Source organism: Kitasatospora albolonga, from assembly GCA_002082585.1.
GTDB classification, from domain to species: Bacteria; Actinomycetota; Actinomycetes; order Streptomycetales; family Streptomycetaceae; genus Streptomyces; species Streptomyces stephensoniae.
On the sequence record CP020563.1, the window covers coordinates 1 to 57,671 of the forward strand.

Annotated in this window: 46 protein-coding genes and 3 pseudogenes (1 of these 49 running past the window's edge); 25 read left to right on the forward strand and 24 right to left on the reverse strand. The window is 72.9% G+C overall.

Annotated elements, in window-relative coordinates; translation table 11 throughout:
• Positions 1-128 precede the first annotated feature (128 nt).
• From B7C62_00005 to B7C62_00030, 6 genes and pseudogenes are all read left to right on the forward strand, one after another.
• Positions 129-6,379 (forward strand): annotated as a pseudogene (locus B7C62_00005) (hypothetical protein).
• Between the two features lie 262 nt (positions 6,380-6,641).
• Positions 6,642-7,559, forward strand: a pseudogene (locus B7C62_00010) (hypothetical protein).
• A gap of 256 nt (positions 7,560-7,815) precedes the next feature.
• Positions 7,816-10,095: a hypothetical protein gene (locus B7C62_00015; protein ARF70809.1), complete on the forward strand. Its 2,280-nt coding sequence runs from the start codon at positions 7,816-7,818 to the stop codon at positions 10,093-10,095.
• Positions 9,996-10,301, forward strand: a pseudogene (locus tag B7C62_00020) (hypothetical protein). The gene B7C62_00015 and the pseudogene B7C62_00020 overlap by 100 nt, the downstream one beginning before the upstream one ends.
• Positions 10,302-10,533: 232 nt before the next feature.
• Positions 10,534-11,079 carry a hypothetical protein gene (locus B7C62_00025; GenBank protein ID ARF76903.1) on the forward strand — a complete coding sequence of 182 codons (546 nt, stop codon included), beginning with the start codon at positions 10,534-10,536 and terminating at the stop codon, positions 11,077-11,079.
• Between the two features lie 951 nt (positions 11,080-12,030).
• The gene (locus B7C62_00030; protein ARF70810.1) at positions 12,031-12,813 is read left to right on the forward strand and encodes a hypothetical protein; all 783 of its coding nucleotides are present in this window, start codon (positions 12,031-12,033) and stop codon (positions 12,811-12,813) included.
• 272 nt (positions 12,814-13,085) lie between these two features.
• On the opposite strand, the gene B7C62_00035 is transcribed toward B7C62_00030, so the two are convergent.
• Positions 13,086-13,409 (reverse strand): hypothetical protein, encoded by a 324-nt coding sequence (locus B7C62_00035; GenBank protein ID ARF70811.1) that lies wholly within the window; start codon positions 13,407-13,409, stop codon positions 13,086-13,088.
• Between B7C62_00035 and B7C62_00040 the strand changes: the two genes are divergently transcribed.
• Entirely contained in the window at positions 13,395-13,823 is a 429-nt protein-coding gene (locus tag B7C62_00040) for a pyridoxamine 5'-phosphate oxidase (GenBank protein ARF70812.1), read from the forward strand. The genes B7C62_00035 and B7C62_00040 overlap by 15 nt on opposite strands.
• A gap of 79 nt (positions 13,824-13,902) precedes the next feature.
• On the opposite strand, the gene B7C62_00045 is transcribed toward B7C62_00040, so the two are convergent.
• Positions 13,903-14,157: a hypothetical protein gene (locus B7C62_00045; GenBank protein ID ARF70813.1), complete on the reverse strand. Its 255-nt coding sequence runs from the start codon at positions 14,155-14,157 to the stop codon at positions 13,903-13,905.
• Positions 14,158-14,491: 334 nt separating this feature from the next.
• Between B7C62_00045 and B7C62_00050 the strand changes: the two genes are divergently transcribed.
• The 3 genes from B7C62_00050 to B7C62_00060 all read left to right on the forward strand — a co-directional run bounded on the left by B7C62_00050 (position 14,492) and on the right by B7C62_00060 (position 18,733).
• Positions 14,492-16,702 carry a helicase gene (locus B7C62_00050; GenBank protein ARF70814.1) on the forward strand — a complete coding sequence of 737 codons (2,211 nt, stop codon included), beginning with the start codon at positions 14,492-14,494 and terminating at the stop codon, positions 16,700-16,702.
• 187 nt (positions 16,703-16,889) lie between these two features.
• A complete protein-coding gene (locus tag B7C62_00055; GenBank protein ARF70815.1) occupies positions 16,890-17,774 on the forward strand; it encodes a sugar isomerase in 885 nt (294 codons plus the stop codon).
• An 89-nt stretch (positions 17,775-17,863) separates the two neighbouring features.
• Complete coding sequence (locus tag B7C62_00060; protein ARF70816.1) at positions 17,864-18,733, forward strand: fructose-bisphosphate aldolase; 870 nt, start codon at positions 17,864-17,866, stop codon at positions 18,731-18,733.
• 21 nt (positions 18,734-18,754) lie between these two features.
• Here B7C62_00060 and B7C62_00065 read toward each other — a convergent pair whose 3' ends face one another.
• From B7C62_00065 to B7C62_00090, 6 genes are all read right to left on the reverse strand, one after another.
• Positions 18,755-19,636 carry a phosphodiesterase gene (locus tag B7C62_00065; protein ID ARF70817.1) on the reverse strand — a complete coding sequence of 294 codons (882 nt, stop codon included), beginning with the start codon at positions 19,634-19,636 and terminating at the stop codon, positions 18,755-18,757.
• Between the two features lie 47 nt (positions 19,637-19,683).
• Positions 19,684-20,670, reverse strand: coding sequence for a hydroxyacid dehydrogenase (locus B7C62_00070; protein ID ARF76904.1), 987 nt, complete (start codon positions 20,668-20,670; stop codon positions 19,684-19,686).
• Positions 20,671-20,714: 44 nt separating this feature from the next.
• The gene (locus B7C62_00075; GenBank protein ARF70818.1) at positions 20,715-21,644 is read right to left on the reverse strand and encodes a sugar ABC transporter permease; all 930 of its coding nucleotides are present in this window, start codon (positions 21,642-21,644) and stop codon (positions 20,715-20,717) included.
• Complete coding sequence (locus B7C62_00080) at positions 21,641-22,489, reverse strand: sugar ABC transporter permease (GenBank protein ARF76905.1); 849 nt, start codon at positions 22,487-22,489, stop codon at positions 21,641-21,643. Before B7C62_00080 ends, B7C62_00075 begins: the two co-directional genes overlap by 4 nt.
• 408 nt (positions 22,490-22,897) lie before the next feature.
• Entirely contained in the window at positions 22,898-24,205 is a 1,308-nt protein-coding gene (locus B7C62_00085) for an ABC transporter substrate-binding protein (protein ARF70819.1), read from the reverse strand.
• A gap of 220 nt (positions 24,206-24,425) precedes the next feature.
• Positions 24,426-25,529 carry a LacI family transcriptional regulator gene (locus B7C62_00090; GenBank protein ARF70820.1) on the reverse strand — a complete coding sequence of 368 codons (1,104 nt, stop codon included), beginning with the start codon at positions 25,527-25,529 and terminating at the stop codon, positions 24,426-24,428.
• 359 nt (positions 25,530-25,888) lie between these two features.
• Here B7C62_00090 and B7C62_00095 point away from each other — a divergent pair, with 359 nt between their 5' ends.
• Positions 25,889-28,306, forward strand: a complete 2,418-nt coding sequence (locus B7C62_00095; GenBank protein ARF70821.1) for a lyase — start codon at positions 25,889-25,891, stop codon at positions 28,304-28,306.
• 183 nt (positions 28,307-28,489) lie between these two features.
• Positions 28,490-29,245: an ABC transporter substrate-binding protein gene (locus B7C62_00100; GenBank protein ID ARF70822.1), complete on the forward strand. Its 756-nt coding sequence runs from the start codon at positions 28,490-28,492 to the stop codon at positions 29,243-29,245.
• Positions 29,246-29,599: 354 nt separating this feature from the next.
• Here the strand turns inward: B7C62_00100 and B7C62_00105 are convergent, their stop codons facing one another.
• The 4 genes from B7C62_00105 to B7C62_00120 form a co-directional block, all read right to left on the reverse strand.
• Positions 29,600-30,607: a hypothetical protein gene (locus tag B7C62_00105; protein ID ARF70823.1), complete on the reverse strand. Its 1,008-nt coding sequence runs from the start codon at positions 30,605-30,607 to the stop codon at positions 29,600-29,602.
• Positions 30,607-30,912, reverse strand: a complete 306-nt coding sequence (locus tag B7C62_00110; protein ID ARF70824.1) for a hypothetical protein — start codon at positions 30,910-30,912, stop codon at positions 30,607-30,609. Before B7C62_00110 ends, B7C62_00105 begins: the two co-directional genes overlap by 1 nt.
• Entirely contained in the window at positions 30,896-31,585 is a 690-nt protein-coding gene (locus B7C62_00115; protein ID ARF70825.1) for a methyltransferase, read from the reverse strand. Before B7C62_00115 ends, B7C62_00110 begins: the two co-directional genes overlap by 17 nt.
• Before the next feature lie 192 nt (positions 31,586-31,777).
• The gene (locus B7C62_00120) at positions 31,778-31,957 is read right to left on the reverse strand and encodes a hypothetical protein (protein ID ARF70826.1); all 180 of its coding nucleotides are present in this window, start codon (positions 31,955-31,957) and stop codon (positions 31,778-31,780) included.
• 305 nt (positions 31,958-32,262) lie between these two features.
• Here B7C62_00120 and B7C62_00125 point away from each other — a divergent pair, with 305 nt between their 5' ends.
• The 4 genes from B7C62_00125 to B7C62_00140 are packed head-to-tail and all read left to right on the forward strand — an operon-like array spanning position 32,263 to position 37,127.
• A complete protein-coding gene (locus tag B7C62_00125; protein ID ARF70827.1) occupies positions 32,263-33,570 on the forward strand; it encodes a geranylgeranyl pyrophosphate synthase in 1,308 nt (435 codons plus the stop codon).
• Positions 33,567-35,093, forward strand: a complete 1,527-nt coding sequence (locus B7C62_00130; GenBank protein ARF70828.1) for a phytoene dehydrogenase — start codon at positions 33,567-33,569, stop codon at positions 35,091-35,093. The genes B7C62_00125 and B7C62_00130 overlap by 4 nt, the downstream gene beginning before the upstream one ends.
• A complete protein-coding gene (locus tag B7C62_00135) occupies positions 35,080-36,108 on the forward strand; it encodes a phytoene synthase (protein ARF70829.1) in 1,029 nt (342 codons plus the stop codon). The genes B7C62_00130 and B7C62_00135 overlap by 14 nt, the downstream gene beginning before the upstream one ends.
• Complete coding sequence (locus B7C62_00140) at positions 36,105-37,127, forward strand: 2Fe-2S ferredoxin (protein ARF70830.1); 1,023 nt, start codon at positions 36,105-36,107, stop codon at positions 37,125-37,127. The genes B7C62_00135 and B7C62_00140 overlap by 4 nt, the downstream gene beginning before the upstream one ends.
• A 103-nt stretch (positions 37,128-37,230) precedes the next feature.
• Here the strand turns inward: B7C62_00140 and B7C62_00145 are convergent, their stop codons facing one another.
• From B7C62_00145 to B7C62_00160, 4 genes are all read right to left on the reverse strand, one after another.
• On the reverse strand, positions 37,231-38,787 hold the full coding sequence (locus B7C62_00145) for an isorenieratene synthase (protein ARF70831.1): 1,557 nt from the start codon (positions 38,785-38,787) through the stop codon (positions 37,231-37,233).
• Complete coding sequence (locus B7C62_00150) at positions 38,787-39,503, reverse strand: ubiquinone biosynthesis methyltransferase UbiE (protein ARF70832.1); 717 nt, start codon at positions 39,501-39,503, stop codon at positions 38,787-38,789. Before B7C62_00150 ends, B7C62_00145 begins: the two co-directional genes overlap by 1 nt.
• Complete coding sequence (locus B7C62_00155; protein ID ARF70833.1) at positions 39,500-40,783, reverse strand: lycopene cyclase; 1,284 nt, start codon at positions 40,781-40,783, stop codon at positions 39,500-39,502. Before B7C62_00155 ends, B7C62_00150 begins: the two co-directional genes overlap by 4 nt.
• Before the next feature lie 198 nt (positions 40,784-40,981).
• Complete coding sequence (locus B7C62_00160; protein ID ARF76906.1) at positions 40,982-41,416, reverse strand: hypothetical protein; 435 nt, start codon at positions 41,414-41,416, stop codon at positions 40,982-40,984.
• Positions 41,417-41,624: 208 nt separating this feature from the next.
• Here B7C62_00160 and B7C62_00165 point away from each other — a divergent pair, with 208 nt between their 5' ends.
• Together B7C62_00165 and B7C62_00170 are read left to right on the forward strand one after the other, a co-directional pair.
• On the forward strand, positions 41,625-42,113 hold the full coding sequence (locus tag B7C62_00165; protein ARF70834.1) for a DNA-binding protein: 489 nt from the start codon (positions 41,625-41,627) through the stop codon (positions 42,111-42,113).
• Complete coding sequence (locus tag B7C62_00170; GenBank protein ID ARF70835.1) at positions 42,106-42,471, forward strand: alpha/beta hydrolase; 366 nt, start codon at positions 42,106-42,108, stop codon at positions 42,469-42,471. Before B7C62_00165 ends, B7C62_00170 begins: the two co-directional genes overlap by 8 nt.
• Positions 42,472-42,561: 90 nt before the next feature.
• Here B7C62_00170 and B7C62_00175 read toward each other — a convergent pair whose 3' ends face one another.
• From B7C62_00175 to B7C62_00190, 4 genes are all read right to left on the reverse strand, one after another.
• On the reverse strand, positions 42,562-43,356 hold the full coding sequence (locus B7C62_00175; GenBank protein ARF70836.1) for an ABC transporter permease: 795 nt from the start codon (positions 43,354-43,356) through the stop codon (positions 42,562-42,564).
• A complete protein-coding gene (locus B7C62_00180) occupies positions 43,353-44,336 on the reverse strand; it encodes an ABC transporter (GenBank protein ARF70837.1) in 984 nt (327 codons plus the stop codon). The genes B7C62_00175 and B7C62_00180 overlap by 4 nt, the downstream gene beginning before the upstream one ends.
• A 129-nt stretch (positions 44,337-44,465) precedes the next feature.
• Positions 44,466-45,308, reverse strand: a complete 843-nt coding sequence (locus tag B7C62_00185; protein ARF70838.1) for a hypothetical protein — start codon at positions 45,306-45,308, stop codon at positions 44,466-44,468.
• Between the two features lie 88 nt (positions 45,309-45,396).
• Positions 45,397-45,909 carry a hypothetical protein gene (locus tag B7C62_00190; GenBank protein ID ARF70839.1) on the reverse strand — a complete coding sequence of 171 codons (513 nt, stop codon included), beginning with the start codon at positions 45,907-45,909 and terminating at the stop codon, positions 45,397-45,399.
• A gap of 313 nt (positions 45,910-46,222) precedes the next feature.
• Here B7C62_00190 and B7C62_00195 point away from each other — a divergent pair, with 313 nt between their 5' ends.
• From B7C62_00195 to B7C62_00210, 4 genes are all read left to right on the forward strand, one after another.
• Positions 46,223-46,738, forward strand: a complete 516-nt coding sequence (locus B7C62_00195) for a DoxX family protein (GenBank protein ARF70840.1) — start codon at positions 46,223-46,225, stop codon at positions 46,736-46,738.
• A gap of 94 nt (positions 46,739-46,832) precedes the next feature.
• Entirely contained in the window at positions 46,833-47,414 is a 582-nt protein-coding gene (locus B7C62_00200; protein ARF70841.1) for a TetR family transcriptional regulator, read from the forward strand.
• A 113-nt stretch (positions 47,415-47,527) separates the two neighbouring features.
• Positions 47,528-48,712: a lipase gene (locus tag B7C62_00205; GenBank protein ID ARF76907.1), complete on the forward strand. Its 1,185-nt coding sequence runs from the start codon at positions 47,528-47,530 to the stop codon at positions 48,710-48,712.
• A 100-nt stretch (positions 48,713-48,812) separates the two neighbouring features.
• Positions 48,813-49,742 carry an NAD-dependent protein deacetylase 1 gene (locus B7C62_00210; GenBank protein ARF70842.1) on the forward strand — a complete coding sequence of 310 codons (930 nt, stop codon included), beginning with the start codon at positions 48,813-48,815 and terminating at the stop codon, positions 49,740-49,742.
• A gap of 15 nt (positions 49,743-49,757) precedes the next feature.
• On the opposite strand, the gene B7C62_00215 is transcribed toward B7C62_00210, so the two are convergent.
• Positions 49,758-52,250 (reverse strand): hypothetical protein, encoded by a 2,493-nt coding sequence (locus tag B7C62_00215; protein ID ARF70843.1) that lies wholly within the window; start codon positions 52,248-52,250, stop codon positions 49,758-49,760.
• 8 nt (positions 52,251-52,258) lie between these two features.
• Positions 52,259-52,930, reverse strand: a complete 672-nt coding sequence (locus B7C62_00220) for a hypothetical protein (protein ID ARF76908.1) — start codon at positions 52,928-52,930, stop codon at positions 52,259-52,261.
• 396 nt (positions 52,931-53,326) lie between these two features.
• Between B7C62_00220 and B7C62_00225 the strand changes: the two genes are divergently transcribed.
• Together B7C62_00225 and B7C62_00230 are read left to right on the forward strand one after the other, a co-directional pair.
• A complete protein-coding gene (locus B7C62_00225; GenBank protein ID ARF76909.1) occupies positions 53,327-53,962 on the forward strand; it encodes a 2'-5' RNA ligase in 636 nt (211 codons plus the stop codon).
• 274 nt (positions 53,963-54,236) lie between these two features.
• The gene (locus B7C62_00230) at positions 54,237-55,088 is read left to right on the forward strand and encodes a carboxyvinyl-carboxyphosphonate phosphorylmutase (GenBank protein ID ARF70844.1); all 852 of its coding nucleotides are present in this window, start codon (positions 54,237-54,239) and stop codon (positions 55,086-55,088) included.
• 26 nt (positions 55,089-55,114) lie between these two features.
• On the opposite strand, the gene B7C62_00235 is transcribed toward B7C62_00230, so the two are convergent.
• Positions 55,115-55,603 (reverse strand): MarR family transcriptional regulator, encoded by a 489-nt coding sequence (locus B7C62_00235; protein ARF70845.1) that lies wholly within the window; start codon positions 55,601-55,603, stop codon positions 55,115-55,117.
• A 114-nt stretch (positions 55,604-55,717) separates the two neighbouring features.
• On the opposite strand from B7C62_00235, the gene B7C62_00240 reads away from it, so the two are divergent.
• Entirely contained in the window at positions 55,718-56,128 is a 411-nt protein-coding gene (locus B7C62_00240; protein ID ARF70846.1) for an Ohr subfamily peroxiredoxin, read from the forward strand.
• Between the two features lie 28 nt (positions 56,129-56,156).
• Here B7C62_00240 and B7C62_00245 read toward each other — a convergent pair whose 3' ends face one another.
• Positions 56,157-57,671: the 3' portion of an alpha/beta hydrolase gene (locus B7C62_00245; GenBank protein ID ARF70847.1), read on the reverse strand. 51 nt of this gene lie beyond the right edge of the window; 1,515 of the gene's 1,566 nt are visible here — the last part of the coding sequence; its start codon lies off the right edge, out of view; it ends in the stop codon at positions 56,157-56,159.

Here is a 57,671-nt window from a genome sequence, read left to right on the forward strand (position 1 = left end):
GTCTCCTCCCGTCGGCTGAATCCCCCGTGGCCAGGGCCTTTTAGGATCTTTTCCGGGGGCCGGTTCCCTCGGCAGGGAAAATCATTCAGTGCGTGGGGGCGTTCCGCGCGTGTGGAGAACGGACCTACATGCCTGTGAACGACGACATGACGCTGCTGGATGTCCTGCTGGGCGCGGTCCGTGAGGCTCCCGGGCAGGTCGTCGTCCATGTGCGCGGCGACGGCAGCGAACTGACCGTCACTCTGCGCGAACTCCTCGACGACGCGCTGCGCGTGGCCGGCGGCCTCCGTGGGGCCGGGGTCGCGCCGGGGACCTGTGTGCCGCTGCTGGCCGACCGCAGCGAGGACTTCCAGCCGATGTTCTGGGGTGCGCTCGCCGCGGGGCTCGTGCCCGTGCCGCTGGCCCCCGACGCCCGGCGTGTCCTGCCGGTCTGGGAGCACCTGGGGCGGCCGCCGCTCGTCGTGGACGCGGCCTCCTCGCCGGTGGTGGCTGAACTCCCCGGTGGCGTAACTTCTCTGACGGTTGATGTGCTGCGGGAGGGTCCCGTGCTGCGGGAGCCCGTCCGGGCCGGGGCGGACCAGGTCGCGTTCGTGCAGTTCTCCTCCGGGAGCACCGGTGCGCCCAAGGGGGTGGAGGTCACCCATCGTGCGGTGCTCGCCAACCTGGAGCAGATACGGGGCGCCTCGGCCCTGGGCCCGGACGACGTCGTGGTCAGCTGGATGCCGTACTTCCACGACATGGGACTCATCGGTACCCACCTCGCCCCCCTGGCCGCCCGGGCCAAGCAGATCAAGATCGGGCCGCTGGCCTTCGCGAAACGGCCCCAGGTGTGGTTCGAGGCCGCCGCCCGGCACCGGGGCACCGTGCTCTCCGCCGCCAACTTCGCCCTGGCCCTGGCCGTACGGCGGGTCCCCGACGAAACCCTCGCGCGGCTGGACCTCTCCGCCGTGCGGCTGATGCTCGTGGGCGCCGAGCCCATCGCTCCTGCGGTATGGCGGGACTTCGCCCGCAAGACGCGCCCGGCCAGGCTCGCCGCCTCGGCCGCCCAGCCGGTCTACGGGCTGGCCGAAGCCACCCTCGCCGTGACCTTCCCGCCCCCCGGAGAAACCGCCCGGCCCCTCGCCCTGGACCGCGCCTCACTCAGCCGGGGAGCAGCGGTCGACGCCGTAACAGGCTGCGGGAGCGAAGGGGTTGTCGAGCTGATGGACGTCGGGCCGCCCGTGGCGGGCTGCGCCGTACGGATCACCGACGAGGAGGGGAGGGACCTCGGTGAACGAAGAGTCGGGCACATCATGGTCAGCGGGCCCCAGCTCGCCCGTGGCTACCACGGCCTCCCCCACGTGAGTGCCGGCGTGTTCGCCGACGGGTGGCTGCGGACCGGCGACCTCGGGTTCCTGCGCAACGGACGGCTGTGCGTCACCGGGCGGCACAAGGACGTCCTGTTCCTCAACGGGCGCACCTTCCACGCCCCGGACATGGAAGCGGTCGCCGCGGCCACCCCCGGGCTGCCTCCGGGCGCCCCTGCGGTGATCGGCTCGACCGACCCCGTGACCGGTGCGGAACGCGTCGTGGTGTTCGTCCCCTGGGCCCGCCCCCCTCAGGAGGCCCAGGAGGTGCTCGACCAGGTCGCCTCCCGGGTACGCGAAGCTCTCCTCCACGACGATGTACGGGTGCTGGCCCTGCCCCCGGCCGCGTTCCCCCGTACCACGAGCGGGAAGCTCCAGCGGCAGCGTCTGCGGGAGCGGTTCGAGGCCGGGGAGCAGGAAGAGCTGAGGGGCGGGGAGAAGCCGGGCGGCCGGGAAGGGCCGGGGAGCGGGGAGAAGCCGAGGGGCGGAGAGAAGTCGGAGGGTGGAGAGGAACCGGGGGGCCGGGAAGCGCCCGGGGGCGGAGCGGAGCCGGAAGGCCGGGAAGCGCCGGGCGGCCGGGAGAAGCCGGAAGGCGGGGAACCGGCCGGGGCTGGGGGTGTGGGCGGGCGGTCCGGGCGCGTCGGCGCTCCCCGTACGCGGTCGGAGACCGAACAGGCCGTACGGGAGGTGTGGGCGCGTGTGCTGGGTCTTCCCGCGCCGTCCATCGGGCGCGACCAGCCGTTCGGGAGCCTCGGCGGGACGTCTCTGCGGGCCATGGAGGTTCTCGCCGGGCTGGAGGACGCCTTCGGTGTGACTCTGCCTCCGGCGGTGATCCGCGACCACGGGACCGTCGCCGCGCTCGCCGGTCATCTTCTGACCGCTGTCCCGGATCGTTCGCCGTCCGCCCTGGACGCCCCGGAGAGCGAGCGGCGGGCGAGCCGGAACAGCGGTCAGGGCAACCCCGTCGCAGCTGTCATCTCGATGGCGTGCCGGTTCCCCGGCGCCGATACCCCCGAGGCGTTCTGGGACCTGCTCAGCAGCGGACACGACGCCGTCACCCCCGTACCGGAAGAGCGGTGGAACGAGCAGGGGGCGGCGGAGGGGAAGCGCTGGGCGGGCCTGCTCGACGGGGTGGACCGGTTCGATGCCGAATACTTCGGCATCGGCGAGGAGGAGGCCCGCGCGCTGGACCCGCAGGCGCGGCTCTTCCTGGAACTCGCGCACGAGGCCCTGGAGCGGGCCGGATACGCCGGGCCCCGACGGCGCGGGCGCAGGATCGGTGTCTTCGCCGCCGTCGGGGACAGCGGCTACCGGAGCGTCCTGGACCGCGCCCGCGCCGAGGGGGTTCCTGTGCACGGTGCTCTCACCGGGAACCTGCCCAGCCTCATCGCCGCCCGGGTCTCCCAGAGCCTCGACCTCGACGGGCCGGCCCTCGCCGTGGACACCGCCTGCTCGTCGGGGCTGGTGGCCCTGCACCTGGCACGGCGCAGCCTCCTGGACGGCGAGTGCGACCTCGCCGTCGTCGGCGGTGTCAACCTCCACCTCACCTCCACCGGCCACCGGCTGCTGGAGGAGGCGCAGGCTCTCTCCCCCACCGGCCGCAGCCGCGCCTTCAGCGCCCGTGCCGACGGTTTCGTACCCGGCGAGGGCGGCGCCGCCCTCGTCCTGACCCGGCTGGACACCGCCCGCACCACCGGCGACCCGGTACTCGCGGTGGTCCGGGGCACGGCCGTCAACAACGACGGCCGGTCGATGAGCCTCATGGCACCCAACCCGCTGCGGCAGCGCGAGGTCATCACCCGGGCGTACGAGGAAGCCGGTACCGACCCCGCCGCGGTCTCCTACGTGGAGGCCCACGGCACGGGTACGGCCGTGGGTGACCCGATCGAGCTGCGGTCGCTCGCCCACGCCTTTCCCGTACGGGCTGATGGCGAGCCCCGGCTGCTCGGTTCGGTGAAGACGAACATCGGCCATCTCCTCAACGCGGCCGCCCTGCCCTCCCTGGTGAAGGTCGTCCTCGCCCTGGGCCACCGCAGGCTCCCCGCATCGCTCCACCACGCACCGCCCGCGCCGGGGCTCGCACCCGCCGGGTTCTCCGTGGTGACCGAGGCCCGGGAGTGGACCGGTGCCGGGCCGCTCGTGGCGGGCGTCAACGCCTTCGGGTTCGGCGGCACCAACGCACACGCCGTCCTCGAACAGGCCCGCCCCCCGCCCCCGCACCCCGTCCGCCGGCCACGGCACCGGGCCCCATCTGCTGACCCTGTCGGCCCGCAGCGCCGCCGGACTCCGGGAGGCGGCAGCACAGCTGGCCGCCCGCCTGGACGAGCACCCGGAGCTCGACGAAGGGGACGTCTGCCTGAGCGCGAGCACATCCCGCGACGAGGGCCCCCACCGCCTCGCCGTCGTCGCGGACGGTGATCTGCGGGACCGGCTCGGCATGCCTGCCGCACGCATCGAGGGCCTTGCCCCCAACCGGGCACGCCTGGTCTTCCTGTTTCCCGGGCAGGGCGCCCGGTCCCGGGCCGGGACCGGGCCCTGTACCGTACGGCGCCGGTGTTCCGCGACACCCTGGACGAGGCGTCCGCGCTTGCCGGGCCGTGAACGGGCGGCCCCTTGTGGACTGGGCCCTGGACCCCGGGACGGACCCCGCCGGCCGGACCATGACGGAGGTGGCGCAGCCTCTGCTCGTCGCTTCCGGGGTCGCCCTCGCCCGGCAGCTGCGGACTGGGGCGTGGAGCCCGACGCCGTCGCCGGGCACAGCGTCGGGGAGATCACCGCCGCCTGTACCGCCGGGATACTGACCCTGAAGGACGCCGTACGGTTCGCGGCCGAACGCGGCCGCCTGATGGGACGCTCACCGGGCCCGGCGCCATGCTCGCCGTCCGCGCCGCAGAGAAGCCCGCCGCCGACGCGGTCGCCGACACGGTGGCCGGGGCCGGCGGTGACCTCACCGTGGCCGCGTACAACGGCCCCGGGCTCCAGGTCCTCTCCGGCACCGTCCCCGCCGTCGAACGCGCCGCCCGCGACCTCAGCGCCCGGGTGTCCCCGTACGCCGCCTGCACGTCTCGCGCGCCTTCCACTCACCGCTCATGCAGCCGGTCGCCGGCCGGCTCGCCGACGCCGCCCGCGCACTCACCCTCCACCCCCGGCCATCGCGCTGATGAGCACCGTCACCGCACAGTGGCAGCCCGTCCTCAGCCCCGAGTACCTGCGCGGCCACGCCCTGCGGCCCGTGCTGTTCGGGGCCGCCGTGGAGCGCATGGCCGGGGAGGGATTCGACACGTTCGTGGAGATCGGGCACGGGCGACCCTGTCGGGCGCGGCCCACGCGGCAGCAGCGGCTGCGACCGCGGATACGGATGCGACGGCTTCGGCTGCGGATGCGGCTTCGGCGGCTTCGACTGCGGCTGCGGCTGCGGCTTCGACTGCTGCTGGGCTGGGGTACGGCGTGCGGGAGGCCCGGACGCCAGTGGCGGCGGGAACACCGGAACCGAAGGCAGCCCCAGCGGCGGCGGCAGTGGTCCGTGCGGGCGGGTAATGGTGATACCCGCCCTGCCGGGAGACTCCGGCGACCGGCCGCTGCGGCACGACGGGCGCGGCGCGCTCCTGGAGACCGCCGGGCGGCTGTGGGCGCGCGGTGTACCGCTGGACCGCACCTCGCTCGACACCGGCCACCAGCGGGTTCCGGTGCCTCCCTACCCCTTCCAGCGGCGGCGGTACTGGGCCGCCGACCCGCCGGTGAACCCGCTGCTCCACCAGGTGCTGTGGGAGGACGCCCCCCTGCCCGAAACCCTGCCGGACGCGGCGCTTTCCGTGCTGCTGACCGGGTCTGACGCCCCGTCGGCCGACCGGCTCGCCGGGAGCTCTCCGCCGCGGGCCTGCGCCTGCACGCCCCGGGCGACGGGCCGCCGGACGCCGTGGTCCTGGTGGCCGGCCCGCGCCCGCCCAGGACGACGCCGACACGCTCGGGGCGGCGCAGAATGCCGCACTGGCCGCCTTCGACGAGGCTCTCGCCCTGCTCGATGCGACCCAGGCCGGCCGGCTGGTCGTGCTCACGGAAGACGTCCACACCACGGGCGCCGCCCCCGAACGGCCGCGGCCGGCCCACGCCATGCTGAACGGGCTGCTGCTGGCCCTGCCTCAGGAGACCCCGGGCTGCTCGGCCACCGCCCTCGACCTCTGCTCACTGGACACCCCCGCCCAGCGGCTCGACGCCGTACTCGCCGAACTCCGGGCACACACCGCCCCCGGGCAGGCCACCACCGTCGCCCGGCGTGCGGGCCGCAGACTCGTCCGTGGCACCGTCCCCCTGGCACCGGGCACCGCGGCACCGCCCCCGCTGCCGCCCGACGGGACCTTCCTCATCACCGGAGGCGGCGGCGGAATCGGCGGCGCGCTCGCCCGGGACCTGGCCGCACGCGGCCGCCCCACCCTCGTACTCGCCGGGCGCTCACCCGGCCCCCCGCCGGACTCCTCGAGGAACTCCGCACGCTCGGCGCAACCGCCCACTACCACACGGCCGACATCACCTCCGAGCAGGACACCGACACACTCCTCTCCCAGCTGCCGCGCCTGGACGCCCTGTTCCACGCGGCCGGAGTGGTACGCCCCGGCACCCTGCGCAACCGGAACACGGACGAGACCGCCCAGGCCCTGGCCGCCAAGACCCGGGGCACCGTGCTGCTCTCCCTCGGGCTGCGACGGCACGGCCTCCACCCCGCGGTCTGCGTGGCGTTCTCCTCGGTCTGCGCCCTGCTCCCCGGCCTGGCGGGCGCCCTGGGCGACTACGCCGGAGCCAACGCCTTCCTCGACGCGTTCGCCGCGTCGCAGCGGCGGGCGGGCAGGCCGTGGCAGTCCGTGAACCTCGCCGCGATCGCCGGGACGGGCATGGCCACCGGTCTCGGCACACGGACGGCGCCGGGCCCCGCCCCCGTACAACGGGCCGGAAGCCTGCCGGTCGCCACCGCACCCGCCCTGGCGGCACTCCGTACGGCCTGCGGGCCGATACCGCACAGGTACTGCTCGCCGATCTGACACCCCCGGCCCCCCACCCGCCCTCACCCCCGCACACGCCCTCACCCCCGCACACGCCGTCTGCCCCGCACAGGCCGTCGTCCTTGAACGAGCCGTCGTCCGCGCCGTTGAGCAGCCCGGCGCCCGCCACGGAGCGGATACCCGGCAGCGGCACCCGTACGGAAACGGGTACCGGCACCGCCGCCCTGCTGCGCCGGCTCCTGGCCGGTGCGCTGCGGCTGCCGCCCGCCCAGATCCCCGACGACGAGCCGTTCCTCACCCTGGACTCGACTCACTCGCCGCCGTCGACCTCGTACGGCAGCTCGAACGCGAACTGGGCACCGCGCTGCCCGCCACACTCTTCTTCGAGTACCGGACCGTCCGCGAACTCGCCGCACACCTCGACACCCCCACCGACCCCCCACCAACACCCCCGGTGCCCCCAGTAGCCCTGGCGGCCCCCTCCCCCGTCGCGGACGGCGTACCGTTCCCGCTCACCCCCGTCCAACTGGCCCTCCACACCAGCAGCCGGCTCCACCCCGGCCTCCCGGCCCACGGCTACGTCCGCCAGACCGTCCAGGGCCCCCTGGACACCGGACTCCTCGAACACGCACTCACCGCGCTCGCCGACCGGCACACCATGCTCCGCCTCCGCATCCACAACAGCAGCAACGACAACAGCACAGCAGGCCCTCAGCAGCACATCGCACCGCCCACAGCACTGTCCGCCTGGTACGAGGCACGGGAGTGCCACGGCCGGATCGAGGACCTCGAAACCGCCCTGCGCAACCGGCCCTTCGACCTGGCCGCCGAACCCCCCGTACGCGCACTCCTCGCCCGGGAAAGCCCGGACCTGGCCCATCTCGTGCTGGTGATCCACCACGCCGCCGGGGACGGCTACAGCCTCAACGTCCTCGCCCAGGAGCTCTGGGCCCTCTACACCGCTCTCACCCACGGGCAGCCCCTCCAAAAGGAAGAGGGCGGGGGCAAAAAGGAGGGAGGGGGCGCGCCGCCACTGCCCGCCCTCGCCGCCGACTTCGCCCGGTACGCGGCCGCGGCCGCCCAGGAGCGCTCCTCCACGACGGGCTCCACCGCCCTCGCCGCCGACCTGCGGTACTGGTCACACCGGCTGACCGGCCGGACGGAACACTGCAACTGCCCTACGACAGCGACCCCGCCACCCTCCCCGCGGCTCCCCTGACCGCCCACCAGAGCGCCCTCACCCCGGCACTCACCACCCTGCTGGAAGAACGCGCCGCCGCCCACGGAGTCAGCCTGTTCCACCTCCTGCTCGCCACCCAGATACGCTGCCTGGCCCGCTGGAGCGGACAGCGCGGGATCACCGTCAACGTCGCCCGCGCCCGGCGCGAGGGACGGCTACCGGGCCTGGACCGGCTCGTCGGGCCACTGGCCGACACCCTCCCCCTCCTCTGCGAGACCGACCCGGACGAACCGGTATGGGCCCTGGCCGAACGGGTCGGGCGGATCTGGCTGGAGAACGAGCAGCACGCAACACCCACCAGCCTCGACCTGGCCCGGCTGCTGCCCCCGGGCCGACCGGGCACAGGGCTGCGGACAGCGAGCCCGGCCGGTTTCAGCTTCGCCCGCTTCCCCGCCACCCTCGACGAACACTGCCCGGTGACCGTACGGCCGACCGCAGCCGGAACCGGAACCCCCACAACCCGCCTCAGCCTGCTGTGCTGGCAGGACGGCACAACCCTGCGCCTCTCCTGGAACTACCCCGCCCGCCTCTTCGACCCGGCAACAGTGGCCCGCCTGGACCGCGACTTCCACAACGAACTGAGCACCCTCACCCCAGGAACCACCCCTGCCCCTGCCCAGGGAACCACCATCGTGGAACGGCTCCTCGCCCGGTTCCGTGCCACCCCGACGCGGTCGCCGTCGACACCGGCACCAGCACCAGCACGGGGACGGGGACGGGGACGGGCATCGGACAGGCACCGGCACGGGAACGGGAACCGGAACGGGAACCGGAACGGGAACCGAAACGGAACCGGAACGGGAACCGGAACGGGAACCGAAACGGGAACCGGAACGGGAACCGGAACGGGAACCGGAACGGGAACCGGAACGGGAACCGGAACGGGAACCGGAACGGGGACAGGCACTTTGACGTACGGGGAACTCGACCGCGCCTCCCGCACACTGGCGGCCCGGCTCCTGGCCACCGGCGTCACCCCGGGAAGCCTCGTCGGACTCCTCACCGAACCCGGCCCCGACACCGTCGTCTCGGTCGTCGCCGTCCTGCGCACAGGCGCGGCTGGGTACCGCTCGACCCCAGCCACCCGCCCGCACGCCTCACCGACCAGCTCACCCGCTCAGGCACCCGCACCGTCCTCTGCCACGCGGCCACCCGGGCGACGGGCGAAACCCTCGGCGACATCACCCTGATCTCCGCCGACACACCCGAGCCCGCCCCGCAGCAGACGGACGGCCCCGAAAAAGCCACCGCCCCGGACCGCCCCGCCGACCCGGACTCACTCGCCTACGTCATCTTCACCTCCGGGTCCACCGGCCGCCCCAAAGCCGTCCCGATCACCTACCGCTCGATGGAGAACTACCTCAACTGGGCCATCAGCACCTTCGGTTACAACGAGCACGACCGCCTCGCCCAGACCGCATCCCTCTGCTTCGACGCCTCCGTACGCCAGCTCCTCGCCCCCTGCTCACCGGCGCGACCGTGGTCACCGTGGACCGGGACCTCCTGCGCGACCCGAACTCCTCCTGACACACGTCGAACGCACCCGGATCACCGTGTGGAGCTCCGTACCCACCCTCTGGGAACAGCTCCTCACCGCCTCCGAGGAACGGGTCCGCTCCGGCGCACCCCGCCCGACCTGTCGGCGCTGAGATGGCTCCACGTCGGCGGCGAGACCCTCTCACCCGCCCACGTACGCCGCTGGTTCGACCTCTTCGGCAGCAGCCAGCACATCGCCAACCTCTACGGCCCCACCGAAGCGACCATCAACACGACCTGCCACATCATCCGCACCCGCCCCGGCGACCACGTACGGCACCTGCCCATCGGCCGCCCCGTCTCCGGTACGGAGGTCGAGGTCGTCGGCCCCGACGGGGAGACCCGGCGGCCCGGCGAACCCGGCGAGCTCCTCATCACCGGGACCGGGCTGACCCCCGGCTACCTCGGCGAACCGGCCCTGACCGAAGCCGCGTTCACAACCCGGCGGGGCAAACGCTGGTACCGCAGCGGCGACCGGGTACGGATGTCCGAGGACGGCACCCTGGACTTCCTCGGACGCCTGGACGACCAGGTGAAAGTCCGGGGCAACCGGGTCGAGCCCGGCGAGATCGAAGCGGTGCTCCAGACCCACCCCGACATCACCCAGGCCGTCGTCCTCCTCCACGGCAAACGCCTCACCGCCTTCGTCACCCCCCGGCCCGGAACCCCCGGCCCGGACCCCATGGCACTCCGCCTCCACCTCGCCCAGGCACTGCCGCCGTACATGCTCCCCTCCCGCATCACCACCCTGGACAAAATGCCCCTCACCGCACAGGCAAGATCGACCGCCGCCAACTGCCCTCGCTCCACACGGACACGCCACCGGAAAACAGACACAAACACGAACACGAAACGGCGCACGAAACGGCGCACGAAACGGTGCACGAAGCAGCGCACGAAGCAGCGCAGGAACAGCAGACGGCGGGGAAAGAGGAAGCGGCGGCAAAGCCCGGCAACACCCCCCGCACACCGCCCGTGACACCGACCGAAATCCGGCTGGCCCGCATCTGGTCCGCACTGCTCCAGACCGACGACATATGCCGCGAGGACGACTTCTTCACCCTGGGCGGCGACTCCCTGCTCGTCCTCGAAGTATTCGCCCAACTGGAAAAGCAGCAGGGCGGGGTGCTCCCCCGGCCCACCGTCATCTACCACAACCGCACCCTCACCTCCCTCGCCGCCACCCTGGACACCACCACAGCAGCAGACACCACCACCGCAGGCGCAGGCGCAGCGCAGCCCCGGTACGGAAAACAGACAGAGAGCCCCCGGCACAGAAACCCGGCACGACCCCGGCAGCAACGGACGACCAAGCCCGGACCAGGGCGGGGCCGGGCCGGGGCGGGCCCACGCCCTTCCCGCTCACACCCACCCAGCAGGGCTTCCTGCTGGCCGAGGCCATCGCACCGGGCACAACATCGTCCTGGATCACCCGGCTGCGCCTGCACGGCCCCCTCGACACCACCCGCTTCCAGAGCACCGTCGACACCCTCGTGGCCCGGCACCCCATGCTGCGCACCGTCTTCCCCGCCGGAACACGACCGGCCATCCAGCAGGAACTCCCGCCCTCCCTGCGCCTGCCCGTCGACTTCGAGACCCTCACCGACCCCCACGACGTGGAAACCCGGGTCGCCGCCGAACGCACACGCCGCTTCGAACCCTGGCCTGGCCACTGCTGCGCCTGCGCGTACTCACCCTCACCCCCGACGAACACGTCCTCCTGGTCCACGCCCACCACATCATCGGCGACGGATACAGCGCGGCACTCCTGATCCGCGAACTGACAACCACGTACGACGCCCTGTCCCGGGGCGAGGACCCTGCCCTGCCCCACTGCGCGGCACCTTCCGCGACCACGCCACCCACCTCCCCGCACGAAACGGCTCGGCCACCTCAACAGGCCCCGAAACAGGCACTGTTACAGCGCAGCAGCCGGGCAGCGAGGACCGGTGGACACGGCTGAACGCGCCCTACCACCTGCCCGTACTGGGCAAGGAAGCCAAAAACAGCAGCCGGAAGACAACGGGCCCCCACACCCCCTTCCACACACACGGGTTCACGATCGGCACCGGCCAGGTGACAAAGCTCCGCGACCTCGCCTCCCGCAACAGCACCTCCCTCCACACCCCCGTACTCACCGCGTACTACCGGCACTCGCCACAACGACCGGGCAGAGCGACCTGATACTCGGCCTCGCCGTCAGCGGCCGGAACCCCTCCCTGCCCGACGCACACCGGGTATTCGGCCCCTACGCCACCGCCGTACCCCTGCGCCCGGCCGGCCCGGAGTCCGGGCGGCCCCCACCGCGGGCTTCGAGAACGACCTGCGGCACATCGCCGCCGAGGCCACCGCAGCACAGATCCACGACGGCCCCGTGCCGGCCCTGCCCCACGGACTGCCCCTGACCTCACAGTTCTTCTTCACCTACCTCGACTTCACCGCCCTGGAACCACAGAGCGGACAGACACTGACCATCACCCAGGACAACAGCGACAGCGAGTACACACCGCCTCCGGTCGGCACGGACGTATTCCTGGCCGCCGCCCTGGACTCCGGACGACTGCGGCTCACCTTCCGCGCATCGGCCACAGCACTCACCCCGCAAGACCTCGCCACCCTCGCAGACGCGGTACGCGACGACCTGAACCACGCCGCAGACACACCCCCACCAGCCACACCCACCCAGACCGCCGCACCAGCCCTGAAACAGCCCCCGGCCACCCCCACCCCGACCACCCCCGCCGGACAGGGACCGGCCGGACAAGTCCCCACCGGACAGGTCACGGAACAGCGGAGCACCGGGAACCGGACCGCACCGCGACCAGGACCAGGGCCAAGGCCGAGCCCGAGGCCGGGACCGGGGCAGGGACCGGGGCAGGGGCAGGGGCAGGGCATAGCCCGGCAGGAACAGCCCATGGACGCAGCCCTCATCGGCTACCTGCCCTCCCCCGCCCACCTCGCCCACCTCGCACAGCTCCCCGAAACGGCACTCCCCCGCGAAGAACTGCGGACCCTGCTCTTCCCCGACGGACACCCACGGCTCCTGGAAACCCTCAGCACACCACTGGGGCGTTCCGGCTTCGTATGCATACCGCTCTTCGCCGACGAACTCGCCCCCGGCGAAACCCTCCTACGACACACCGTCCACGGCGTGGACCTCGCCTCGTCCCTCGGCGCCCGGACCGTCTCCCTCGCCGGCATGATCCCCTCACACACCAACTACGGATTCGACGTCCTACGCGCCACCACCACCGCAGCCGTCACCACCGGCCACGCCACAACCGTCGTCTCCGTCGTCAAAACCGTCCACGCCGCACTCGACGCCACCGGACAACAACTCGGCGACCTCACCGTCGCCTTCGTAGGACTCGGCTCAATCGGCTCCTCCTCCCTGGAACTACTGCTCAGCCAGGCCCCCACCCCACCCGCCCGGCTCCTGCTCTGCGACCTGCCCGGCAGCCGGCCACGCCTCAACCAACTCGCCGAACACCTCCGCCAACACGGCCTCGCCAACACCATCGACATACTCGAATCAGACCGGGAACTCCCCGATACCGTCTACAAAGCCCGGCTGATCGTCACAGCAGTCAGCGGCGACGCCACACTCCTCGACATCGACCGCCTCCACCCCGGCACAACCGTCATCGACGACTCCTTCCCCACTGCTTCGACACCACACGCGCCATCACCCGGATGACCCGCACCAAAGACGTCCTCATCGCCGGCGGCGGACTACTGCACATCGGCCCCGTCCAACGCCACCTCGCCCAAGGACTCCCACCCGCCGCCATCACGGGCTACCTCACACAACCCCAACTCCCCAACACCATCGCCTCCTGCAGACTCGAATCACTCCTCCACGCCTCCACAACAGACCTACCACTCGTCCACGGCACCGTCACCACACCCACCGCCCAGACCTACTGGCACACAACCCAAACCACCAAAACACACGCCGCACCACTCCACCTACACACCCACACCATCAACCCCAACACAAACCAACACACAACCCCGGGTGGGCACCAGGGTGCCGTCCACGATGAGCACGATGTCCTTGGCGAACCGCTGGCGGGGCTGGAGAGCGAGCATCGGTCCGAGGCGATCGATGATCCGGCCCACCGCCGACTTCGACACCCCTGACAACAGCACCGTCGTACCGCCGGACGTCCACAGCCCCGCAGACAGGCGACGTACGACGATGTCACCGTCCGGGCAGCCGCCAATCACAAAGTGCGGCAACCTGGGCGCAGGACATCCCGCGATGGAGGAGTATCTGTGGCTCTCACCCACGACGAGCGTGAACAGTTCCTGGCCGAACCCCATGTCGCCGCGCTGGCCGTGGACTCGGCGGAGGAGGGGCGCGCCCCGCTCACCGTGCCGATCTGGTACCAGTACGCGCCCGGAGGCGACCTCTGGATCATGACCGGGCGCGACTCCCGCAAGGGGAGGCTGATCGCCGGAGCGGAGCGGTTCACCCTGATGGTCGACCGTGTCGAACCGACCGTCCGTTACGTGTCCGTGGAGGGCCCTGTCGTCTCGACGCTCCCCGCCACCCGTGAGCAGTTGGTGGAGATCTCGGCCCGCTATCTGCCCGCGGAGAAGGTCGACGCCTATGTCGACTTCGCCTGGAAGGAACACGGCGAGCAGGTGGTCATCCACATGCGGCCCCAGCGCTGGCTGAGTTCGGACCTCGGCGGATTCTGAGCCGTCGGCGGGGCCGGTGAACAGAGAACAGGGCCCGCCCCCTCGGGGGCGGGCCCTGCGCACAGCTGGAGCCGGTGGATCAGTGGCCGTGCAGGTACTCGGCGTAGAGGTAGCCGCGCTCGGCCGCGAAGTCGTGGCGGCTCTCCTCGGCGTAGGTGATCCCGTACGGGCCACCGAGGTTGGTGTACTCGGCGTGGCCGCGGTGGGCTTCGATCGCCTGGTAGCCCGCGCCGGCCTTTCCGGCCTCCCAGCCGCCGTCGGCGACGGCGGGCGTGGCCGCCACGAGACCGGCGGTGGCGGCGGCCGCGAGGGTGATGGCGATACGACGAAGCATGGGTGCTCCTTCTCAGCAACTGCGTAACGGATCGTGCGGAGCCCCAACCGTTACGCACGAGGCGCGCGACGGCAGGGCGGACACGCACATGCCAGAGGCAATACACCTGGACGGGCGCACACCCCGTCCTCCGGCACCGCGCGGTCCCCTTCCCGCACTGTGCGACGCCCCCCTTCCACCCACAGAAAATGCCCGGCACACAATTGTGTGCCGGGCATTTTCTCGCGTATATTGGATTCTTCATGTGCTCATGAAGAAAGGCCCCGCACGGGGGCCTCATAAAAAGAACCATATCCGGCAGGGAGCCGTTTTGTCAAACCGGGAAGCCGTCGAATTGCAGAAAGAGCAGGAATTCGTCGACCGTGTCCACGCGCGGGTCGACGAGCTCCGCGGAGTGGCGGCCCAGGACGTCGAGGAGGCGCTGACGCCGGTCGGGACCGGGTTGCAGGCCCGGCTGGAGCGCGATGTGCTGGTCGCGGAACGCTCGGGGCTGCTCGCCGCGCTGAACGCGGTGCACGGGTCGCTGTGTTTCGGGCGCATCGACCTTTCCGGCGGCGCCGCGCACCATATCGGCCGTATCGGTATCCGCGAGGACGACACCGAGCGCACGCCTCTTCTGATCGACTGGCGTGCGCCGGTCGCCCGGCCCTTCTATCTCGCCACCGGGCATGTGCCGATGGGGCTGCGGCGGCGTCGGCACATCAGCACCGAGGGGCGTACGGTCACCGAGCTGCACGACGAGATCCTGGATCTGGGGGACGAGGACCGGACCGGTTTCGAGGACCCGAACGGGGACGCCGTCCTGCTGGCCGCGCTGAACTCGGCCCGCACCGGCCGGATGGGCGACATCGTGCGGACCATCCAGGCGGAGCAGGACCGCATCATCCGCGCCCCGCACCGCGGGGTCCTCGTCGTCGAGGGCGGGCCCGGCACGGGAAAGACGGCGGTCGCGCTGCACCGGGCCGCCTTTCTGCTGTACGAGCACCGCGAGGTGCTGGCCAAGCGCGCGGTGCTGATCGTGGGGCCCAACCCGGCCTTTCTCCGCTACATCGCGGAGGTGCTGCCCGCGCTCGGGGAGACCGGGGTCCTGCTCGCCACCCAGGCCGAACTCTTCCCGGGTGTCCACGCCGCCGGCACCGACACACCCCGCGCGGCGGCCGTGAAGGGCGGGGCGCACATGGCGGATGCGCTCGCCCTCGCCGTCCGCGATCGGCAGCAACTGCCGGAGCCCGGGGCCCCGTTGGTCATCCCGCACGACGACGGGGAGCTGGTCGTCGACTGGGAGATCGCCTACGAGGCCCGGCAGGCGGCCCGGGACACCCTGCTGCCGCACAACCTCGCCCGCCCGCACTTCGCGTTCCGGATCATCGACGCGCTGACCGCGCAGCTCACCGAGCGCATCGGCGCCGACCCGTACGGCGGGCCCAACTTCCTCGGTCCGGACGACATCGCGCAGCTCGGCAAGGCCGTCGCGATGAGCGGGGAGGTGCACGAGGCCATCGAGTCGCTGTGGCCCGTGCTCACCCCGCAGGAGTTCCTCGCCGGGTATTTGGCCGAGCCCGTGTACGTACCGGAGGCGGACGCGGACGCGCTGCGGCGGGCGCCCGGTGACGGGGCGTGGACCCCGGCCGACGTACCGCTGCTCGACGAGGCGGCCGAGCTGCTCGGGGTCGACGACAGTGCCGAGCGGGTCGCGGCGGAGGCCGAGCGCCAGGAGCGGATCGCCTACGCGCAGGGGCTGTTGGAGCTGTCGCGGGGTTCGGAGACGTACGAGTTCGAGGACGAGGAGTCGGAGGTGCTCGCCGCCCACGACATCATCGACGCCGAGCGCATGGCGGAGCGGCACGAGGAGATCGACCACCGCAGCGCCGCCGAGCGGGCCGCCGCCGACCGGACCTGGGCGTTCGGCCACATCATCGTGGACGAGGCGCAGGAGCTGTCGCCCATGGCGTGGCGGCTGCTGATGCGCCGGTCGCCGACCCGTTCGCTGACCCTGGTCGGCGATCCGGCCCAGACGTCCGAGGAGGCGGGTGTGGGTTCGTGGGAGAAGATCCTCCAGCCGTACGTCGGTGACCGCTTCGAGCATGTGACGCTCGGGGTCAACTACCGTACGCCCGCCGAGATCATGGAGCTGGCCGCCCGTGTCGTACGGGAGCGGAACCCCTCGTTCGTGGCGCCCGGTTCGGTGCGGTCCACCGGTGAGGAACCGTGGACGCGGGACGCCGGTGGGGATCTGGCGGGCGCGGTGGCGGAGGCCGTCGCGGAGCTGACCCCGCGGGAGGGGCGGCTCGCGGTGATCGCGCCGCGTGAGCTGCACGAGGAGGTCGCCGGGGCGCTGGAGGGGGTGGTGGCGGGGGCCGAGCCCGATCTCACCCGGTCGGTGGTGCTGCTCGATCCGCGGCAGGCCAAGGGGCTGGAGTTCGACCATGTGCTGGTCGTGGAGCCCGGCCGGTACGGGACGAGCGATCTGTACGTGGCGCTGACCCGGGCCACGCAGCGGCTGGGGATCGTCCACCGGGAGGGGCTGCCCCCGGCGCTGCGCTGAACCGGCCGTCTCTCCCCCTTCCGCCACGCCCCCCGGTCCGTCCGGGGGCGTTCGCCGTTCTGCGTCCCGGCGCCGAGTGCGTCTGCGTCCCGGCACGGAGTGCGCATGGCCTCGTGCTTGATAATGCTCGAAACTCGCGCCTAATATGCAGCTTCGAGCATCGCGCGCGTGGGATGGGGAGATTCGGATGACGCATGTGGCACGGGAGCTGGCCAGCCAGCCCGACTGCTGGCAGCGGGCGGCGGACCTGGCGGCCGGGGCGGCGGGGCAGCTTCCGGCGGCCGGGGAGCGCATCGCCGTCGTCGGCTGCGGCACCTCGTACTTCATGGCCCAGGCGTACGCCGCCCTCCGCGAGGGCAGCGGTCAGGGCGAGACCGACGCCTTCGCCGCGTCGGAGTTCCCCGTCGGCCGCCGCTACGACCGGATCGTGGCGCTGAGCCGCTCCGGCACCACGACCGAGGTGCTCGAACTGCTCACGCGGGCCCGGGGCACCACACGGCGGACCGTGGTCATCGGGGACCCCGACACCCCCATGGCGGCGCTGGCCGACGACGCGGTGGTCCTCGGCTTCGCCGATGAGAAGTCCGTCGTGCAGACCCGGTTCGCGACCTCGGCCCTGACCCTGCTCCGCTCCCACCTGGGCCTGCACACCGACGCGGTCGTGGAGGACGCGCAGGTCGCACTCGCCGAGCCGCTCCCGGCCGGGCTGGTGGAGTGCGGCCAGTTCACCTTCCTCGGGCGGGGCTGGAGCGTGGGGCTGGCCAACGAGGCGGCGCTGAAGATGCGGGAGGCGGCGCTCGCCTGGAGCGAGGCGTATCCGGCGATGGAGTACCGGCACGGCCCGATCAGCATCTCCACCCACTCCACCGCCACCTGGATGCTCGGTGACGCCCCCTCCGGCCTCTCCGACGAGGTCCACGCGACCGGGGCCCGCTGGGTGGCTGGCGGCCTCGACCCGCTGGCGGAGCTGGTCCGGGTGCAGCGGCTGGCCCTGGCCATCGCGGGCGCGCGCGGCCTCGACCCGGACCGGCCGCGCCATCTGACGCGCTCGGTCATCCTCGGCACTCCCTGACGCATCATCAGGGACTGCCTGCTGAAAGGCCCTTGACCACCGCCCGACGGCATACCTCCCGTCCGGCGGCCTCTCACCCCGGAGTTGCCATGCCCATCGCCGCCACCGGCGAGCTGATCGCCGAAGCCGCAGCCCGGCGCGGTGCGGTCGCCGCGTTCAACGTCATCACCCTGGAACACGCGGAAGCGATCGTCGAGGGAGCGGAGGCGGCACGGGCGCCGGTGATCCTCCAGATCAGCGAGAACGCGGTCAAGTACCACGGCGGTCGGCTGCGGCCCCTGGCCCGGGCCGCCCGGGAGACGGCCCGGGCCGCCGCCGTCCCCGTCGGCCTCCACCTCGACCACGTCCACTCCCCCGAGCTGCTGCACCAGGCGGCGGAGTGCGGGTTCGGCTCGGCGATGTTCGACGCCGCCCGGCTGCCGTACGCCGAGAACCTGGTAGCCACCCGCGCCGCCGTCGTATGGGCGCACGGGAACGGGCTCTGGCTGGAGGCCGAGCTCGGTCAGGTGGGCGGCAAGAACGGGGAGGCCCCGCTGGACGCCCATGCGCCCGGGGCCCGTACGGACCCGGAGGAGGCGCTCGCCTTCGTCGCCGCCACCGGGGTGGACGCGCTGGCCGTGGCGGTGGGCACCTCGCACGCCATGACCTCGCGGGACGCCCGGATCGACCACGGGCTGCTGGCCCGGCTCCGTACGGCCGTGCCGGTGCCGCTGGTGCTGCACGGTTCGTCCGGCGCGTCCGACGAGGAGCTGGCACGGGCCGTGGCCGGGGGGATCACCAAGGTCAACATCGGCACCGCGCTGAACATCGCGATGACCGGTGCGATACGGGAGCGCCTCGCGCAGGACGAGCGGGGTGTCGATCCCCGCGCGTATCTCGCCCAGGGCCGGGAGGCGATGGCCCGGACGGTGAGCCGGCTGATGGCGGTCCTGTCCGGGCCCTCCGCGAAAGCGGCGTAAGGCATAAGAAAGGCACCGCGCCTACACGTGCCGCACCGTACTCAGGGCCGCCCGCGGCCGCGTCTGTACGGCGGTGCCGTCGAGGGTCCAGTGGGAGTCGGGGGTCCGGTCGAGCGCGGCGTACACCTGGGCGGCGACGTCCTCGTGGCGCACCGGGCGTACGGGGCGGGCGCCCGGTGTGATGTCCGGGCCCGAACAGGCCAGCCACGCCGTGCGTTCGGCCTCGCTCGCCCCGCCGTGGCCGCCCTCGTCCCGGTGCCCGTGGTCGGTGACGACGAGGACGGTCCAGAGCTCCCCGTCGTACGCCGGGCGGGCGCGCAGGGCAGCCAGGAGACGGCCGAGGCGGCGGTCGGCCGTAGCGATGGCCTGCTCGTACGCGGTGCCGCAGCCGAGGTGGTGGGCGGTCTCGTCGGGGGCGCCGAGGTAGACGAAGGAGGCTTCGGGGTCCTCGCCGGTCAGTACGGCGACGGCGTCGCGCACGGTCGCCTCGTCCGCGTCCTCCCACGCCTGCGGGGTGTCGGCGGCCGGGGCGTGGTGGGTGAGGCGGGTGGGGCGGCGGAACATCGGACCGCCGTCGGCCACGGTGACCAGGGGTTCCCAGGCCGCCGCGACATAGGTGCGGCGGCCGTCCTGGCGGGCCAGGCGGGTGGTGAAGTCCGGGAAGACGCCGAGGCGGTGGCCGCTGAAGTCGTTGGACCACACGGCGTGTTTGGTGACGCGTACGCCGGTGGCGATCGTGGCCCAGCACGGGCCGGACATGGTGGGGGTGGTCTCGTCGATCGTGACGGGGGCCAGGAATCCGGCGTCGGCGACCGTGTCGAGGTGCGGGGTGGGGACACGGCCGAGCGTGTCGAGGCGTACGCCGTCGATGCCGACGACGAGCACACGGCGGGCACGGGACATGGCGGGCCTTCCGGGGAGCTGTGCGGAGGTACGGATACGGGTACGGGTCACGCCTGCTGGTGGAGGGTACGGGGGTCCACCGCGTGGGCGAACGGCAGCCCCTGCGCGTACCGTTCGAGCTCGTCGACCGCCGCGTCGGCCAGGCGGTGGAGCTCGCCGCCCTGGGAGCCGGCGATGTGCGGGGTGAGCAGGACGTTGGGCAGTTCGTACAACGGCGAGTCGGTGGGCAGCACTTCGGGGTCCGTGTGGTCGAGTACGGCGTCGATGCGGCCGGTGACCAGTTCCTTGACCAGTGCGTCGGTCTCGACCAGTGAGCCGCGTGCCGTGTTGATGAGCGTCGCGCCGTCCCGCATGAGGGCGAGCCGCCCGGCGTCGAACAGGTGGCGGGTCTGCGGGAGTTCGGGGGCGTGGATCGTGACGACGTCGCTCTGCCGGGCGAGGGTGTCCAGGTCGGTGCGCTCGGCGCCGAGGGCCTGTGCGCTCTCCTCGTCCAGGTACGGGTCGTGCACCAGGAGGCGCAGGTCGAAGGGGCGCAGCAGCTCCGCGACCCTGCGGCCGATGCGGGAGGCACCCACGATCCCCACCGTGCGGCGGTAGTTGCCGATGGCCGGGAAGGCGGTGAGCAGGTTGACCCGGCTGCGGGACTCCCGGTAGAGGCGGGCGCTCTCCAGGACGTTCTTGTTGGCGAAGAGGATCGCCGCGACCGTGTACTCCGCGACCGGGAGGGCGTTGGCGGTGGCGGCCGTGGAGACGGTGATGCCCCGGTCCCAGACGTCCTGGGTGATGTGGTGCTTCACGGAGCCCGCCGCGTGCACGACGGTCCGCAGGCGGGGCATGGCCTCCAGGGCGCAGGCGTCCAGGGGCGGGCAGCCCCAGCCGGTAAAGAGGGCCTCGGCCTCGCTCAGTGCGGCGCGCTGGGCCGGGTCGTCGGCGCCGAAGTCGGTGACGAGCAGGGCGGGTTGCACCTCCGCGACCCGGGCGAGGCGGTCCAGGGCCGCCGGGCGGAGGATCGCGTCGCGGGTCTCCCCGCTCATCGCCAGGACGGTACGGGGGCGACGGGACGCGTGGGCGGGGCGGTTCACTTGACGGCTCCTGCGGTGAGGCCCGAGCGCCAGAAGCGCTGGAGGCAGAGGAAGGCGACGATCAGCGGGACGACGGCGACCAGCGAGCCGATGATGACCAGGGGGTACAGCTCGGGCTGCTGGTAGACGTTCTGGTTCCACATGAACAGGCCGAGGTTGACGGGGTAGAGGCGCTCGTCGTTGAGCATCATCAACGCACCGTAGAAGTTGTTCCAGTTGGCGGTGAACGAGAACAGGAAGATGGTCACGAAGCCGGGTGCGAGCATCGGCAGGGCGACCTTGGTGAAGGTCTGGAGCTCCCCAGCCCCGTCGACCCGGGCGGCTTCCAGGACCTCGCCCGGCACGTACCCCTCGGAGAAGACCCGGGCCAGATAGACGCCGAACGGGTTGACGAGGCTGGGGATCAGGACGGCCCAGTAGGTGTCGACGAGGCCGAGCCGTGAGGCCATCAGGTACAGCGGCAGCTGGACGACGGTGGAGGGGATGAGGACGCCGACGAGGACGACGCCGAACAGCTTCTCCTTGCCCCGGAAGGCGTACTTGTCGAAGGCGTAGCCGCAGGCGACGGAGACCAGGGTGGAGAGGACGGCCGCGACGAGCGTGTAGAGGAGGCTGTTGAGCAGCCAGCGGCCGTACAGCCCGTCGTTGTACGCGAAGAGGGCGTCGAGGTTGGACAGGAGGTGGAAGTCGCCGAGGCTGAAGGGGTTGGTCGCGAAGAGGTCGCGGTAGTTCTTGGTGGCGGCGATGAGCAGCCAGGTCAGCGGCATGAGGGTGTAGACGGCGACGACGGCGAGTACGCCGTTGACCATGACCCGTGAGGTGAGGCCCCGGGTGCGCCGGGCGGGCGGGGGCGAGGGGCGGCGTCCGGTGCCGGGGCGTGGCGTGGGGGCCGGTGGTGCGTCGGGGGTGGCTGTCTGGGTGCTCATGATGCCTTCCACCGGTTGCCGAGCTTGGTGACGACGAAGGACAGCAGGCCGGCGACGAGGGCGAGCAGCAGGGAGCTCGCGGCGGCCAGGCCGTAGTCGTGGCCCTTGAAGGCCGCGGTGTAGATGAACATGGTCGGCGACCAGTCCTCGCCCATGGTGTTGGCGCGGAGCTGGACGAGTTTGGGGGCGTCGAAGAGCTGGATGGCGCCGACGCAGGTGAAGAGGAGGGTGAGGACGACCGTGGGCCGGATCATGGGGACCTTGATCTGGAACGCGGTGCGCAGGGCGCCGGAGCCGTCGACGGTCGCGGCCTCCAGGACCTCGCGCGGGACCGCCTGGAGCCCCGCGTAGAAGATGATCATGTTGTAGCCGGTCCACTGCCAGGCGGAGATGTTGACGACGGAGTAGATCGCCTCGTCCTGGCCGAAGAAGTTCCAGTTCGCGCCGAGTGTGTCGAGCACTTCGGTGATCGGGCTGAGCCCCGGGGTGTAGAGGTAGAGCCAGATGAGCGAGGCGATCAGCCCCGGCACCGCGTGCGGCAGGAAGTAGGCGATCTGGAAGAAGCGGCGGGCCCGGGCCATGGTCGAGTCGACGAGCAGGGCGAGGATGAGCGCGCCGCCGACCATGGCGGGGATGTAGAGCACGCAGTAGAGGGCGATGTTTCCGAACGAGCGGAGGAACGCCTCGTCGCCGAGGGCTTCGGCGAAGTTGCCGAACCCGGCGAAGACCCGCTCGGTGCCGCCGAATCCGAGGCCGGAAGACTCCTCGCGGAAGAGGCTCATCCAGGCCGCGTAGAGCATCGGCAGGACGGTGACGGCGGTGAAGAGGGCGAAGAACGGCACCATGAACAGGGCCACGGCCCGGCGCTGTCCGCGCCGGGCGCCCGGGCCCCCGGGGGTGCGGGGGCCTTCCGCTCCGGCGGGGCCGTCGGCCGGGGGTGGAGGGGTCTTGGCCGGCCGGGTGAGGGGGGCTGCCACCTGGTGCTCCTTCGGCAGGTTGGACGGGAGGGGAGAGGCGGGCGCCCGGGGTGGGGCGGTGAGGGGGCGGGCGGTGAGGGGGCGGGCGTCTGCGGGCCCCTGTCGCGCGCCCGCCGCCGGGTGAGTGCCGGGCAGGCGCACGGACGGATGCCGGGTGCCGGGCGGGTAGGCGCAGGACGGATGCCAGGCGGCGGGCGGGTAGGCGCCGGGCAGGCGAGCGCCGTACGGGCGCCGGGTCTTGGGCGCCGGGCGGGCGTCCGGCAGGCGGGCGCCGGGCTACTGGGCGAGCTTCAGGCCGCGGTCGGTTACCGCCTTCTCGCCCCTCGCCTGTCCGGCGCTCAGCATCTTGGTGTGGTCTCCCCCGGCCGCCATCTGCGCCGAGGTGACCTGCTGCTGGACCGGGCCCCAGGTCCAGCCGGGCACGATGGTGGCGGCGGCCTCGCCTGCGAGCTGGTAGACGTCCTGGCCGCCGAAGTAGGAGCCGTCGAACTCCTTGGCCGCGGCGGAGCGCATGCCCTCGTTGGCGGGCAGGGCGCTGCTGGGGGTCTTGAGGGAGCTGAGGCGGGCGGTCATGGCCTCGGGGTCGGTGGTGACCCACTTGATGAACCGGGCCGCCGCTTCGGTGTGCTTGCTGCCCTTGGGGACGATGTAGGAGGTGCCGCCGTACATGCCGGTGCTCGGTGTGCCGTCCCAGGTGGGTAGCGGGGCTATGCCCCACTTGCCCTTGCTGTCGGGGTAGCTGACGGGGAAGTTCCCCGCGCTCCAGGCGGCGCCGATGATGGTGGCGACCTTGCCGGTGGCGCGTTCCTTGGTCTCGCCCTCGCCCCAGAGCGGGGTCTCGGAGGCGAGGCCGTCCTTGAGGAGGCCGTCCCAGTAGGCGGCGACCTTCCGGGAGTCGGGGTCGTCGATGTTCACCTTCCAGGCGTCGCCCTCGGTGCCGTACCACTGGGCGCCGGCCTGCCAGGCGAGGCCGGACAGGAGGGCGGGGTCGCCGCCGCCGAAGTTGGTGATGGTGAGGTCCGGGTCGCCCTGCTGGATCTTCTCGGCGGCCTTGCGGTACTCGGCCCAGGTGGTGGGCACCTCGACGCCGTACTTCTTGAAGAGGTCCTTGCGGTAGTAGAGCTGGATGGGGGTCACGTCGAAGGGGACCGCCCAGGTGGAGCCGCCGAGGTTGACGAGGGACTGCACCGCCTCGGGGAACTCCTTCTTCACCAGGTCGCCGGAGCTCGCGGTGAGGTTCTCGAGGTTGCCCTCGCTGGCGTACTCGGGGAGGGCGGAGTAGTCCATGGTGGCGATGTCGGGGGCGTTGCCGCCCTTGACCGCGTTCGAGAGCTTGGTGACGCCCTCGGGGCCCGCCGGGACGAGCGAGAACTTCACCTTGATGCCGGACTGCGTCTCGTTGAACGCCTCGGCCGTCTCCTTGGCGCCCGCGGTGGCCGACCAGAACGTGAGCGTGACGGGCTTGCCGTCGCCGGGGCCCGACGCGTCCGGGCCCGAGCCGCCGCCGCAGGCGGTGGCGAGCAGGGCCAGTGAGGCGGCGGACGCGGCGAGGGCGAGGCGGGTGGTGCGGTTCGTACAGGGCATGGCCGGCTCCTACGGGACCTCGGGCTGCGGGAGATGAGGCGAACGGCACACATCATTTTGCGCAGAACCGATCACCGTCAAGAGCAAATGACCAATTCAATCGAATCGATCATCGCGCGATGGCCGGGAGGGCCGGGGTCTCGGTGCGTCGGAGCGCGCGAAAACCCTTGTCCGCAGGGCCTGTTGGCCTTGAAGCAGCGTCCCCGAGGGGCGCATCGCGTCAGGGGCGGGCAGCGGCGGCTCCGCATGAGACCCTCACCCTCAGCGTGGGCAGGATGTCGAGGTGGCGGCGGGCGGCGGACCCCTCGCCGGGCGCGCCCAGCCGGGAGAGCAGGAGCTTCGCCGCCGCCGCGCCGACCGCGTGCTTGTCCGGTGCCACGGCGGTGAGCGGCAGATCGGCCAGGCCCGCCACCTCGTCGTCGTACGCGATCACCGCGAGGTCCTCCGGCACCCGGACGCCCCGGGCCTGGAGGCGCGGGATGAGCACGATGGCGTCCGCGTCGCTGTGCACGATCGCGGCGGTGACGTCGCCGCTCGCCACGCCCTCGCACAGGTACTCCAGCGTCCGCTCGAAACGGTCGGTCTCGGAGCGCGACGGGGCGTCCTGAAGGGGCGACGGGGCGACGGGGCTCAGCCCCAGGGCCTCGACGGCCGCCGTGTAACCGGCCCTGAGCCGGGGGGCGGTGGGGCTCTCCTGGACGGCGAGGGCGATGGACCGGTGGCCGAGCCCGGCGAGGTGCGCCACCGCCTCGGCGGCCCCGTGCGCATGGTCGGAGCGGACCCGGTCCAGGCCCGCCACCGGGTGGCCGAGGGGGCCCCAGCGCTCCACCAGGACGACCGGGGTCTCCTGTTCGGCCACCCACAGCCCCTCCCCCGGCTCCGGCCGGCCGCGCTCCCAGCTCGGCGTCAGGAGAAGGCCGTCGGCGCCGGTGGAGAGCAGGCGGCGGGCCTGGGCGGCGTCCTCGTCGGGGAGGTAGTGGGAGAGCCCGATGGTCAGCCGGGCACCGGCGGCCTCCACCGTCTCCCGGGCGCCGCGCACGACGTCCGCGTAGTAGTACTCGGTGGTCGGGACGACCATGCCCACCACCAGGCCCTCGGCGGAGGGCGCGGCGGGGGCGGGGGCGGGGCCGGGCGAACCGGAGGGCCAGACCACGGCCCCGTGCATCCGCTGCACCAGCCCCTGGGCGGCGAGCGCCTCGACGTCCCGGCGCAGGGTGACCGCGGACATGCCGAGCTCCTCGGCGAGTTCGGCGACGCGGAGGCTGCCCCGTTCGCGGACGAGCTGGAGCACCCGCTCGTGGCGCTGGTCGACGTGGAGTCGCATGGTTCCCCCTGGTCTCGGAGACGGCTGTGGCCGTGGGGCCGGAGGCGGGGACAGGGGCCCGTGACACCTCCGTACGGCACCCCTCAACCATATCGATCACATCCGCTCGAAACGATCCCACCGGCGGTTCTGCCTGCGCGGCGAAGGTACGGGCCGGGTCGGCCGGGTTGGCGCCTACACCCCCACTGAAGCGATCAACACGATCAATTCGGCCAAAGTTATTGAGCGGATTACCGGACGGCTGTTAGAAAGTGCCTGCCCGCTCAGAACAGTCGGTCCAGGGATCTGGTCAGCGCCCGGCGCATCACCCCCGGCGCACCGGTTCCGCCGGAAACGAGACACCCGACCCGGAGCTCCCCATGACATCTGCCTGGTCCCGCCGTACGTTCCTCGCCACCTCCGCCGTGCTGACCGCCGCCGCGGGCGGCAGCGCGCTCGTCCTGGCCGCACCCCGCGCCGCCGGGGCCGCCGCCTCCGCTGATCCGTACGCCGCGCTGCGCACCACCTGGAGCGCCCTGATCCTCGGGGAAGGGTTCAGTCCGACCGCCGAACCCTTCAAGGGGCGGCTGGCCGCGCTGGGTACCCAGGCCCGGGGATGGCGGGACACCATGGCCCCGGCGGACGGGTCGCTGTGGCCGGACGCCGTGTACAAGGACCCCGACCCGGACACCGACCCCGAGTCGTACGGTTTCTCCGCGAGGATGGCCGAGAGCTTCATCCGCCTCAACACGATGGCGCAGGCTTACCGGCAGCAGGGCACCGGACTGACGGGCGACTCCGTGCTGCGCACCGCGATCGTCACCGGCCTCGAACACCTCAACTCCCAGGTCTACAAGGCCGGTCAGGCGCGGTACGGGAACTGGTACAGCTGGCAGATCGGCGCACCCCAGGCCCTGCTGGACGTCTGCGTGCTGATGTACGACGCCCTCACCCCGGCGCAGCTCGGGCGGTACTGCGCCGCCGTCGACCACTTCGTACCGGACTCCGCCGTGGCCTCGTACACCGGTACGAGCACGGGGGCGAACCGGGTCGACCTGTGCCGGGTGCTCGCCCTGCGCGGGGTCGTCGGCGGTACGGCCGCCAAGATCGCGCTGGCCCGGGACGCCCTCTCCCCCGTCTTCCCGCTGGTCACCAAGGGCGACGGCCTCTACGCCGACGGCTCGTTCATCCAGCACACCACCGTCCCCTACACCGGCAGCTACGGATCGGTGATGCTCGGCGGGCTCGGACTGCTGTTCGCGCTGCTCAAGGGGACGGCGTGGGAGGTGACCGACCCGAAGCGGCAGGTGGTGTTCGACGCGGTGGAGAACGCCTGGGCGCCCTTCCTCTACAACGGGCTCGTGATGGATTCCGTCGCGGGCCGCGCGATCAGCCGGGGCGAGGTCGACGACCACCGGCGCGGCCATCCGATCCTCGCCTCGATCGTGCTGCTCGGGCGGGGCGCGTCGGCCGCCGAGAACGCCCGGTGGCGCTCGCTCGTCAAGGGCTGGGCCCAGCGCGACTACTACAGCCCGCCGCTGGGCAACCCCTCGCTCAGCCTCACCGGCCTGGCCCGCCTCAAGTCCGTCCTGGACGACACCTCGGCCGCCCCGCTCCCCGAGCCGGAGGGCCACCGCCTCTTTCCCGACATGGCGCGCGCCACCCACCGCCGCCCCGGCTGGGCCGCCGCCCTCTCCATGGCCGACAAGCGGATCACGTACTACGAGACCGGCAACGGCGAGAACCTGCGCGGCTGGCACACCGGGTCGGGGATGCTCTACTGGTGGGGCGACACCTTCGCCAACGGCCAGTACAGCGATGCCTTCTGGCCCACCGTCGACCCCTACCGGCTTCCCGGGACCACCGCGTCGCGCAAGGTGCTGGCGAACGGGGCGGGCGGCGACTGGGGCGCGGCGATGCCCGATGTGAACTGGGTGGGCGGGGTCACCGACAAGAAGCGGGCGGCGGTGGGGCAGTACCTGAAGGGGCTGTCCAGCACGCTGCTGGCGAAGAAGTCGTGGTTCTTCCTGGACGACACCGTGGTCTGCCTGGGCGCGGGCATCCGCTGCCAGGACGGTACGGCGGTGGAGACCACGGTGGACAACCGGAACCTGGGCCCGGTCGGCAACGCCCCCTTCACCGTCGACGGCTCGGTGAAACCCGTCACCCGCCCGTGGTCGGCGACCCTGACCGGCGCCTCCTGGGCCCATCTCGGCGGGCACGGCGGTTACGTCTTCCCGGGCGGGGCGACCGTGAGGGCGCTGCGTGAGAACCGGTCCGGGCGGTGGCGCGACATCAACACCGGCGGCTCCACGGAGACGCTGACCCGCGCCTATCTCACGCTCTGGGTCGACCACGGCCAGAACCCGGCGGACGCCTCGTACGCCTATCAGCTGCTGCCCGGCGCCTCCGAGCAGCGGACCTCCGCCCGCGCCGCCGACACCGGCTGGCTGCGGGTGCTCGCCAACACCGATGACCAGCAAGGCGTGTCGGTGCCCTCGCTGGGGCTGACCGCCGTCAACTTCTGGTTCGGCGGGACCGTGGGGCCCCTGGTGGCGGACGCCCCCTGCTCCGTGATGGTCACCGAGCACACCGACGGCACGGCCACCGTCTGCGTCAGCGACCCCATGCGGGCCCGGACGAGCCTGACCGTCACCTGGAACAGGGCCGTCGCCTCCGTCGTCTCGAAGCCGTCGACCGTGACGTCCGCGACCACGGGAGCGTCGCTGCGCCTGGTGTTCGGCGATCTCTCCGGTACGCGCGGGGCGACGCAGACCGTCAGGGTGCGGCTGTCCTGACGGCGGGCGTCCCGGCCGAGGCCCGACCGAGGCCCGGACGCGGCCGGCTCGGCCGCGATCCGGTCACGGGTCACCGGCCCGTCGGAGTGTCGCAGCGGATTCCGTACGTCCATGCCTCACCGGCCCCAGGGGGTGTCCGACGCTCCTGATCATGCCGCGCACCGGGCTCGTAGACTCACGCGCATGACCCGACAGGAGATAGCCCCGGCCCTCGTTCCCGCGTTCGCGCCCCACGGCACGCTGCGCGCCTCCATCAATCTCGGCAATCCGATCCTGGCCGGCCGGGACCCGGCGGGCGGCGAGCCGTTCGGGGTGTCGGTCGACCTCGCCCACGCGTTCGGGCGGCGGCTCGGGGTGCCGGTCGAGCTCGTGGTGTTCGAGAAGGCGGCCGCCGCGGTGGAAGCGGTGCGGGCGGAGAAGGCGGACCTCGGGTTCTTCGCCGTCGACCCGGCGCGGAGCGAGGGGCTGCTGTTCACCGCTCCGTACGTGCTGATCGAGGGCAGCTACCTGGTGCCCGAATCGTCCGCGCTCACCGGGAACGAGGAGGTCGACCGCGAGGGGACCCGTATCTCGGTCGGTTCGGGCAGCGCCTACGACCTGTTCCTGACCCGCGCCATCGAGCACGCCGGGATCGTACGGCTGCGGGGCGCCTCCGCCGCGCTCGCCGCCGTGCGGAGCGGCGAGGTGGAAGTGGCCGCCGGGATCAGGCAGTTGCTGGAGGCCGAGGCCCGGCGCGCGCCCGGGGTACGGATGCTGCCGGGGCGTTTCATGGTGATCCAGCAGGCCATGGGCATCCCGGACGCCCGGGGTACGGCGGCCCAGGAGGTGCTGGCGGCCTTCGTGGAGGAGATGAAGGAGAGCTGCTTCGTCGCCGAGGCGCTGGAACGCCACGGTGTGGAGGGCGCCTTGGTGGCACCGGCCGTGGGGCTTCCCTCCTGACGTTCAGCCGCCCTGTTTCCCCCTCCCGGCCCCCGCCCCTCACCTTCCGTCCTGCCCCTCCAGCTCCTCGCCGAGCAGGCGCCGGGCCTTCTCGCGCAGCCGCTGCCGGTGTTCGGGGTCGGTCGCGCGGTCGGCGGCGCGGCCCAGCTCCTCGGCGCGTTCGCGGGTGCGGCGGGCTCGTTCCAGGGGGGTGTCGGGCAGGTTCATGGGGATGTCCTCCGTCGTGGTTCCTCCGTCGGCAACAGGCGTTGCGTGCGCGACCGGAGCCCCAGCGTCACCGGAGTCCGGCCGGAGCGCATCTCGTGCGGTCACGTACGGTGACTTCCCCGGTGGAGGCCGTCGCCTCGCCGCCGCTCAGTCCAGCGGGCCGCGCAGAGCTGTGGAGTTGCCGCGCCAGGCAGTGAGCAGCCGGGCGGCGAGGCGGTCCTCCAGGAACCCGGTGGCCTCGATGCCGAAGGCGATGTCGGGCTCCAGGTGCGGTTCGTCGGCGAGCAGTCCGCCGATGACGTCACGGCGGACGACCTGTTCGTGCACGGCGTCGGCTTCCACGTGCTCGTCGTAGAACCGCTGGGCGGCCGGTCCCGCGCCGACCCGCTTCAGCGCGGCGGCGAGGCGGCGCGAGCCGGGTGACGAGGTGACCTCGACGGCGGCGAAGTGGCCGACGAGAGCGCCCCTGAGGGAACGGTGCAGCCCGAACAGGGACATCAGGTTGACGGTGGCGAGCGCATCGGCGGGCGCGGCGTCGAGGTAGTGCCCGTACGCCGTCTCCAGGGACAGGTCCGTCATCAGGTCGGCGTACAGGCGGGCGTGGATGTCGGCCTCCCGCCCGGCGCCGAACTCGTCGAACTCGACGGCCACCATCGCGGCCTTGGCACGCCCGTACAGCCGGGGGATCACCCAGGCGTGCGGATCGGCCTCCTTGAGGTGGTAGAGCGAGCGCAGGGCGGCGTACTCGCGCAGCTGCCACAGCTCGCCGTCGTCGTGCAGGAAGTGGCTGACGCCATGGCCGTCGTCGCCGACGGGCTCGACCAGCAGACCGGCCAGGGCGGTGTCCACCACGCCGTCGGTTCGGGCGCCCGCGCGGAGCGCGGCGAGGAAGGGTTCTTCCAGGGCGCGGCGCAGCCCCAGCAGGGCTGGGTTCCACTCGTGCTCCTCGTCCACGCCCGCGAAGCCCTGGTAGTGGAGCTCGTACAGGACGTAGAGGGCGAGCTGGAGGTCGTCGCCGAAGGGGTCCGCGTCACCGACCGCGTGGGCCCGGTGGTCCGGGGCTCCGCGCAGGGCGTCGATGGCCTCGCCGGACAGCGGGCCGCGCGGGGCGGGCAGCGGGGGGCTCCGCCGCCTCGGTTCACGGTGGCCGGGCATCAGGCGGCTCCTCCCTCGCTCCGGTCGGCCTGATCGGTCTCATCGGCCTTGCCGGTCAGGTCGGTCTCGTCCGCCGCGGGGTCCCGTTCCCGCTTCACGCGGCGGCGGTGGCTGGTGTCGCACCACGGGTACGTGCGGGTCCTGCGGCAGGTGCAGATGGCCGCGGTGAACCGGCGCGAGGTGTAGAGGGTGCCGTCGTCACCGACCACCTCGACCGGCCCCGCCACCAGGAGCGGCCCCTCGGCCCCGAGGGTGAGGCGGGTGGGGCGGGTCGCGCGGTCGGGCCGGTCAGGGCTGCTGGGCACGGATGATCACCAGCTTCTCCTCGTCGGTACGGTCGTCCAGGAGGCCCCGGCCGCGCAGCCAGGAGAGCCGGGAGAGCAGGACGGGCCCGAACGGCACGTTCGCCGTGTCGCTCACCTCGGCCCGCAGCCCGCCCCGGGACAGCCGCCGCAGGGTCGCCTCCGTACCGGTGAGGTCGGAGTGGACCATGAGCAGGGCGCCTCCCCTGCGCAGGAGGTACGGGGCCGCGTCGCAGATGCGGTCGACCACCGCCCGCCCGTCGTGGCCCGCGTCCCAGGCCCGGGCGTTCCCGCGCCGGGGTGGCGGGCCCAGCGGCGAGGGGACGTAGGGCGGGTTGCTGAGCACCAGGTCGTACGTCCGTCCCGGTACCGGGTCCGTCAGGTCGCCGCGGTGCACGGTGACCCGCTGCCGGGCGAGGAGCGCGTTCACGCGGGCGGTGAGCACGGCCCGCCGGGCGACGTCGACGGCGGTCACGCGCGCACCCCGGCGGGCGGCGGCCACCGCGAGGAGGCCGCTGCCGGTGCCGAGGTCGATCACGTCGGAGCCGGGGCGGACGGTCTCGCGGGCCAGGGCCCTCAGCAGCAGGTGCGTGTCGTGCTGCGGCGCGTAGACACCGGGCAGGGTGCGGACACCCGGCCCCCGGGGCGTGGTCAGCGTGGGGACGGCGGCGGACATGGGGACCTCCTGCACGCGTCGGACGCGTGAATCGTGGGGCATGCCACCCGTCAAGGCTCCGCTCGTTCCGTCCGGGGCGCCATTTGTGGGTTCACGCGGAGTGACCGCATGCGGCCGGGGCCGTACGTACATCCGCGCCGGATGTACGGATGTACGTACGGCCCCGGCCCGCGGGGGTGCCGGTGACGTACGTCAGCGCCTGCGCGACGCGCCCGTACGCAGTCCGGAACCGATCCCTGCCACATGCAGGGCGAGCAGCGTCAGGCCGATGAGCATGACGTTCGTCGAGGCGAACACATCGTTCGTCGAGATGTCCGCCGCGTTGATCAGGAAGGCGATGAAGAAGAGAACTGCAGCGGCTATACCGAGCATGGGGAGTCTTTCCTTCCTAGGTGTGTGGTGAGAGCCGTGTGCCCATGAATCGCGGAGTTAGACCGCTGGACCGGTCCGTACCTTTCCCCGCCTCCCCGCCTCCCCGCCGCCACCGCTGTCGTAGGCCGAACGGGCGGGGTGACACTCCCCGGGGCGCCTCTCCAGGTGTTTCTGCGCCGGGAGCACGCGGCTGCCGTGATCATCTCGGAGCACCGCTCCCCCTTCTGCCGCCTCGCATCCGAACGGGGTACGAGTCCGGAAGGAGTGACGAACCGTTCGCATCTCCCTGACCGGAAGGACGTGAGATGGGCCGTACCGAGGCCGCGGAGCACTCCTTCGCAGCCTGCCCGCTCCCGGTGGGCCCCGGCCCCTCCGGCACCGGGCCCGGCGCCGGGGCCCGTGCCGTCGACGCGGACGTGGTCGGCGCCGTCCTGCGTACCGCACGGGCGGTCCTGGCGGAGCGGGTCGCCCAGGCGGCGGAGATCGACGCCTCGTTCTCCGGGGATCTGGCGGGGCGGGTCGCCGGTTTCACGCTGGAGGGGGGCAAGCGGATGCGTCCCCGGCTGCTGTGGTGGGGGATGCGGGCCTGCGGTGCGGCGGACTCGGTGTCGACCGCCGCCGCGCTGCGGCTGGGGGTCGCGCTGGAGCTCATCCAGACCTGTGCGCTGATCCACGACGACGTGATGGACCGGTCGCGGCTGCGCCGGGGGCGGCCCGCCGTGCACATCGGGCTCGCCGGGCGGGCGGGCCTGTCGCCGGACTCGGAGCGGGGGGCCGCGTTCGGTACGTCGGCCGCCGTGCTGGCCGGGGATCTCGCGCTGGTCTGGGCCGACGACACCGTGGCGGAGACCGCGCTGCCCGCCGCCGTACGGCGGCGGGTCGGGGCGCTCTGGCGGGCGATGCGGACCGAGATGGTCGCCGGGCAGTATCTGGACCTGCACGGCCAGGCCACCGGGGGCTCGTCGGCGGTGCGGGCGATACGGACCGCCTGCCTCAAGAGCGCCCTGTACTCCGTGGAACGGCCCCTGGCGATCGGGGCGGCCCTGGCCGGTGCCGACGAGCGCACCACGGCCGCGCTGTGCTCGGCCGGGCGGTCCGCGGGCATCGCCTTCCAGCTCCGGGACGATCTGCTGGGGGTCTTCGGCGACCCGGCGCGGACCGGGAAGCCGTCCGGGGACGACATCCGCGAGGGCAAGCCGACCTATCTCCTCGCCGTGGCCCGTACGCGGGCCGAGGCCGCGGGCGACGAAGGGGCGCTGGCCGTCCTCGGCCGTGCCGTCGGGAACCCGGACCTCACGGAGGGTGATCTCGCGGCCGTACGCGGTGTCTTCGAGGCAACCGGGGCACACGCCCATGTGGAACGGGAGGCGGAGCGCCTGCGTGACGACGCCGTACGCCGTCTGGGTGAGGCCGTCGACGTGGAGGCGCACGGCGGGCGGCAGTTGCTCGGACTGCTGCGCACGGTCTCCGGGGACCGGTCCGGCCGTGCCGCCGACGCCGGAACCTCGGACGCCGATACGGGTACGGATACGACGCACGGAACGCGCGGGCACGACAGCCGGACGGCGGATGCCCGGGTACTGACCGCGACCGAAGGAGGAAGCACCAGGTGATCACGGTCAAGGGGCACGTCGACCATGTGGTGGTGGTCGGCGCCGGTCTGGCGGGGCTGGCCGCGACGCTCCACCTCCTCGGCGCGGGCCGCCGGGTCACCGTGGTCGAGCGTGACCCCGGGCCGGGCGGCCGGGCCGGGCTGCTGGAGTCGGGCGGCTTCCGCATCGACACCGGGCCGACCGTGCTGACCATGCCGGACCTGGTGGACGAGGCGTTCGCGGCGGTCGGGGACCGGCTGGCCGACCGGCTGGAGCTGATCCGGCTGGACCCCGCCTACCGGGCCCGGTTCGCGGACGGCTCCCAGCTCGACGTGCACACCGACGGGGCCGCGATGGAGGCGGCGGTCGAGCGGTTCGCGGGGGCCCGGCAGGCGGTCGGCTACCGGCGGCTGCGGCGCTGGCTGGAGCGCCTGTACCGGGTGCAGATGCGCCGTTTCATCGACGCCAACTTCGACTCGCCGCTCCAGCTCGCCCACCCCGACCTCGTCCGGCTCGCCGCCCTCGGCGGTTTCGGCCGGCTCGACGCGCGGATCGGGCGCTTCGTCTCGGACGAGCGGTTGCGCCGGGTCTTCTCCTTCCAGGCGCTGTACGCGGGCGTCCCGCCGGCCCGGGCGCTCGCCGCGTACGCCGTCATCGCCTACATGGACACGATCGCCGGGGTGTACTTCCCCAAGGGCGGAATGCACGCGCTGCCCCGGGCTCTGGCGGACTCGGCGGCCGAGGCGGGCGCCGCCTTCCGCTACGGGCAGAGCGTGACCCGGCTGGAGCGTTCGGGCGACCGGGTCACCGCCGTCGTCACGGACCAGGAGCGCATCCCCTGCGACGCGGTGGTGCTCACCCCCGACCTCCCCGTCGCCTACCGGCTGCTGGGCCGCGGCCCCCACCGGCCGCTCCGCCTCCGCCACTCCCCCTCCGCGGTGATCCTGCACGCGGGCACGGACCGTACGTGGCCGGATCTGGCGCACCACACCATCTCGTTCGGCGCGGCCTGGAAGGGCACCTTCCGTGAACTCACCCGCACCGGGACGCTGATGTCCGACCCGTCCCTCCTCATCACCCGGCCCACCGCGACCGACCCCGCCCTCGCCCCGCCCGGCAAGCACCTCCACTATGTGCTGGCGCCCTGCCCCAACACCGAAGTCGGGCCGGGCGTAAGGGAATGGAGGGAGCTGGGCCCCCGCTACCGGGACGAGCTGCTGGCCGAGCTGGAGCGCCGCGAGATGCCCGGCCTCGGTGCGGCGATCGAGGAAGAAGGGCTGGTCACCCCGGTCGACTGGACCGCCCAGGGGCATGCGGCGGGCACCCCGTTCTCCGTGGCCCACACCTTCCCCCAGACCGGTCCGTTCCGGCCGCGCAACCTGGTGCGGGGCACGGTCAACGCCGTCCTCGCCGGATGCGGCACCACGCCCGGTGTCGGCGTGCCGACCGTCCTGATCTCCGGGAAGCTGGCGGCTCAGCGGATCACCGGCCCCCGCCCCGTTGCCCGACCGTCCGGAGAGGCGCCTTCGTATGACCGTCCGTGAACTCGACGCCGCAGGCATCCACGATCCCGCCCTCCGTGCGGCGTACGCCCGTTGCCGCACGCTCAACGCGCGCCACGGCAAGACGTACTTCCTGGCGACGCGGCTGCTTCCCGTGGACCGGCGCCCGGCCGTCCACGCGCTGTACGGCTTCGCCCGCTGGGCCGACGACATCGTGGACGATCTCGACAGCACGGCCACCGCCGGGGAGCGCGCCCGCGCGCTGCTCGCGCTGGAGGCCCAGCTGGAGGAGGGGCTGCGGCGGGACCGGGCCACCGAGCCGGTGATCCGGGCGCTCTCCGACACCGTACGGCGGTACGGCATCGACCACCGGCACTTCACCGACTTCCTGGCCTCCATGCGGAGCGATCTGACGGTCGGCGGCTATGCCTCGTACGAGGAGCTCGGCCGGTACATGCACGGCTCGGCGGCGGTGATCGGGCTCCAGATGCTGCCGGTGCTCGGGACGGCGGGGCCGCGTGAGGAGGCCGCTCCGCACGCGGCGGCGCTCGGTGTCGCCTTCCAGCTGACCAACTTCCTGCGGGACGTGGGCGAGGACCTGGACCGGGGCCGGCTCTATCTGCCGGCCGAGCTGCTGGCGGCGTACGGGGTGGACCGGGAGCGCTTCGAGTGGAGCCGGAGGACGGGGGCGCGGGACGGGCGGATCACCGATGTCCTGCGGGCCGCCGCGTCCCACAACCGGGCCGTGTACCGGGACGCGCTGCCCGGGATCGCGATGCTCGCCCCGGTGTCGCGGCCGTGCATCCGTACGGCGTTCGTGCTGTACAGCGGCATCCTGGACGCGATCGAGGCCGACGGGTACGCGGTCCTGCACCGCCGGGCGGTCGTCCCGCGCAGACGGCGGGCGGTGGTGGCGCTGGACGGGCTGGTGCGGGCGGTCGCCGTACGCGGGGTGAGGCGGCGCCGGGGCGCGGCCGGGGCGGGGGCGTACGTCACCGGGCCGGTCCGGAGACGTACGGCCGACGCCGCTGTCCCCGTCCGGGAGGAGGCGGTATGAGCCCGGCGGCAGGACGGCCCGGCCGGGTTCCGCTGCGGCTGCGGCGCGCGCCCGTCCCGTGGGAGCGGCAGGCGCCCACCTGGCGGGAGGCTAAGCCGGGGCTCATCGCGGAGGCCCTCAAGCGGGCGCAGGCGCGGCCGTCGGGCAACTGGTACGTCATCGGCGCCTCGCGCGGCCTTCCTCCCGGGCGGACCCTGGGGGTGACGGTCGGCTCGACCGAGGTGGTCGCCTGGCGGGACGCGGAGGGGAGGCTCCGGGCCGGTCCGGGGGTCTGCCCGCACCTCGGGGCGCCGCTGCGCGAAAGTCCGGTCCGCTGCGGCACGTTGGTCTGCCACTGGCACGGACTGGCCCTGGACGGCGGGCCGTTCGCCGGGTGGGAGCCCTTTCCGGCCTTCGACGACGGGGTTCTGCTCTGGGTGCGGCTCGACACGGTGGGCGGCGAGGCTCCTTCGGAGCGGCCGTACGTTCCGGTCCGGCCCCGGGTCCGGGACGCCGTGGAGGCGGTGTACGAGGGGGTGGGGCGCTGCGAGCCGGAGGACGTGGTGGCCAACCGGCTCGACCCGTGGCACGGGGCGTGGTTTCACCCGTACTCGTTCGTGGATCTGACGGTCACCGGAACGCCCGCGGACGGCAGGGAGGCCGACCCGGTCGATGACGACGGGTTCATGGTCGACGTGTCCTTCAAGGTGGCCGGGCGGCTGGTGGTGCCGGTGCGGGCGCGGTTCACGGCGCCCGAGCCCCGTACGGTCGTCATGCACATCGTCGAGGGCGAGGGCGCGGGGTCGGTGGTGGAGACGCATGCCACTCCCCTGGCCCCGGACGGGCACGGCAGGCCGCGCACCGCGGTGACGGAGGCGGTGGTCGCGGCGTCGGACCGGCGCGGTTTCGCGGTGGCCCGGGCGGCGGCCCCGCTGCTGCGGCCCCTGATGCGTGCCTCGGCGGGGCGGTTGTGGCGGGACGATCTGGCGTACGCGGAGAGGCGCTGGGAGCTGCGCGCCGGCGGGCGGTTCCCGGGGTGAGGGGCGGAGGCCGGGCGGCCCCACGGGGGCGTTCCGGCCACCTCCGGCGACCGCCTCGGCCGGGACGCGCCCCTTCCCGGCCTCCTCCGGCGGCTCTCCTCGGTCAGTCGGCTCCCAGTGCGGCGAGTCGGCGCAGGGCGGCCGAGCGTCCCGTGCGCGGGACGGTCCAGAGCGTCTGCCCGCGTACGCCCCACCGCTCCAGCAGGGCGTTCGCCGCGAGGAATCCGCTGGTGGCCGCGCGTTCCATCAGCGCCACCGGCAGTCCGGTGCGGACCATGTCCCCGGCCACGGTGACGGCGGGGTCGGGGCTGCGGACGCCCGGCCGGTCCGCGTAGCCACCCACGGGGAACAGCGGGCAGTCCGCCCGCCATTCGTGGCGCTCGTCGAGGATGCGGGCGCTCCGCGTCTCCGGGTAGACACGGTGCAGTTGCCGGAGCGCCTCGGCCTGGACGGCTCCCCGGTCCGCGTCGGGTGCGACGGCGTACGCGTGCAGTTCGACGACCGAGCCCCGGGAGCGGCGGGCCCAGCGGGCGGCCTCGCCCTCCCAGCGGTCCAGGACGCTCACGTTGTCCAGCGGGCCGTAGCCGCTGGTGCCCAGGAAGCCCGGCCGGTCGTACGCCACCGGCCGGTCGAGCCAGAGCCGTGAGACCAGGAACGGCGGTGCGGTGCGCAGCCGTTCGATCCCGGCCCGCCAGTCGGCGTCGCCCAACTCCGGTGACGCGCCGACGACTCGGCACAGGCCGCCGCTGTCCAGGGCGAGGACGAGGGCGTCGTACCGCGTGGTGCGGTCGTCGGTGGTGAGGTCGAGGCCGCCGTCCGGCAGGGGCCGCACCTGCCGGACGGGGGTCTGGGTCCGTACGTGGACGCCGTGGCCTTCCAGGTAGTGGCGGAGGGGGTCCCAGAGGGCGGTGGGGAACGGCTCGTCGGGGACGTCGAAGAGCAGGCCCTCGCTGGAGCCGAGGAAGTAGATGTGGAACATCAGCACGAGTTCGGCGGCGGACAGTTCGCGGGGGTCGGCGAAGAAGCTGCGGGAGAACACCTCGAACGCCAGGTGGTGGGCGGCTTCGGGGAAGCGGATGCGGGTGAGGAAGTCGTGGGCGCTGATGGAGTCGAGCCGGTCGTAGACCTCGGGCACCCGGACGTCCAGCAGCGGCAGGGCGGCTCGCGGGTTCATCCGGGCCAGGTCGCGCGGGCCGAAGGTGGGGCTGAGCGCGACGAACCCCATCGCGCTGAGCGGCGGGGTGCGCGGTACGCGGGCGAAGCTGTCGTGGAGGCCGGAGCTGTGCCGCAGCGGGTAGTCGGGCAGCCGGGTGAGCGAGTCCAGTCCCGGGTCGACGCGGCGGAGGAGGCCGCGGAGGTTGTAGTACTGCCGGAAGAAAGCGTGGAAGCCCCGGCTCATGGTGACGGTGGTGCCGTCGGCGAGGTCGGTGGGCCAGCCCGACAGCCGTCCGCCCAGGCCCTGTTCGCGCTCGTGGAGAGTGACGCGTACACCGCGCTCGGCCAGCAGGGTGGCCGCCGCGATCCCGGCGATACCACCGCCGACGACCGCCACCGCAGGGGCCTGCCCCGTGAAGCGGGGGCGGCCGTCCGGGGCCGGCACCACGGCCGCCCGCCGGTCGCGGCCGTGGCGGTGGCCCCTTCCCGTGTCCCGCAGGAACATCACGCCCCCTCCCCCGCGCGGCCTACGAAGGTGTGGGTGATACCGGTCTGCCAGCCGGGCAGCGGGAGGATGCGTACGCCGGAGAACCCGGCCCGCCGCAGCCGGTCGGCGAAGGCCGGGGCCGTGTCGAACTCGACGACGCTGCGCCGGAGATGGCGGTACAGCCCGGTGTCCCCGGCGAGCCGTCCGGCGGGCTGGATGATCGTGGCGCAGACCGTGTTCCACACGGCGCGGTGGACGGCGGACCCGCCGAGTGTGTACTCGTGCACGGCGAGCCGGCCGCCCGGGGCGAGCAGTCCGCGTACGAGGTCGAGCGCCTTGTCGGGGTCGGCGAGGTTGCGGAAGAGGTATCCGGCGAACACCGCGTCGAAGGAACGGGGTTGGAGCCGCCCGGCCAGCTCCTCGACCGGGGCGTGCACGAAGTCGACGCCTTCCGGCCAGGTCTTCTCCGCCGCCCGGTCCAGCATCCCGGCGGACGCGTCGACGCCGGTGATCCGGGCGTACGGGGCGGCGGCGAGGAGCGCGGCCGTGGAGGCCCCCGTACCGCATCCCAGGTCGAGCACGCGCAGCCCGCGCCCGCCGTCCGGCAGGCCCAACCGGCGGGCGGATCGGCGCAGATGGGCGTGGTAGCCGGGGCTGGCCGCGACGAGGCGGTCATAGGCGGCGGAGCCGTGGTCGAAGGCCGCGGACAGTGCGTCGCCGCGCAACAGGGTCATGGGGTGCTCTCTTCGTGGCCGGTCGGGGGTGAGGGCGGGGGTGAGGGCGGGGGTGGTTCGCCTCCCGCCTTGAAGGACCGTGGCCTGATGGGGCGCGGGCTGAAGGGTCGTGCCTTGAAGGAGAGTTCGGCGACGGTCCGCAGCATCGGAACGACCGGTGTCCGCAGACCGATCAGCAGGTCCTCATGGATACGTGAGCCGCCGTCCAGGAAGCGGAGGAGGCGTTCGCCGGGGACACCGCGGAAGAGGCGGGTGAAGAAGTCGGCGCCGTCGACCCGGCCGCTGTCCAGGGCCCGCAGCATGACCGCGTCCATGGCGCGCGGCCGTGCCCCGTACGGCACGGGCATCCGCAGCTCGCGTCCGGCGCGGAGCTGGTCGGCGATGGCCCGGCTCTGCCGCTGCACGGCCGCGAAGGTGTAGCCGGTGGAGGGGCGGGTAGCGCCCCCGGCGGTGCCGATGCGGAACACCGACTGCCCGGCGCGGGACGGGAAATGACCGTCCGTCATGGGGATGACACCGCGCTCCTGATCCGTGATCCGGAACTCCCCCAGTTCCAGGACCTCTTGGGTGTAGTGGCGCAGGGCGCGCAGATAACCCTCGGTGTCCAGGGGGGCGGGCGAGAACTCGGTGTACTCGACCAGGGCGGTGTACGGGTCCAGGGGCAGGACATAGCCGAAGGAGAGCCCCCGCGCGGGCTGCGGCGTACGGAAGTCCATCAGGTCGGCGGTCGTCGGGTCGAAGGCCGGGCGTTCGGTGCGGACGAACCAGCCCATGAAGTGCTGGAGCAGGGTGGTGCGGGCGGGCGGCAGGCGGTGGGGCGGGCGCGAGTCGAAGATCCGGCGGGCGCGCAGGAGGATGCGCTCGCCCCGCGCGTCCCGGGCGAGGACTTCGCCGCCGCCGTCCGGTGTGTCGCGTACGGCGGTGACCGTCGCCTCGGTCCGGCGGAACGTCGGCATGCCGGACAGCCGCCGGTCGGCCAGGGCCTCGAAGGCGTCGGACCGCAGCATCTTGTAGCGGAAGGGAGAGGGCCGGGTCACCGTGGCCGCCCCGTCGGCCGCCCGTACCCGCAGCTGCGACCAGGAAGCGGCGAGTACGGAGTCGTAGTCGCCGCCCGGCGGTTCCCAGAAGCACCAGGTGCGCGGCGGTGCCCTCAAGGGCCCGGGCGGGGCGTCGACGAGGACGACCGACAGCGGTACGGCGCCGCCCGGCGCGCACAGCCGGTACGCCAGGCTCAGCCCGGCCGCTCCGGCGCCCACGATGACGACGTCGGGGTCAGGCACGGCTTCCCTCTCGGTCGGTTGCCTTGCGGGGCGGTTTGCCTTTCGGTCGGCCGGGGGGGGGGACGGACCGGCCCCTTCCCCGGCTGCGCGGGCACGGGTCCTTCCGGTTGCGCGGGTACCGCATCCTTCCGCACGAAGGGGCCGGACGGATGCGTACGACGCGCCCGTGTGCCACGGGAACCCGGTACCGGACGCGCCCTAGGTGGCGGTGTGGTCCGGGTGGCCCGGGGTGCGGCGGGCCTCCTTCATCTCGGCCTCGTACAGGTGGTCGCGGCCCTCGGCGAGTTCGCCCCGGATCTCCTGCTCGACCGTCCGGAACACGTCGTAGTACGTGGAGTTGTACTCCTCGACGATCTGGAAGGTCCAGTGACCGGGGATGACGTTGCGGCCGAGGATCTCCCGCTCGACCCGGTCGGCCTGGTCCCCGTGCCCGGCCTCGCGGAGCAGCCGTACCGCGTCGTCGAGGGCGAGGTCGGCGCTGCCGGTGAGCTGGTGGAACGTGTAGAGGGCGCCGCGAGCCCGTTCGGTGGTCTCCAGCGCCTTCGAGAGGGCGCCTAGCGCTTCGACGGTGGTGTCGGTGACGCCTTCGGGGCGCTGGTGCCGGGGGTCGGGCGGCCGGGTGGGGGTGTTCATGGGTCTCCTGATCGGCAGCGGTTCGGCGTAGGCGTCCGGGTGGACGGGCGGGTGGGCGGGGCGGCGCTTCACTTCCCACCTTCCTCGTCAGGGGCTCACCACACCTTCTGTGGGCTCCACCCGGACCAAGGGGTATCCACCTTCGCCATCACTCCTCAACATTCCTTATCTTTCTATTCAAGGGTTTTTTGAGGTAAAATACAGCAGCATGGAGAGCGCGGAACGTGAGCTGTACTCGATCGGCGAGGTGGCCGAACGGCTGGGTCTGCATGTGCGGACCGTCCGGAACTATGTGCGCGACGGACGGCTCAAGGCTGTCCGGATCGGCAAGCAGTACCGGATCAGCCGGGCGGATTTCGAGGCCCTGACCAGTCGGCCACCGGGTGACACGCCTTCCGGCGATATCGGCGGACGGGGGCGGGCGGAGGTGTCGAGCATCGTGCAGATCGACGGGGTCGGCCCCGACGCCGCGCACCGGCTGAGCACCTTCGTCACCGCGAGCGCGCAGTCTCCCCGGGACACTCGGGAACCCCTGCGTGTCCAGACGGTCTACGACAAGGAGCGGGCCCGAATGAAGATCGTGGTTCTCGGCAGCGCCGCGGACACCGCCGAGCTGCTGCATCTGGTCGACGGTGTGCTCGGCCCGGACAACGACATGTTCACCACCGACGGCGGACAGGAGGCACACCGTGCCTGACCTTCTTGTGGAGCACCACGGAGTCCCGGTGCTGGCCTGCGGCCCCGAGGGTCCCTCGATCGCCAGTGAGCAGGACGCGCTCGACCATCTGATCGGGCCGGCCTTCCAGGGTGCGGAGGTGGTCGCGGTTCCGGCGGGGCGGCTGGACGACCGTTTCTTCGATCTGAGTACCGGGCTCGCCGGAGCGATCCTCCAGAAGTTCTCCGCCTACCGGCTCCGGCTGGTCGTCGTCGGGGACATCACGCACCATCTGTCGGCGAGCGCCGCCCTGCCCGACCTGGTCCGTGAGGCCAACCGGGGCCGGGACGTCTGGTTCGTGGCCGATCTGGACGCCCTGGCCGCCCGCCTGGCCGAGTAGGGGCCGACGGCGGGTCAAGCGCAAGGGACTGGCGGCCGGGCTGACGGGGAGTCCGATGGGGGCGGTGACAGCCCGGCATCGCCGTACCGGTCAGGCCGGGTCGCGGCCGAACGTCGCGGCCGACCAGAGGTAGCCGAGCACCATGAGCCCCAGGCACCAGCCGACGGCCAGCCATCCGTCGTGGCCGATCCCGCTGCCGAGCAGCAGACCCCGCAGGGTTTCGATGGCGGGTGTGAACGGCTGGTACTCGGCGATCGGACGGAACCAGCCCGGCATGGAGTCGACGGGGGTGAAGGCGCTGGAGAGGAGCGGCAGCAGGATCAGCGGTGTGGCGTTGTTGCTGGCGGCCTCGGCGTTCGGGCTGATCAGGCCCATGCCGACCGCGATCCAGGTGAGGGCCGCGGCGAAGAGCGCCAGCAGCCCGAACGCCGCGAGCCACTCCAGGGCGGTCGCGTCCACGGACCGGAAGCCGATGGCCACGGCGACGGCGCCCACGACGGCCACGCTCATGACCGACCGCAGCACGCTGCCGACGACATGTCCCACGAGCACCGAGGGACGGTGGATCGCCAGCGTGCGGAAGCGGGCGACGATGCCCTCGGTCATGTCGTTGGAGACGGAGACGGCGGTTCCGACGACGGTGCTGCCGATGGCCATGAGCAGCACGCCCGGGACGATGTACGCGATGTACGCGGAGCGGTCCGGGCTGCCCCCGCCGCCGATTCCCGCGCTCATCGCGTCGCCGAAGATGTAGACGAAGAGCAGCAGCAACACGATCGGGGTGAACAGCAGGTTCAGGGTGAGGGAGGGGTAGCGCCGCGCGTGCAGGAGGTTGCGGCGGAGCATCGTGGACGAGTCGCGTACCGCGAGGGAGAGGGAACTCATCGGGCTGCCTCCTCGGGCCGGCCGGTCAGGGCGAGGAACACCTCGTCGAGGTCGGGGGTGTGTACGGTCAGCTCGTCCGCCTCGATTCCGGCCGAGTCCAGCCGGTCGAGGACGGAGCGCAGCTCGCGCTGGCTGCCGCCGCTGGGGACCGTCAGCACGAGCGCCTCGTCGTCCCGGGTGGCGTCGCGCAGCGCGTCGGCGGCGTCCCGGTAGGCGGCCGGGCCGGAGAAACGCAGCCGTACGTGTCCTCCGGGGACCAGCCGCTTCAGCCCCTCGGCGGTGCCTTCGCCGACGATCCTGCCGTTGTTCAGCACCGCGATACGGTCGGCGAGCCGGTCGGCCTCCTCCAGGTACTGGGTGGTGAGGAGGACGGTGACACCGTCCGTGACGAGTTCGCGGATGATCTGCCACATGGCGCGGCGGGAGCGCGGGTCGAGTCCGGTGGTCGGCTCGTCGAGGAAGATGATCCGCGGGCCGCCGACGAGGGTCATGGCGATGTCGAGGCGGCGGACCATGCCGCCGGAGTAGCTCTGGGCCGGTTTCCTCGCGGCGGCGGTGAGGTCGAACCGCTCCAGCAGCTCGGCGGTGACCCGCCGTCCCTCGCGTCTGGGCAGGTGGTGCAGGTCCGCCATCAGGAGCATGTTCTCCTCGCCGGTGATCAGCCCGTCGACGGCGGAGAACTGCCCGGTGACGCCGATCGCGGCACGCACCCCGGCGGGCGATGTCGCGAGGTCGTGGCCCGCGACCCGGGCCCGACCGCCGTCGGCGGTGATGAGCGTTGACAGGATCTTCACAGTGGTGGTCTTTCCGGCGCCGTTCGGCCCGAGCAGCGCGAAGACCGAGCCGGACGGAATGCGCAGGTCGACACCGTCGAGAACGGTGGTGCCGCCGTACGACTTGCGCAGACCGACGGCGGAGACGGCGGTCGGTGACGATGTGACGCCATCTCCGCTGGATGTGGGCATGACAGATACAGGCATGGGGTCCTCTCATGCGGAAGAAGCTGAAGAAGCTCCGGATCGCCGTCCCGGCTCGCTGTCCGGGGCCGCTGGGCGCAGTCGCCGGGGCCGCCGGGGCCGGTCCCTGGAGTCAGCCCCCCTCCCGGGGATTCAGACCTGGGCGCGGCGGATGTCGATGTTGCCGAACCGGGCGCGGGCGCGGACCTTGACGGTGTCCTCGCTCAGTTCCGGGGCCTCGGAGGCGGTGAGCGTGTTGCGCACCTGGCCGGAGTCCGAGCTGACGTCGAGCCAGGCGGCCGTACCCTCGCGGACGCCGACCTCGATCGCACCGTAGGAGGTCTCCAACTGGACGTCTCCCCGGGCCACTTCCGCGATCCGCAGGGCACCGTGGGCGGTGGTGGCGGCGACGGAGCCCTCGGCGCGCGTGATGATGATGTCGCCGCTGGCGCCCCTGACCCGCAGGTCGCCGGTCGCGGTGCCGACGGTCGTGGTGCCGTGCGAGTTCTTGAGGACGGCGGGCCCGTCGACCGTATCGACGCGCAGGCTGCCGGAGCTGGTGGTGATCTCGGCCATGCCCTCGACCCGGCCCACGGTGATCGAGCCGTGCGACGCGGTCAGCTTCAGCGGTCCGGTCGCATCGAGCCGGACATCGCCGGACGAGGTCTTCACACGGACCTCACCGAGCCGCCCCTCACCGAGCACCTGGACCCAGGCGCCGGTGACCTCGACGCGCGAGCCCGTGGGCAGTTCGACCGCCACGTCGACGGTGCCGGTGCGGCTCAGCAGACCGGGCTTGGGCGTCCTGACGGTGAGGACGCCGTTCGCGTACGTGACCTGGGTCTGGTCCGCCGCCCGCAGGTCCTGGTCGCGCTTCGGGTCGCGGGGGCGCACCTCGACGCCGGTCTCGGGGCGGTCACCCGCGCTGAAGCGGAGGGAACCGGCTCCCACGTACGCGGCGACCGAGATCGGTCCGGGTGTGTCGAAAGAAGGCATGGCTGTCCCGTCCTCTTGGGTCTTCGGGGCGTCCCCGCTGGTGGGACGTGGTGGAGGTGGTGGATTACGGTCCGGGGGCAGGGTGCGGTCAGCGCACCCAGCCGGTGAAGCTCTGCCCGATGGTCCGGGTCCTCTCCGTCGTACGCGGCCGGGTGGAGCCGTCGGCCGCCGCCGAGACCGCCCGCACCAGCCAGGCGTTGACCGACAAGCCCTCGCGGTTCGCGGCCTCCTCGGCGCGGGCCTTGAGGTGGGCCGGGAGACGCAGGTTGACGCGGGCGGTGCCGCCCTCGTCACCGTCGGCCGGGGCCTTCAGCGGCTCGACGGGGGCGGTCGGTTCCTCGGGCGCGCCGCTGTCGGCGGGCGGCGGTGTCACCACGAAGTCGGGGTCGAGCCCGCGCAGCCGTACGTCGACCGTGCCGGGGGCGAGTTCGCGGGTGACCTCGTCCATCGCGGCGGAGAGCACATGGAGCATGGTCAGCCGGGTCGCCGACTCCAGAGGGGCCGTGAGCCTCTCCGCCAGCTCACGCGCTTCGTCGCCACCGGCTTCGGCGGCGATCAGGAGTTCACGGCGGAGGGCTTCGACATAGGGGGTGAGATCCATGACACCATTATGGCGCCACATTGGCGCCACCGGCAAGCCTTTGAGACACCCCGCCCGGATCTCACCCTTGAACACCCCACCCGAGCTGGGGAAACGCAGGAAGATCGAGGCAACGCATCGCGACGCCGAACTCCCAGGAGAGGCCAATGCGCCCCGAAGAGCACCAGATGGCGCCACCATGAAGCATGTGTGGCACCACTTGGGGCCACACACTGCCGCATGGCACCACATGGCGCCCCCGGAAGGCCGCGCCCGGCACCGGCCACTCGCACGGGCGCGTGTGTCCCCCGGTACGGCGGGGCAGTCGACGGTCATGACTGTTCTGCGCAGAGTCGCCCGGCCCATGCTGGCCTCGATGTTCATCAGCGGCGGATACGGCGCGGTGCGCGACCCCGCGCGCCTGGCGCCCGTCGCGGAGCCCGTGACCGATCGCGTCACCGAGATGCTCGCGCCCTGGAGCTCCCTGCTGCCGGAGGACCCCGAGCGCCTCGTACGCCTCAACGGAGTCGTGCAGCTCGGCGCCGGTCTCCTGCTCGCGCTGGGGCGGGCGCCACGGCTGGCGTCGGCCGCGCTCGCCGTGACCCTGGTGCCGACGACGCTGGCGGCCCACCGGTACTGGACGATCGAGGACCCCGAGAAGCGCGCGGCCCAGCGGGTTCAGTTCCTCAAGAACACGTCCCTGCTCGGCGGACTCCTCATCGCCGCCGCCGACACCCACGGCAAGCCCTCGCTCGCCTACCGCACCCGCAGCACCGCGAGCCACGCCTCCGCCGCCGTCGCCCACCAGGCGCACGCCGCCGCCGGAACGGCCCGTAAGCACCTTCCCTGACCCTCCCCCGCCCCCTCCCATGCCCGTTTGCCTAAAATCATTAGGCAAATGTATATTCTTTTAGGCAAACGGGTGTGGGCATACGGAGGGTGACATGGCAAAGGCAGGGCCGGCCGCGGAGCGCGTGGTGCGGGCGGGGGCGGAGCTGGCGGACGAGATCGGCTTCGAGTACGTGACCCCCTCCGAGCTCGCCCGGCGGCTGGGCGTCAGGACCGCGAGCCTGTATTCGCACGTCAAGAACGCCCACGACCTCAAGACGAAGATCGCGCTGCTCGCCCTGGAGGAGCTCGCCGACCGCGCGTCCACCGCGCTCGCGGGACGGGCCGGCCGGGACGCGCTGACCGCCTTCGCGGACGCCTACCGCGACTACGCCTACGAGCACCCGGGCCGCTTCACCGCAGCCCGCTTCCGGCTCGACCCGGAAGCCGCCGCCGCGAGCGCCGGTGTCCGGCACGCCCGGATGATGCGGGCGATCCTGCGCGGCTACGACCTGGCCGAGCCCCAGCAGACGCACGCGGTACGGCTGCTGGGCAGCGTCTTCAACGGCTACGTCGGCCTGGAGGCCGCCGGCGGCTTCAGCCACAGCGCCCCCTCCTCCCAGGAGAGCTGGACCGAGATCCTCAACGCGCTCGACGCCCTGCTGCGCAACTGGCCGGCCCCTGCCGTCCCCGGCTGACCCGGGCCTCCCCCACCCCTCGCGGCCGAAGAGATCGCGCCCCCGGGATATCGCGACCCACGAGATACAGAACCCCGACCGGAGAGACGCAGGACATGGACACCCGGCACGACATGAACACCCGGCACGGCTGGACCACGACCCCCATCACCCCCGCCCTCCTGCGTGGCGCGCTGGAGCTGGAGCTCACCGAACGAGGCGCGCTCCCCCACCGGCTGCCCGCGCACGCCCGGGCGCAGATACCCGACGGCCAGCTGGCCATGGCACAGTCGCAGCCCTCCGGGGTCCGGCTGGTCCTCCGTACCCGGGCCACCGCCGTCGAGCTGGACGTGGTGGCCACCAAGCGGGTCTACGTCGGGGCGCCGCCGCGCCCCGACGGGGTGTACGAGCTCCTCGTGGACGGCCGTCCCGCGGGCCGGGCCCGCGCCGCCGACGGCGACACGCTCACCATCGACATGGCCGCGGGAACCGCGGAGGCCCGGCCCGGGCCCGTGGAGACCCTCCGGTTCACCGGCCTGCCGGAGGGCGAGAAGGACGTCGAGATCTGGCTGCCGCACGACGAGGCCACCCGGCTGGTCTCGCTGCGCACCGACGCGCCCGTCCACCCCGCTCGGCCCACCGGCCGCCCGGTCTGGCTGCACCACGGCAGTTCCATCAGCCAGGGTTCCAACGCCACGGCCCCCACCGGCACCTGGCCCGCCCTGGCCGCCGCGCTCGGCGGAGCGGAACTGATCAACCTGGGGTTCGGCGGCGGCGCCCTGCTCGACCCCTTCACCGCGCGCGCCCTGCGCGACACCCCCGCCGACCTGATCAGCGTCAAGATCGGCATCAACCTCGTCAACTCCGATCTGATGCGGCTGCGCGCGTTCGGTCCGGCCGTCCACGGCTTCCTGGACACCATCCGCGAGGGGCACCCCACCGCTCCGCTGCTGGTCGTCTCGCCGGTCCTCTGCCCCATCCACGAGAACACCCCGGGCCCCAGCGCCCCGGACCACAGCGCGCTGAGCGAAGGGCGCCTGCGGTTCACGGCCACCGGGGACCCCGCAGAGACCGCCGCCGGGAAGCTGACCCTCACCGTCATCCGGGACGAACTGGCCCGGATCGTCGAGCAGCGCGCCACCACCGACCCGCATCTCCACCACCTGGACGGCCTCGCCCTCTACAACGAGGCCGACCACGCCGAGCTGCCGCTGCCCGACGCCCTCCACCCCGACCCCGCGACCCACCGGCGCATCGCCGAACACTTCGCCCGTCTCGCCTTCGGCCCCGGGGGGCCTTTCGGTACGAAGACCCCCTGAGCCGGTTCCACGGGCCGGACCCACTGACCGGTACGGCCCCGGGCCCCGGCCCGCCCCGGACGAAGCCGGTGGCGGGCAGCCCGTTCCGTACCCTGGGGGCATGCGTATGCGCCCCACGCTCAGCTGGACCCCTCCCGAGGACCTGGCGCCCGCCACCACCGACCTCGAACCGGTCGCCGAGGCGCTGGGCAGCGGCGGTGTGCTGGTGCTCAGCGGGGCGGGCCTCTCCACGGAGTCGGGTATTCCGGACTACCGGGGAGAGGGCGGCAGCCTGAGTCGGCACACCCCGATGACGTACCAGGAATTCACCGCGAGCGCCGGGGCGCGGCGGCGGTACTGGGCGCGCAGCCATCTGGGCTGGCGCACCTTCGGCCGGGCCCGCCCCAATGCCGGGCACCGGGCCGTGGCCGCGTTCGGGCGGCACGGCCTGCTGTCGGGGGTGATCACCCAGAACGTGGACGGCCTGCACCAGGCGGCGGGGAGCACGGACGTCGTGGAGCTCCACGGGGGCCTGGACCGGGTCGTCTGCCTTTCCTGCGGGGCCGTCGGCCCGCGCCGCGAACTCGCCCGCCGACTCGAGGAGGCCAACGAGGGGTTCGCGCCCGTGGCCGCCGCGATCAATCCGGACGGTGACGCCGACCTCACCGACGAACAGGTCGGGGACTTCCATGTCGTGCCCTGCGCCGTCTGCGGGGGCATCCTCAAGCCGGACGTGGTGTTCTTCGGGGAGGCCGTGCCCCCGCAGGGGGTCGAGCACTGCCGTCGGCTGGTCCGCGAGGCGGCTTCGCTGCTGGTCCTCGGCTCCTCCCTGACGGTGATGTCCGGCCTCCGCTTCGTGCGGCAGGCGGAGCGGGCCGGACAGCCGGTGCTGATCGTCAACCGGGACCCGACCCGGGGTGACCGGCACGCCGTCACCCGTATCGCGCTCCCGCTGGGGGCGGCCCTCACCTCCGTGGCCGACCGGCTGGGCGTCCCCGTCGCGGTGCCGGAGCCGGACCCGCCACCGGGTCCGGCTCCGGTCACGCCGTAGGGGGCCCGGCTCGCGTCAGGTTTCGGTGCGGTTGAGGGTGTTGCCGATACGGCGGGGTGCGGCGAGTGCCCCGTAGACGGCGGCGAGGACGAGGGTCAGGGCGAGGACGGTGGAGACGGCTGTCCAGTCCATGACGACGGGGATGTCCACGGGCCAGTTCCGTGCGGCGGTCAGCCCCCATCCGGCCGCGATGCCGAGGAGCGCCGCGAGGGTGGCGATGGTGAGCGACTGCCAGACGACGATGCGGCGCAGGGTGCCCGGGGACAGGCCGATGCGGTGCAGGCGTACCAGGTCGGGGCGGAGTTCGGTGGCGGATGAGGTGATGGTGATGCCGAGGACGGTCACGACGGCGGCGAGTGCGAGGCCGAGCATGAGGTACCACACGGAGGACGGGGTGGTCTCGGGTCCGGTCTCGATACGGACGTCCGACATGACGACGTCGACCGGTTCGAGGGCCTTGACCAGCCGCTCCTCCGTGTCGGGGGCGAGGCCGGCGGGAGAGGCGATGACCGAGTAGTCCACGGTCGTCGCGCCGAGCGCGCGGGCGGCCCTGCTGGTGATGTAGGCGGAGGCGCGGGTACGGGTGGTGGCGTCGACGGGGTCGGAGAGGACGGCGCCCCTGATCTCGCGGCGGATCTCGGGCTTCTCGCCGTTGAGGGAGGCCGGTCGGGAGAGGGTGACGCGGTCGCCCTTGATGTACTCGGGCGCCACGACCAGGATGCGGCCGTCCTCGAGAGCCTTGCGCTCCCGGGGGGACCAGGTCCGGCCCGTCAGGACCGCGAACGTCTTGCCGTCGTCGACGATCCCGAGCGTCTGCGTCCAGTCCTCGTTCCCGTTTGCCGCCCAGGCGACACTCCAGGGCGGGGTGAGGGCGGGGGTGACGGAGGCTGCCAGGAGTTCTTCGTCGACCGGGTAGGAGCCCCGGACGATCGGGGTCCCTTCGGGGAAGGCCGTGGCGAGGCGCTTCTCGACCGCGCCGGGGTCGCTGCCGCCGTGCAGCAGGGCCTCCACCTGGTCGAGGTGGCGGCTGCCGACGTAGGTGGCGCGTCCCTGGGCGGTGACGCTGGACAGGGTGCCGAGGATGCCGATGGTCAGGGCGAGCGCGACGGCCCCGATCACGATCGCCGAGACGGGCCGGCGCGGGTCGCGGGCGAAGGCGCGCAGGGCGATCCGTGCGCTGAGCGTACGGTCGGCCGACCGGGCCAGGGCCCGCAGCGCGTCCCCGACGCGGGTGAGCGCAGCGGCGGCCAGGAACACGATGGCCGAGACCGCCGCTGCGGCGGAGATCTCCTCGTCGTCCTGGAAGGTCACCGCGACGGCGATGCCGAGTGCGGCGAGTCCGCACAGCGCCGGAGCCCACAGGCGGGCCCGCTTTCCGCCACGGGGGGTGGTGCGGGCCCGTTCCCGGGCGGGGAGCCCTGCCGGATACCGCGAGGTCAGTACGGCGGCCAGGGCCGCCACGGCCACCGACAGCAGGATGGTGAGGAGCCCTCCGGCAAGGAGCGGGTCGTAGGGGGCGACGTCCTTGTCGGTGACATGGGGCAGCACCGGGCGTACGGCAAGGGCGAGAAGGCTCCCGGCGGCCCACCCGGCGGGAACGGCGATCACACTGGCCGATACGGCCCCGGCGACGGCGGCGCGGCGCAGGTCGCGGTCCGGTACGCCGAGACCGGCGAGGATCGCGAACTCGGTCCGGGTACGCCGCATCCGCAGGGCGAACGCCCCGGCGGCCATGACCCCGAGCACGACGATCCCGGGAGCGAGAAGCAGCGCGGGCTCACGTTCGATCATCGTCCGGGAAGCGACGAAGCCCGCTCTGGTCTCGAGCCGCATCTCCTGCTCGCCGATGGCGCTCTGCGCGGTGTCCATCTGCCCGGCGTCACCTGCGAGAAGCAGGCCGTAATCCGAGAAGACGACGTTGGTGCTGTCCTCTCCGGTCCTGGGCCAGGCCCTCAGCTGGCCGGGGGCGGCGAGGTAGTCGTAGGAGGCGTGTGCCTGCGGGCTCTCGACCAGGCCGACGATCCGCGCGGGCGCGTCGCGCTTCCAGCGGTAGGGCAGGCTGTCGCCCAGGCTCAGCCCGTGGTCGTCGGCGAGGGCCCGGCTCACCGCGATCTCCCCGGATTCCGAAGGGAATTGGCCCTCCAGCAGCCGGTACCGGCCGTCCGCCAGGGGCGAGGACCAGTCGGTATCGGCGTAGTACACGGCAACCGTGCGGTCCTTCACCCACACGGGGAATTCACTGTTGCTGTCGATCTCGAGCACGGTGATACCCGGTACACGCTGCCGCAGCTCCTTCGCGAGCCCGGCTGTCACCTCGGGGTCCGCGTGGCTGACGAATCCGTCGGCGCGGCCCATGGTGCTGGTGGCCCGCTGCTCCGCGGAAGGGGCGACCGAGGCGAACACCCCGGCGGCCAGCGTGGCGAGCAGCACGGGCAGCGCCAGCAGCACGAGGAGCCCGATGCGCCTGCCGCCGCGCCCGACGACGGTACGTCTGCCGACCAGGTGCACGTACGTTCTCATGCCGTGCCCGCCTCGGCGGAAACGCTGGAATCGGCGGTGCCGAAGGAGACCAGCGTGCCGTCGTGCAGGACGGCGATCCGGTCCGCGTGGGCGAGGTTGGCCGGGTTGTGCGTACTGAGCACGACGGTGACGCCCTCGTCACGGAGCTGGGCCAGTACGTCCATGATCTCCGCGCCCGTCCTGGAGTCCAGGGACCCCGTGGGCTCGTCGGCGAGGACGAGCGTGCGCTCCCCCACGATGGCGCGGGCGATGGCGGCGCGCTGCTGCTGGCCGCCGGAAACCTCGGCGGGAAACCGCTCCTCCAGCCCCGCCAGACCGACCCGGCCCATCGCTGCGCGTGCCGCCGCCGTCGCGTCGCCGCGCGCGGTGCCCAGGGCTTCCAGCGGGAGGCGCACGTTCTCGATGAGCGTCAGGTCGGCCAGGAGGCTGAAGTCCTGGTGGACGAAGCCGATCTCCCGCAGCCGCAGCGCGGACAGCTCGGCCGAGGTGCAGGCGTGGAGCTCGCTCCCCAGGACGTCGAGCGTGCCCGAGCCGACGCGTTCCAGCCCGGCGATCAGGTGGAGCAGTGTGCTCTTGCCGGAGCCGCTGGGGCCGGTCAGCGCGGTCAGCGTACCGGCGGGAACGGACAGCGATATGTCCCGCAGCGCGGTCACGGTCTGGCGGCCCATGGGGAACGTCTTGCCTACCTGGGTGGCGGTGATCGCCGCGTTCTTGCCCACGTGAGTGGTTGTCCTCTCCGACGCGTACGCGAACGGGGCGGCCTGCGAGCGGCAGGAGATCGGCCGGTGCGCGCGTCCCCTGCTCAGGGCCCGTGAAGGGCCGTCGGCAGTGAGGCCGAGGCGCGTTCGGCAACCGCCCCCGATGGGTTGCCGTAACCGGAGCAAACTTACTCGACCCGGTTGACAGCCCCGGGGGCGGAAGTTGATCTGGCCCGTCCCGGCAACGTAGTTGGCCGAAAAGCGCCGCAGGACATGGGAGGGGGTGAGCATCGTCCGTCACCGGGGGACGCGGTGGCCTGCCCCCTCGTGGCGGAGGCGCCGGAGGCGGCACGTACGGTACGGCGGGTGAACAAATCGTCCGAAGCCGTCTCCGAGGCCGCCGCCCACGAAGGAATGCCGGCCCCGACCATCCGCGTGTTCCTGGCGCTCGCTCCGCCCGATGACGCCAAGGAGGAGCTCGCGCGGGCGTTGCGCCCGGCCTACGCGGCGTATCCGCGCCTGCGGTGGAACCGCATCGAGGACTGGCACATCACCCTGGCGTTCCTCGGTGAGCTCCCGGTCACCACCGTCCCGCCGCTGGTCCCGCCGCTCGCCGCGCTCGCGGAGCGGCGGCGGCCCCTGCCGCTGGCGCTGCACGGCGGCGGGCACTTCGACGAGCGCGTTCTCTGGAGCGGGATCGAGGGGGACCTCGAAGGGCTGCACCGGCTCGCCGCCGACGTACGGGGCGTGGTCAGGGAATACGGTGTCCCGTTCGTGGAGCGGCCGTTGCGGCCCCATCTGACGCTGGCCCGCGCCCGCCGGGGTGACCACTCCGCCGTGGCGGAGGCCGCCGCCGGGCTCGACACGTTCGCCGGTCGCGGCTGGGATGCCGGACGTCTCCACCTGGTGGGCAGCAACGCCGGTCGCGGCCCGGGGCCGATCCGCTACCGCGACATCGAAGCCTGGGACTTCGGTGGCGGGAGCCGTGCGCAAGGGAGCTGAGAACGCCCCGCCCGGGTGTCCCGCCGAGGCGGACCCGCCCGGGCTGCCTCTCCTCGGAGCGCCCCGCCGGAGCGTCCGCCTCTCCTTGAGCGCTCCAGCGCGCCCTGCCTGAAAGTGAGTTGGGCCGCCGCGCGGCGAGGGGCGTGTCGGGGAGCCGGACACTCTCCCTGCCGGTATATCTATGCGAGCACTCGCAAAAGGGATCAACTTCCCTCGGTGCGAACCGTCCCGCCGACGGCCCGTTCACCGCCGGGCCGCACGCAAGGAGAGAGACATGCGCCACGGAAGCGCGCTGCGCGAGCAGATCCGGACGCCCGGGACCACCCCGCTCATCGGCATCTACGACATGTACTCGGCATCGGTCGCCGCCCAGCACTACGACGGGTTCTTCGTCTCCGGCTTCGGCTTCGCCGCCTCCCACTACGGGCTGCCGGACATCGGCTTCATCGCCTGGCCGGACATGGTCGCCTTCACCGAACGGCTCCGGCTCGCCTTCCCCTCCCACCATCTGCTGGTGGACATCGACGACGGATACGTGGACCCGGAGGTGGCGTGCCACGTGGTGCAGCGGCTGGAGCGGGCCGGGGCGTCCGGCGTCATCCTGGAGGACCAGAAGCGCCCGCGCCGCTGCGGCCACGCGGACGGCAAGAGCGTCCTGCCGCTGGAGGAGTACCTGGAGAAGCTCAACCTGGTCCTGGAGAGCCGGCGTGACCTCGTGGTCGTGGCCCGTACCGACGCCACCGAGGACGAGGACATCCTGCGCCGCGCCCAGGCGCTCGCGGAGACCGATGCCGATGTGGTGCTGGTCGACGGGGTGCGGGACGTCGAGTGGATTCGCCGTATCCGGAAGGTCATCGACGACAAGCCCCTGCTCTTCAACCAGATCGCGGGCGGCAGGTCACCGAGGCTCTCGCTCTCCGAACTGACCGATCTGGAATGCCAGGTCGCCATCTACAGCACCCCCTGCCTGTTCGCCGCGCACACCGCCATCGACCACGCGCTCGGCGAGCTGAAGCGGGCCGACGGGCGGCTCCCGGAGTTCTCCCCCGGCACGTCGGTCGGCGTACGGGCCTCGACCGCCCTGCTGGAGAAGAACATCAGTCGGCACCACCCCTCGCACCGATAACCGATAGGCGTCGTTCACGGGCACGGTCAATGAGCGTCCACGGCCTCCCCCAGGGCGGCCGTGAGGCGGCCCAGGACCTTCTGCAGACCCAGCACCTCCGCCACCGACAGACCGGTCGCCGCGAGCACGCCCCGGGGGACGGACAGCGCGCGTTCACGGAGCCGGGCGCCCTCGTCGGTCAGCTCGATCAGGACCGAGCGCTCGTCCTCGCGGCTGCGCTCGCGGCGTACCAGCCCCGCCGCCTCCAGGCGCTTCAGCAGCGGCGAGAGGGTCCCGGAGTCCAGGTGGAGACGCGCCCCGATGGCCTTGACGGGCTGGGGCCCGTCCTCCCACAGCACCAGCATGACCAGGTACTGGGGGTAGGTGAGGCCGAGGTCCTTCAGCGCCTGGCGGTAGAAGCCGCCGAACGCGCGCGACGCGGCGTGCAGCGAGAAGCAGACCTGGTGGTCGAGGCGCAGCAGCTCCTCGTCGGGGACGGCGGCGAGGTCGGACGGGGTGCCCGGGGTGGCGGTCATGGAGCCAGCGTACCGTCGGCCACATCATTAAGTTGTGCACAACTTAATGATGTGCAATCTTTATGGCGTGGCCGCGACCACCCCGGTCGCGGCCCCGACGAGAAGGGGCACCCCATGGACGCGCTGTACACCGCCGCCGCGACCGCCAACGGCCGCGAGGGCCGCGCCGTGAGTTCGGACGGCCGGATCGACCTGCCCCTCGCCCTGCCGCCTGCGCTCGGCGGCAACGGCGAGGGCACCAACCCCGAGCAGCTCTTCGCCGCCGGGTACGCGGCCTGTTTCGCCAGTGCGATGTCCGCGGTCGCCCGGGAGATGAAGGTCGACACCAAGGACGTCTCCGTGACCGCCGAGGTCTCCATCGGCAAGGACGGCAGCGGTTTCGGGCTCGCGGTCGTCATGCGCGTCGAGCTGCCCGACTCCCTGGAGGGCGAAGTCGGGCGGCGGCTGGTCGACGCCACCCACGCCTACTGCCCGTACTCCAAGGCCACGCGGGGGAACATCGACGTGGAGCTGGTCATCGAGTAGTCCGCTCCTCGGGCGGTCGGGCGGGTCTTCAGGCCGTCAGGCGGGCCAGCACCGCCGCGACCGCCCGGCGCACGGCCTCGCGCGCGTCGTCCGTCGGGTCGAGCGTCTCGAAGCCGTGGCGGCCCTCCGGTACGTCGACCACCTCGACGTCCGCCCCGCAGCGGGCGGCCTCGGTCAGGAACTCCTCCACGGTGACGGCGATCCCGGCGATCTCGCGCCCCGCCCGGACCAGCACCACCGGGAGCTTCCCCACGCGGGCGACCGCCTCCACCGGGCGGAACCGGGCGCCGGACAGCCCCCAGCCCGGCAGCGGCGCCAGGATCGGGTAGTTGGCGGCCAGGCAGCGCAGCCACGCCGGGGGCGCGGCCAGCCAGTCGGCGGTGAGGGGGCCGCCGCCCGAGAAGAACCACAGGGCGACCCGGTCGCCGTCCACCCGGGGATCGGCCCGTACGCGTTCCACGGCGGCGGCCACGTCCTCGGCGGCCCGCCCGTAGTCGCTCACGGCGTGCAGGCGGTGGTCGAGCGTCACGGCCGCCGCCCCGAGCCCGGCGACGTAACGGGCGTACCCCGTCAGGGTCGGCCAGTCCCGGGGCGTCGGCCGTACTCCGGCGGGTACGGGGCCGCCGTGGACGAACACCACGGCCGGGTGCGGTCCCGGCCCGTCGGGCAGGTACAGGTCGGTGTTCCCGGTCCGTTCGCGGGGCCGTTCGGGTACGTCGAGGAGGAACGGCCGCAGATGCGGGGGCGTCCGGGCGGCGTCGGCGGAGCTCAGCCGGTGGCCCCCGCCGCCCGCCGCCGCCAGCAGGACCCCGGCCAGCTCGGCGGGGCAGGACAGCATCGGCCAGTGGCCCGTGGGCAGTTCGAAGAAGGTCACCCCGCGTCCGGCCAGGGCCACGAGGGCGGGGTCGCCCGCGTCCACCCCGAGCTGGACCAGCTCGATGCCCGGCCCGTTGCCGGTGCACAGCACCCCGGTCGCGGGCACCTGCGCCGCGGCCCCGGTGAGCCGCAGCGGCTGGAGCAGGGTGCCCAGCGGCTGCGGGGCCGCGCGGGCGGTGAGCCCGTCGAGCGCCTCATCGGAGAGTCCGGCGGTGCTCCCCCAGAGCGGCCACGCGTCCCGGTCCGGGGGCGGCAGCTCACCGGCCCGTTCTTCCCCGGCGCTGGCGGACAGCCGGTCGCACTCTCCCTCGCCCCCGCCTCCGTCCCCGCCTCCCGACAGCCGCTCGCGCAGGCGCTCGTCGGGTACGGCGGCCAGGGCAGGCACCCCGTCCTGCGGCATCCCCGCGTCCAGGTGGATGATCCGGGCGATCGCTCCCGCCCGCCGGTCGGCCGCGCCCAGCACCGGGTGGATGCCGTAGTCGTGGCCGACGAGCACGATCTCCCGGCCGGGCCCCGCCCCCACCCGGTCGATCACCGCGAGCACGTCCGCGATGTGCGTCTCCAGGTCGACGGCGGCCACGTCTCCGGCGGGGCGTCCGCCGAGTCCGGTGAGCGCCGCCGTGTGTACCTCGGCGCCCTTCCCGGCCAGCCGGGCGGCGGTGTCCCG

Bases quoted from the DNA above. Each gene is read 5' to 3' on its own strand.
- B7C62_00230 (ARF70844.1), top strand. From the start codon at position 54,237: ATGCGCCACGGAAGCGCGCTGCGCGAGCAGATCCGGACGCCCGGGACC.
- B7C62_00125 (ARF70827.1), top strand. From the start codon at position 32,263: ATGGGCCGTACCGAGGCCGCGGAGCACTCCTTCGCAGCCTGCCCGCTC.
- B7C62_00120 (ARF70826.1), bottom strand. From the start codon at position 31,957: ATGCTCGGTATAGCCGCTGCAGTTCTCTTCTTCATCGCCTTCCTGATC.
- B7C62_00210 (ARF70842.1), top strand. From the start codon at position 48,813: ATGCGTATGCGCCCCACGCTCAGCTGGACCCCTCCCGAGGACCTGGCG.
- B7C62_00085 (ARF70819.1), bottom strand. From the start codon at position 24,205: ATGCCCTGTACGAACCGCACCACCCGCCTCGCCCTCGCCGCGTCCGCC.
- B7C62_00055 (ARF70815.1), top strand. From the start codon at position 16,890: ATGACGCATGTGGCACGGGAGCTGGCCAGCCAGCCCGACTGCTGGCAG.
- B7C62_00190 (ARF70839.1), bottom strand. From the start codon at position 45,909: ATGGATCTCACCCCCTATGTCGAAGCCCTCCGCCGTGAACTCCTGATC.
- B7C62_00135 (ARF70829.1), top strand. From the start codon at position 35,080: ATGACCGTCCGTGAACTCGACGCCGCAGGCATCCACGATCCCGCCCTC.
- B7C62_00080 (ARF76905.1), bottom strand. From the start codon at position 22,489: ATGGTGCCGTTCTTCGCCCTCTTCACCGCCGTCACCGTCCTGCCGATG.
- B7C62_00150 (ARF70832.1), bottom strand. From the start codon at position 39,503: ATGACCCTGTTGCGCGGCGACGCACTGTCCGCGGCCTTCGACCACGGC.
- B7C62_00240 (ARF70846.1), top strand. From the start codon at position 55,718: ATGGACGCGCTGTACACCGCCGCCGCGACCGCCAACGGCCGCGAGGGC.
- B7C62_00095 (ARF70821.1), top strand. From the start codon at position 25,889: ATGACATCTGCCTGGTCCCGCCGTACGTTCCTCGCCACCTCCGCCGTG.
- B7C62_00015 (ARF70809.1), top strand. From the start codon at position 7,816: ATGGGCCCTGGCCGAACGGGTCGGGCGGATCTGGCTGGAGAACGAGCA.
- B7C62_00070 (ARF76904.1), bottom strand. From the start codon at position 20,670: ATGAGCGGGGAGACCCGCGACGCGATCCTCCGCCCGGCGGCCCTGGAC.
- B7C62_00060 (ARF70816.1), top strand. From the start codon at position 17,864: ATGCCCATCGCCGCCACCGGCGAGCTGATCGCCGAAGCCGCAGCCCGG.
- B7C62_00185 (ARF70838.1), bottom strand. From the start codon at position 45,308: ATGCCTTCTTTCGACACACCCGGACCGATCTCGGTCGCCGCGTACGTG.
- B7C62_00180 (ARF70837.1), bottom strand. From the start codon at position 44,336: ATGCCTGTATCTGTCATGCCCACATCCAGCGGAGATGGCGTCACATCG.
- B7C62_00195 (ARF70840.1), top strand. From the start codon at position 46,223: ATGACTGTTCTGCGCAGAGTCGCCCGGCCCATGCTGGCCTCGATGTTC.
- B7C62_00045 (ARF70813.1), bottom strand. From the start codon at position 14,157: ATGCTTCGTCGTATCGCCATCACCCTCGCGGCCGCCGCCACCGCCGGT.
- B7C62_00090 (ARF70820.1), bottom strand. From the start codon at position 25,529: ATGCGACTCCACGTCGACCAGCGCCACGAGCGGGTGCTCCAGCTCGTC.
- B7C62_00105 (ARF70823.1), bottom strand. From the start codon at position 30,607: ATGCCCGGCCACCGTGAACCGAGGCGGCGGAGCCCCCCGCTGCCCGCC.
- B7C62_00205 (ARF76907.1), top strand. From the start codon at position 47,528: ATGAACACCCGGCACGGCTGGACCACGACCCCCATCACCCCCGCCCTC.
- B7C62_00160 (ARF76906.1), bottom strand. From the start codon at position 41,416: ATGAACACCCCCACCCGGCCGCCCGACCCCCGGCACCAGCGCCCCGAA.
- B7C62_00030 (ARF70810.1), top strand. From the start codon at position 12,031: ATGGACGCAGCCCTCATCGGCTACCTGCCCTCCCCCGCCCACCTCGCC.
- B7C62_00200 (ARF70841.1), top strand. From the start codon at position 46,833: ATGGCAAAGGCAGGGCCGGCCGCGGAGCGCGTGGTGCGGGCGGGGGCG.
- B7C62_00145 (ARF70831.1), bottom strand. From the start codon at position 38,787: ATGTTCCTGCGGGACACGGGAAGGGGCCACCGCCACGGCCGCGACCGG.
- B7C62_00065 (ARF70817.1), bottom strand. From the start codon at position 19,636: ATGTCCCGTGCCCGCCGTGTGCTCGTCGTCGGCATCGACGGCGTACGC.
- B7C62_00175 (ARF70836.1), bottom strand. From the start codon at position 43,356: ATGAGTTCCCTCTCCCTCGCGGTACGCGACTCGTCCACGATGCTCCGC.
- B7C62_00075 (ARF70818.1), bottom strand. From the start codon at position 21,644: ATGAGCACCCAGACAGCCACCCCCGACGCACCACCGGCCCCCACGCCA.
- B7C62_00140 (ARF70830.1), top strand. From the start codon at position 36,105: ATGAGCCCGGCGGCAGGACGGCCCGGCCGGGTTCCGCTGCGGCTGCGG.
- B7C62_00115 (ARF70825.1), bottom strand. From the start codon at position 31,585: ATGTCCGCCGCCGTCCCCACGCTGACCACGCCCCGGGGGCCGGGTGTC.
- B7C62_00100 (ARF70822.1), top strand. From the start codon at position 28,490: ATGACCCGACAGGAGATAGCCCCGGCCCTCGTTCCCGCGTTCGCGCCC.
- B7C62_00220 (ARF76908.1), bottom strand. From the start codon at position 52,930: ATGGGCCGCCAGACCGTGACCGCGCTGCGGGACATATCGCTGTCCGTT.
- B7C62_00235 (ARF70845.1), bottom strand. From the start codon at position 55,603: ATGACCGCCACCCCGGGCACCCCGTCCGACCTCGCCGCCGTCCCCGAC.
- B7C62_00165 (ARF70834.1), top strand. From the start codon at position 41,625: ATGGAGAGCGCGGAACGTGAGCTGTACTCGATCGGCGAGGTGGCCGAA.